We start from the raw sequence: 51382 nt of genomic DNA on the forward strand, positions 1-51382 counted from the left end.
GAACTCGTCACTGAACTTCCTAGGCATGATCCAATCCTCCTCTAGAAACGATCGGAACTAAACCCAGGACACTTCAAGTGGTGGTGGATGTTCGGCCTTGTCATACAGGAGAAGGAAGGCTGTACCGGCGGAACAGGGAGCTGTTACGACTACGGGTACTACTGGCTATTCTTCACATCTATCGCTGCGTCGATTGTTCTGTATCTGATCAACAACGACCGCGATGCCCACGAGTCTGCGAACGCCCAGTGGCGCCAGGCACAACGACACGAAACGATGGCGAGGTTCAACATCTACTTGCGGTAAGGGGCGGCTCGCTTAGCATTCGAGCCCCGAGCGAACCTGTCGCTCTGTAGCGATGGATTGTCGTGCCGCTGCGGTGGGAACTTTGCCCCGCTTTCGTCACATTGAACTAACAGTGTTCGTGCGGGAAACCGGGAAAAGGGGCGGTAGCTCATGCAGAAGAGACCAACGTACGGCGGCGGTACCGATCACCACCCGGAGTACCGTGTTACCCCGAACGGGTTGGAACCCCCCGGAAAGCTGCGGCCGTGGACGCGGATGTACATGGGCAACATGGTTCGCACGCCGCTGTTTGGACTGGCCATGACGTTCATGATCGCCTTCATGCTGCCATACATCGACAACTACGGTTGGCTGGGAAGCTCCTATGCAAGCTCGAAAGACATGGGATCCCCTCCTGCGAATGTCTTCGAGGCTGTGTCTGTAGTACTCGGATTCGTCGCCATGATGGTGGTGGCAATCGTGTCTATGTACCTGGCGCTCTACGCGCTCATCGTCCTGGCAGCAGTCCTGTGCTTCGCATCCGTTGCCTTGTGGTGTTGTGGGGCAGTGTTTCGTGCAGTTGAAACGGTTGCCGGCTCCGCCTCTGTCGGTACCCATGAGTTCCACGTTGCTTACTACCTTCTCCCACTTATCACGCTGGCGATGGCTGTGATGCTGAGAGGCGTGTGGAAGGGACACGAATGGGCGACTCGTGCGAACGGCAACGAGTTCTACGAGCTCGTACGGCGGCTATGGATCCGAAACTACAATGGAATGCTTACCGTCCCGCCGCCGTACGAACGTGTCTCGCGCCGGGACGTCGGGTGGAAGAGGTGGCTGATGCTGGGGTGTACTGGTGCATTCGTGGTCTTCATGTTTACACCTTCGTTGGACCAGATGAGCGGCTGGAAGTTTCTGAGCATCTTGATCACCACCGGGCAGTTCCTTGGTTTTGACACAGAGTGGGTGTTCCTCGTGCTCGCCACGCTCGGAGTCGTCGTGCTTGGCGCGTGGATTGTCATGAGCAACCGCGCCGGAAACGCGGTGTACTGGGCCTGGTTACTTGCCTGCCTGGGCCAATGGTTCTGGGTTCTGGGGACTTTCGTGCGGGCAGCTGACGGCTGCGCTTCCGGGGCCGAGAACTGTTACAGCTCCGGCTATTACGCTTTGTTCCTTACCTCCGTAGCTGCATCGATCGTGCTGTACCTGATTAACAACGATCGTGATGCCCACGAGTCTGCTCACGCCGAATGGCGCCAGGCGCTGCGCGAACAAGGTGGTGGAGATGGCAACGCCTAACGGAAAGAGTGCTCCTCCCGGCGGCTACCTGTGCTGCGTCTTCACAGGCAGTCGGAACTCGTCGGGTGAGGCGTGGCGCCAGGCTTCGGACCATTGAGAGGGGGCGTCGTCAAGCAATTGCCCGGGCTCGAGCCAGTCGAACAGTGCCTCGTAGGAAAGCGTGACACCTGGCTCGATGACTTTGCGCAGCATCGCTGGGGTGAGGTCGTCCGGGTGGGATGCGCCGCACGCCGCCATCATGGTGGTGGCTTGGCGCACGGTAGCCTGCTGGAAACGCTGCACGCGTTGGGCTTTGAGGTCGACGTCGATGGCGCGCTGGCGCCAGTTGCTCTGGGTGGCCACGCCGGAGGGGCACTTGCCGGTCTGGCACTTCTGGGCTTGGATGCAGCCGACGGCCATCATCATTGCGCGGGCGGAGTTGGTGTAGTCAGCGCCCTGGATGAGGCGCTTCACAATGTCATTCGACGCCGCCACCTTGCCGGATGCCCCGAGCTTGACCTTGTCGCGCAGGTTCGTGCCGACGAGCGCATTGTGCATCATCTGCAAGCCCTCGGTCAGCGGGAGCCCCATGTGGTCCTCGAACTCGAGCGGGGCGGCGGCGGTACCGCCTTCCGCGCCATCGATAGTGATGAAGTCTGGCGCGGTCCCCACCTGCTCAATTGCTTTGCAGATTGACAGCACGTCGATCATGGAGCCGACGCACATCTTGAAGCCGATCGGCTTGCCGCCGGAGACCTCCCGGATGTGGGCGATGAACTCGATCAGCTCGACCGGGGTAGAAAAGACACGGTGGCGGCTGGGGGAGAGGCAGTCCTCGCCGACGGGGATGTCGCGCACGCGGGCGATCTCCTCGGTCACTTTCGGGCCGGGCAGCATGCCGCCGAGGCCGGGTTTGGCACCCTGCGACAGCTTCAGCTCGATCATCTTCACCTGGTCGATCTGCGCGATGTCCTTGAACTTCGCCTCGTCGAAGCCGCCGTCTTCGGTGCGGCAGCCGAAGTAGCCGGTGCCCAGCTGCCACACGATGTCACCGTTGTTCTCCAGGTGGTATTTGCTCAGGCCACCTTCGCCGGTGTTATGGGCGAATCCGCCGAGCTCAGCACCCTTGTTCAGCGCGCGGATGGCATTGGCGGACAGTGCGCCGAAGGACATGCCAGAGATGTTCATCAGCGCCATGTCGTATGGTTGCGAGCACTCCGCACCACCGATGTTCACCCGCGGCGGGTCCTCCGGCACCTCCGCCGGGACCACCGAGTGCACAAGGTACTCATAACCCGCCTGCGACACTTCCCTCTCGGTGCCGAAGGACCGTTCCCCATCGGTGCCGTCGGCGCGCTGGTTGATCACTTCACGGGTTTGCGCGTCGAACGGTTTGCCGTCGGCTTCGCCCTCGATGAAGTACTGATGGATCTCCGGGCGGATCTCCTTTGCCAGGTAGCGCGCGTGCCCCAGCACAGGGTAATTGCGCAGAATATTGTTTTTCGGCTGGATCAAATCGTTCGCAGCCAGGCCCGCGGTCGCGGCTGCCACAGCACCAGCCACTGTTTTGACCGGGTTGCTGCCTACAAGTTTGCTTATCGACGAAAATCGCTTACCCACTAGCCATCACCTTCAATGATCACGGGATTGTTCCGCTCACCAACGTACCTATTCGCCGCTGCGCTGTCTGAGGAGCAATTCCCTCGCCTAGGAAAGAGGTCTGCGGAAAAGTTGACGTGCCCGATGCGTCCCGAAACTGCGCTCGCTGGTCAGAGCGTTGCGGATGGGTAAACGGAAATCCAGTTTGTCAACTTTTCCGCACGTGCTTCTGCCACGCGGTCGCATACGAGATGATTTCGGGCGACAACGGCCGGAGAAGCCGTGCAGCAGGTTCGCTCTCGGCGGGGTAGGAGGCATACGCTGTCTCGACCTTCGGCCATTCAGTCTTCGCGGCGGCGAGGAGATTTTCAAGCATCCGCTTTGCGGCGCCCTGGCCCCGATACTCGGGAAGCACGTAGATGAGCCCGAGCTCCATGAGTCGGTCGTCGTCGACATCGTAGTGGACGGCTTCTGCCATCCCGATCACTTTGCCATCAGGGGCGTGGGCGACCGCGGTGAGTTGGGTCCCGCCCCGGTCCATCAAGCGGGCGCTCGCGTCACGGAGACGCTGCTCAGTCCAATTGATCGAGTCGAGGATGAGGTCACCGCGCGGATAATCCCGCGAAGAACCGGACAACAATGCCCGCAGCGATGGTAGGTCATCAGGGTTGAAGCCCATGTTGCGGACAACGGAGATGCCCGGGCCTGCTGCCTCCGCCGCAACCGCGCCCAGCGAGAACGTCGCCTGCGCCTCGTGGTACGCAGCTGAATATCCGTGACTGGTGAGACTCAGTTCGGGTTCAACTAGAGGCTCGCCCGAGTGCGTGACCCACACTTGCCGGATGGGGCGGTCGAAGGAGGCGGAAAGGGCGTCGATAAGCGAAAGGGCGGCGACCCACGGCTCACGCGGAACGGGCTCTCCGGACCCGGGGACGGGCGCGACGGCGGCGTCGAGAGTGACGGTCGCTTCGATCACGCGTGTGTCCTCGAGTAGGGGCAGGGAGATGAAGACCCACGCGGCGATGTCGGCGAGGTCGTCGACATGCACCTCCGGATATCCGAGCGGGCCGAGCGGACGCGGTGCCTGCAGGTCAGTTAGCGCGAACAACAAAGCCTCGGACTCCGCGGAGCCCTCGAGGCGCTTCGCCATGTGGGCGGCGCTCACGCCGGAGTAGGGGCTGCCGGTGATGTCCTGGATGGCGAGGGTTGCTGAGAACACATACGCGCCCACGACGTCGCCGGAGTCGCGGCCGCCGTGGGCGTAGATGAGGGGAGTGAGCAAGCTAGTCGTTCAACGCCTTCGCGGCGACATCAGCGAACTCCTGCCACTGCTCTGCCTGCGCGCGCAGCTCCGCGGCCTGCTTTGCATTGCCCTTGGCTTCGGCGGCGTCGGCCTTGGCGCGGAAATCGTCCGCCTTGACCTGGAACTGGTTGGCCTTGTCCTGCTGGACCGGGTTGGACTTGCGCCACTGGGCTTCCTCGGCGTCGGACACGCGCTGCTCGATGTCGCCGATCTTGTCCTCGTATTCGCGCATCTTATTGCGCGGGACGTAACCGATCGCGTCCCATTTCTCCTGCAGCTCACGCAGTTTGGACTTGGCGGCGCCGAGGCCCTTCTCCGGGTCAATCAGTGAGTCGTACTCAGCGATGAGTGCATCCTTGGCCTGCGCGTTGGCTTCGTACTCGCGGTCGCGCTCGTCGTTGACGGCGTTGCGGGCCGCGAAGAAGTGGTCCTGAGCGGCGCGGAAGCGGTTCCACAGCTTGTCGTCGACGTCGCGCGGGGCGCGGCCGGCGGCTTTCCATTCCGTCATTAAGTCGCGGTAGGCGCGGGCGGTGTCGTTCCAGTCGGTGGAGTCCTTGAGCTTCTCGGCGCGCGCGATGAGCTCCTCCTTCTTCGCCTTCGCGGCGGCGCGGCCGCGGTCAAGTTCGGCGAAGTGGGCCCCGCGGCGGCGGTTGAAGGAATCGCGGGCCTTGGAGTAGCGCTTCCACAGCCCGTCATCGGTTTTGCGGTCGATGCCGCGGACGGTCTTCCATTCCTCGAGGATGTCGCGGATACGGTCGCCGGCTGCCTTCCACTCAGTGGAGTTCTCGGCCAAGTCTTCGGCCTCCGCGGCGAGGGCTTCCTTGCGCTGAATAGCCTCGGCGCGGCGAGCCTCTTTGGCTTCTTTCGCCTTCTCGCCGGCGGTGTCGGCCTCCTCCAGGAGGGTTTTCAAACGTGTTTCAATCGCGTCCAAGTCACCGACGACAGCCTGCTCATCGAGGGAGCCGATGAGCTGCTGCGCCTGGGTGCGCACCGAGTTCGCGTCTTCCGGGCGGGTGCGCAGGCGGTTTTCCAGCACGCCGACCTCCGTGGACAGATCAGCGAAGCGCTGGGCAAAGTGCTTTAGGCCCTCCTCGGGGCTGCCAGCCTGCCAAGAACCGACGGCGCGTTCAGCACCGCCGCGGATGACGTAGACAGTGCCGTCTTCATCCACGCGACCGAACTCAGCGGCCTTCGCGGTGTCAGCGGCAGAAGCGGGCACAGGGCTCGGCGTGGACGGGGCACCAGCGGGAGCAGCGGGACGTGCACCAGGGCGCGGGCCGGGCTTCGGTGCCCGAGAAGGCATTGCGCCGGGGGAGGGAACCGGCGAGGGCCGGTTGTTCTCAGGGGTGGGGGGCTGCGTCATAGTGGGCCGTCCTTTCATCCTGTGCCGCGCGTCGCGGCTGCCGTTATGCCCCAAAACAATACCGCGACGGGGAGCGCAATGTAACGGTTCGGCTCACACGGACTCTTCTATAGGGTGAGGTTCATGCGCGGTTTCAATCTGCTTGTCGTTCCGGGGTCCCCAGCGGTAGTCGCTGAGCTGTCTCCGCAGGATGCGGCGGGGCGCGCGATCGTAGCCAAAGCTCGCGAGCTGACCGAGGGAGATACCCGCCCGGTTGAGATCGTCGGTTCGCGCGATCCGCGGTGGCGCACCGAGCACACTGGCAGCTTCCGCGCATGGGGTGCTGATGTGCACGTCGGAGGCGGCAACTACCTGCCGGAACTCATCGCACGCTACATCCTGCCGGGCCGCACCATTGGGGATTCCCGCGAGCACATCCAGCCGCTCAACCCCGACGCGCTCACCGTGGTGGTCGTCGATGGCTCCGCCGGACTCACTCCCCGCGCACCCCTTGCGCTTATCGACGGCGCCACCGACACCCACGACGCCATGACCGCCTTCCTTGACGGCACCGGCGAACTCCCCGCCGATCTGCCCGGGGTGATAGAGCAGGGGTTGTGGGAGGAGCTGGGGGCGTTGAAAGCGTCGAAAAGCGTGCTGTCAAGCGATGACACGCTCGGCGTTGGACGCTTCCTCGCGGCGTGCGAGGTTCACGCATGATCAGGCCTATCGCTGTCGTCGGCCCCACCGCGTCCGGGAAATCTGATCTCGGGCTGGCTCTCGCGCACGAGCTCGGCGGGGAAGTGGTCAACGTTGATTCCATGCAGCTCTACCGTGGCATGGACATCGGCACGGCGAAGCTGTCACTGGCTGAACGTGAAGGGATCCCGCACCACTTGCTGGACATCTGGGATGTCACGCAGACCGCATCCGTTGCCGAGTATCAGGCACGCGCGATTGAGGTTGTCGACGCCATCGCTGCGCGGGGCAGGGTTCCCATCCTCGTCGGCGGTTCGATGATGTACGTCCAATCGCTGATCGACGACTGGCAGTTCCCGCCGACCGATCCCGCCGTCCGCAATAAATACGAGCAACGGCTGGAAGACGTTGGTGTGCACGCGCTCCACGCAGAATTGGCTGAAGTTGATCCAGAGGCCGCGGCCATCATTGAGGACAACGATCCGCGCCGAACGGTGCGTGCGCTGGAGGTCATTGAACTGACGGGCAAACCGTTCCAAGCCTCGCAGCCGCCAAAGGATGCGGCGCCACGGTGGGCCACGCGGATTCTGGGGTTGCGGACGGACGCGGAGTGGCTCAACCCGCGCATCGATAAGCGCACCGAGTTGATGTTCGCTGCCGGGTTCGTCGACGAGGTGCGAGGGTTGATCGCCGAGGGACTGGTCGCGGAGTCCACCGCCGGCCGCGCGATTGGCTACTCGCAGGTTCTCGGCTACCTTGCCGGCGCGATCACCCTCGAGGAAGCTCAGGAGCGGACCGTCACGGGGACCCGCCGCTACGTGCGCCGGCAGCGCTCCTGGTTCAACCGAGACAAGCGCATCACCTGGCTCGACGCGTCCGCGGCGGATGACGGCCGCGAGGCGATCCTCACCGCCGCGCTAGACTCGCTGGCGTGAACGAGAACACCCCGCAGACGACCCAGGCACCGGAGAACCTGTCCACCCTGCCGTTCATCAAGGCGCACGGAACAGAGAACGACTTCGTGGTGCTTATCGACGTCGACGACCAACTAGAACAACTCGGCATCCTCGATGATGACCTTGTCGCCTCGCTGTGCGACCGGCGTGCCGGCGTAGGAGGCGACGGATTCCTGCGCATAGTGAGCTCGGACGCTCACGATGCGCAGGGTGCGAACGGCAACCGCTGGTTCATGGATTACCGTAACGCCGACGGCTCCATCGCGGAAATGTGCGGAAACGGCATCCGCGTGTTCGCCCACGTCCTCGTCGCCCAGGGCTTGGAGCAGGCTCGCCAGTTCGACGTGGACACCCGCGCCGGGGTCAAGCACATCACCATCCACTCCCTAACGGGGGAGGACCCGAACGGCTCGACGCACGCAGTCGTGGAAGTGGGCATGGGCCCCGTCGGCGTGACCGGGGTATCCACAGGCCGCATGGGGGACTTCGAATTCGCTGGACTAGGCGTGGATGTGGGCAACCCGCACCTCGCTGCCGTCATCCCAGGTTTGACACCTGTGCAGCTGGCGGAGCTGGCCTTTGAGCAGCCGGCCTTCGACCACGAGTTCTTCCCCGAGGGCGTGAACGTGGAGATCGTCACCGACCCTGAAACCGCCGGCGGTGAAATGCGCGTCGGGATGCGTGTGTGGGAGCGCGGCGTCGGCGAGACCCGGTCGTGCGGCACGGGCACGGTCGCTGCGGCACGGGCAGCGCTTGCCGATGCCGGCGTGGAGAACGGCACCATTACCGTTGACGTTCCGGGCGGCACACTCACCATCGCGATCAATGACGGCGAGGCGACGATGACGGGGCCGTCTGTCATTGTCGCGCGCGGCGAGGTCTCGCTGAAATCGCTGCGCAAGGACTTCACGTAATTAGCGCATTGCGCGCTGGAAGAACGCGACAGCGTCCGTCTTCTCCTGCGTGATGTTGGTTAAGTCGGCTTCGAGCAGAGCGATGTCCTCCAGCGTGGGCGCGCCTGGCGGACTGTCGACGTCGGTGCGCACCGGCAGGTAGTTCAGCTCCGCGGCCGTGGTCTGCCCTTGGCGGGAGACAAGATAAGACACGAGCCGCTGGGCAGCCTCGCGTGACGGCGATGCCGCAAAGACCGCCGCGGGCTGGGTGATGTACGGGGCGCCGTCGGCGGGATAAACGGCCTTGATGGGGGAGCCCTCGTCGGCCAAGTCGCGCACACGGTAATCAGTGACGATGCCGATAGGGTGGCCGCCAGCAGCGACCTCTTCTGCGACAGGGCCAGCGGACTGCGCAATCATCGGGCGGTTTTCGCCCAGCTTGTTCACCCAGTCTTCGCCGAGCTCGGGAGTCTGCAGCCACACCGCTGCATTGAACGCGGTGGCGCCGGACACTGCTGGGTCGCCGAGCACGATCTCGCCCTTGTACTTCGGGTCGGTCAGGTCGCCCCAGGATGTGGGAGCCTCGTTCTCCGGGATCCGGTTGGAGTTGTAGGCGATGATGGTGGGCATCATGCGGGTTCCTACGTAATAACCGTCGTCGTCGATCGCCTCCGGCAGGATCGCGGTGAGGTCGATATTGGTCAACTCCGCCAGGTCGCCCTCCTGCTTGTACACCTCGAAGGTGGGGGCGTCGGCGCACCACAGCACGTCGCCCTCGATCCCGCCGGTGGCTTTCTCGGAGGCGACGCGGGCGACAAGCTCGCCGGTTCCTGCGCGGTACATCTTCACCTTGATGTCGGGGTTGAGTTCCTCGAACTCGCGGATGGCGATGTCCGCCTTCGCTTCCGGCTCGGAGGTGTACAGGGTGATGGTGGTGACGCCGTTGCGCATGTTTGGCGAGCGTTCGCCCTCCGCGGGCGGTTCGGCGCAGGAGGACAGGAACGCCAGTGACGTTGCGAGAACGGCTGACACGAGCGAGGTGCGGCTGCGGGCGAGGTTTGCAGAAAAGGTCACGGTGCGGTCCTCTCGTCGGCGGCGGTCCTGTCATCCACCGGGTAGGCGAGTACACGTTCTGTGCGCACACCGACGGTCTCGCCAATGCGCGGGCGTCGGCCGCGGACCTTGGCACGGAAGGTTGTGCCGTCGACATCGAGGGTGACGGAGTGCCCGTCGAGCTCGAACAGAGCGGATTCGATCGTGCCGCGCGCGGCATACGGGTCGGAGGAGTCGACGACGCGCACGGCAGCTGGCAGGACCGCGATGTCGATGACCTCGCCGAGATCCTCCATTCGGCCGCCGACGGTTACCAGATTGGATGTATGGAAGCTCATAGCTGGGTCCTGGCTGACGTATTCGAATCCGTTGCGGCGGGCGCGCAGCACGGTCGCGTCGGAGAAGAACTGTGCGACCCAGGCCGTGGCGGGTGCGGAGTAGAGCTCATCGGGGGTGGCGACCTGTTGAAGTTGCGCGTCGGCAAGCACTGCGATGCGATCGGCCATGGCCAGGGCTTCGCCGCGGTCGTGCGTGACATGCAGCGTGGTCAGTCCGTGGGTGGGAGTTAGAGCCACAAGTTCACGCCGCAGCACGTCGCGTAAGGGTTCGTCGAGGGCGGAGAGGGCTTCGTCGAGAAGCAAAACGCGCGGATCGCCCACAATGGCGCGAGCGAGCGAGACGCGCTGACGCTGGCCGCCGGACAGGGCGTCCGGTTTGCGTTCCTGGAGGCCGTCGAGTCCCACCAGTTCAAGTGCGTCGGTGACGCGGCTTGCGCGCTCACGCTTATCGACGCCCGCCCGCACCAGCGGGTACTCCACATTCTGGGCGACAGTCATATGGGGCCACACCGCGTGCTGCTGGAAGACCATGCCCATGTGGCGGTCCTCCGGCGGAATGCCGGTCATGTCCTTGCCGCCCACGTAGATGGAACCGGAGTTCGGCTCGACGAACCCTGCGAGGGCCCGCAATAGCGTTGTCTTGCCCGAGCCGGACGGGCCGACGAGCGCGAGGAATTCGCCGGCTTCGATGTCGAGGGTCACATCGCGCAGGCCCTGCGTGCCACCCGGGAACGTGACGCTGACGGTGTCGAAACGGATGTCTTCCACGGTCTACCTCCTAGCGGATGCCGAGCCACGGGAAATGCCCGCGCTGGCGAGGACGAGAACGATAAGCCCGGCGAGCGTGAACATGAACGCCAGCGCGGAGGCTTGGTTGTAATTTCCGGCTTGCTGCAGGTTGAACAGTTGCACACCGAGCGTGGTGGTGCCGGGAGCGATGAGCAGGACCGAGACCGTCAACTCGCGGATCGCGGTAACGGCGACAAGGACGGCACCCGAGACCGCGGCGGGGATCGCCATGGCACCCGAGGTGTTGAAGATGGCGCGCAGCGGCCCCGCCCCGGAGATACGCGCGGCCTCTTCCATGGCGAGTGGAGTGCTTTTCAACGGCGCGCGGACTGCCTGGAGCACCGTGGCGGTGTAGGCGCACAGGTAGGCGGCGAGAATGATCCACGGGGTGTTGTAGGTGCCGGTGTAGCGGCTGATGATAAGCCAGCCGACACCGATGATGAGCCCCGGAAGGGCTGTGGGTAGCAGCGTCACCAGGGTCAGCAGGGTGTTGTCGCGGCTAATGGTACGGGTGACGAGGATGCCGATGAGCCAGCCGAGCACACCGCACAGCACCGCCGCGGTGAGCGACATCCACAGGGAGTTAGTGAAGCCGTCGATGACGCGCGGGTTCTGTAGGGTGCGTTCGAAGTTGCGCCATGTCAGCGTCTTCCACGTTAGCGGCACACCCGGAGCGGGCAGGAGAGCGCGGTAGATCAACCCGCCGACGGGTAGCAGGGTCACGGCGAGGCCAGTGGCCCAGGTGGCCGCAGTCACCGGCCACGTGGCAGCGCCGAGATCGAAACGCAGCGGCGCCCCCGCGTTCGTGCCGGAGCTGGCGGCGCGCTCGGCGACGATGTAGTCCGCGATGACTGCCAAAATGCCCATCACCAGCAGCACGACGCCGATGGTGGAGACCACCTGTAACGGGTTAGGCACCGTTCCGGATTCGACGAAGCGGTACACCATCGTGGCCAACGTTTCGAAGCGTGCGGGCGAGCCGACCAGGGCCGGAATGCCGAAGTCCCCCAGGTTGGACACGAACGTCAAGGTGAACGCGCTGAGCAAGGCTGGGCGGACCAGCGGCAAGGTGATGGTGCGCAGGGTGGTCCAGGTATCAGAACCTGACAGACGCGCAGCGAGCTCTAGATCGCGCGGGATCTTGCGCAGCGCAGCGGCCATGATGACGTAGACGATCGGGTAGGCGTGCAGCGTGAGCAGAAAAATGACGCCGTCAGCACCGTAGATGTTCCAGATCGGTCGATCGAAGATGGCGTTGAAGCCCTGGTTGCGGCCGAAGAGCTGCAGCCACGCGATCGCGCCGACAAACGGCGGCACAAGCAGCGGGGACAGCAGCAGCAACCGCGCCACGTGGGCACCGGCGATGGTGGTGCGCTCCACGATGACGGCGGCAAGCGTTCCCACGACCACCGCGAACAAAGACGACAGTAGCGTCGAGTAGACGGAGTTCCAGGCCGCCCGGCCAAGACCTGATTCAATCAGGACGGGGATCTGGTTTCCGCCCAGAGCAAGGCCCACCACGAGGTACAGCGGCGCGATGAAGAATCCGGCGGCAATGAGCCACATTCCGGCCCGGAATAGCTTGGGCATTGCTCAAAGATACAACATGCCCGCCTGCCACAGCAGCGCTGTGCAGGAGTTCTATGCAGGCCCGTAGTCGCGCGCGGCTCGGCGGGCATCCGTCCACGACTCAGCAAGGTCCGCTGCCCGCTGGTCAGCGATGGAGAGCATGCGTTCGAGGGAGGTGCGGTCGAGATCGTCGCTCAGCAAATGCGTGTCAACGCGCGCGAGGAAACGCTTCGCAGAGCTGCGCCGCAAGTGGAAATCTTGCACCTCCGCGAGCCGCGAATGCGGGTTGGCCAGCTCGGGGTAGTGCAGGGTGCGGTCGGCGAGAGCGTCTGTGGAGGGGCCTTGGAGCAGGTCGTCGTACTCGCCCAGGACCTGCTCGATGTCGTCGCGCGCGACCCGCAGCGATGCCCGGAGGGATTCAATCTCCGGGTCGGTGGTGCTGTTGCAGAAACCGATGAACGCGACGGCCGCGACGACACCACCGAGGATCAGCCCTAGCCAGCCGAAGCGTGCTCCGAGCAGGATCGCCACAACCAGCGCGAGGGTGAGCCATATGGCTGCCTCGACGCTGCGTCGCGGTTTGTGGTTCTGCGCCATCACAATGTCACTGGCCGGGTTCTTTTTTAGGGGGACTAGTGCCCGCCGCAGCCTCCAGAGCCGCATCCGCAAGCGCCGCCACCGCAGCCGCCACCGGTGGCCATCATGACGGAGCCGGATAGGACACCGGTGCCAGCGATGACGGTGTTGCGCTCGGGCAGCGTGTCCGCGTTGGGGAGGACCACATCGAAGGGGAACGCGCCGTCGACAGAGACGTGGATGAACTGCTCACCGGTGAGCATGTTGGTGCGGTACTCAGATTCCAGCACGCGGGCAGAGAACTGGGCACCTGCATCCGGGCTGGCCGGGGCTCCCGTGGAGACGATCTCCGCACCCTTCGAGGTGATGGTTCCCATCACCCCGCCGGTCTCGGACAGGTAGTGATCAACACTGTCGTACCGTGCCACGTCCATCCCGAGGATGGTGAAGCCCATTTCCTGCCAGGTGAGGGTGGATTCGTCGACAAGCAGCGGGCCCTGGGCGATGTTGGCCGTGACGGAGGTGAGCACCGTGCCGGTGGGATCGATGATCTCGCAGAACCCGACGACATCCGTGACCATAGTGACGTTCGCGTACGTGCGGGTGGTGGAGTCGAAGCCGGCGAATGTTGCGAACGGCTCGACTGCCAGGATGTTCAGCTGCGCCCCGGAGATGTCAGCGAACTGGATGAGCTGGCCCCCGCGGACCTCGCCGGTAACGGCAAGCTGATTCGAGGCGATCGCCGCCTCCACCGCGTCCTGCCATCGCGCATAGTTCATGCCGATGCTGGAAAGATCCGTGCTGATCGCTTGAGTCATGTCTCCAGATCCTACAACTGCCGTCAAAGAATCCCGCATACGGAGGGAACAAGCTGGATGGCTGGGTTGTTGAGGTAGAAAACTACTGTGCAACAATAAGGACTCAATGACCACTTCTTCGCACGCAAGTTCTCAACCCAGCCATGACGAGCTGCTCGCCCAGGCTTTCCGCCACAATGCGCCGCAACCGACCGATCGGGGCCGCGACGAGGCCCATGAGCCGTCTGTCGGCACGCTGGACTTGGCCGAACGCAATGCTTTTCGGCGTGTCACCCGCGAGACCGAAATCCGCTCCGAAGAGCACAAGGATGTCTACGAGGTTGAGTACCGAAAGCTCCAGCTGGAGCAGGTGATCCTCGTCGGCGTGTGGACGGAAGGGACGACGGCCGAAGTCGAGGCAAGCATGACCGAGCTCGCGGCTCTGGCTGAAACCGCCGGCGCTGAAGTGGTGGAGATGATCTACCAAAAGCGCGACAAGCCGGACCCGGGCACCTACGTCGGTTCCGGAAAGGTGAGCGAACTACGTGACATTGTGCACGCCACCGGCGCCGACACCGTCGTGTGCGATGGTGGTCTCTCGCCGGGCCAGTTGGTGGCGCTTGAGGAAGCCCTGAAGATCAAAGTCATCGACCGCACCATGCTCATTCTGGATATCTTCGCCCAGCACGCGAAGTCCAAAGAGGGTAAAGCGCAAGTGTCCTTGGCGCAGATGGAATACCTCTACACCCGTACCCGTGGTTGGGGTGGCAACCTGTCGCGTCAGGCTGGCGGCCGGGCAGGCTCCAACGGTGGTGTGGGTCTGCGTGGTCCTGGTGAGACGCGTATTGAGGCCGACCGTCGCCGTCTGCGCACTGACATGGCTAAGCTACGCCGCGACCTTTCCGGGATGAAGACCGCCCGCGACATCAAGCGCGCTCAGCGCCAGCGCTCGACGCTGCCGAAGATCGCCATCGCCGGGTATACGAACGCCGGCAAGTCCTCGCTAATCAACGCGATGACCGACGCTGGGGTGCTCGTCGAAGACGCACTGTTTGCCACCCTGGATCCCTCCACGCGACGCGCCGAGCTTGCTGACGGCCGTACCGTCGTCCTGACCGACACTGTCGGCTTCGTCCGCCACCTGCCCACGCAGCTTGTCGAGGCGTTCAAGTCCACCCTGGAAGAGGTGGTCGGCGCTGACCTCATGCTCCACGTTGTCGACGGCTCCGACCCGTTCCCGTTGAAGCAGATCAAGGCTGTCAACGATGTCCTGGCGGAGATCACCCGGGACACGGGCGAGGAGATTCCGCCGGAGATCATCGTGGTGAACAAGATCGACGAAGCAGACCCCGTCGTGCTTGCCGAGCTACGCCACGCGTTCGCGGATTCGAAGCACAATGTCGTCTTCGTCTCCGCCGTGACCGGCGAGGGGATTGACGAGCTTGAGGGCCGGATCGAGATGTTCTTGAACACTCTCGATGCCCACGTGAAGCTGCTCGTCCCGTTCACCCGCGGCGATGTTGTCTCACGCGTCCATGAGGAGGGCACTGTGCGCAGCGAGGCGTACAACGAAGAGGGCACGCTTATCGACGTCCGCCTGCCCCGCGTCCTCGCCGAGCAGTACGCAGAATTCGTCGTAGCGTAGAACCGAGTTAGTGGTCTGGGTCGGTTCGGACTACGTCGATGCCGTGTTCAGACAGCTTCTGCACCACCTCATCCGAAGCGTCCGCGTCAGTGATGAGCACGTCGATGCTGTCGAGCGGGGCGTAACTGACTACCGCTTCCTGGCCGAACCGTGCGGAGTTGCAAAGAACCACGACCTTCTCAGCGTTGGTCACCATTGCCGACTTCACTGCGGCTTGTTGGGCATCATCCGTAGACAGGCCGTGGTTGACGGTGAGAGCGCCGGCATCGATTACGGCGGCGTTTGCCTGCATCAACGCAAGCGTACGCAAGGTCGTGTCACCAGCGGTGGACTGTGCCGCGTAGCTCACCGAGCCGCCCAGGAGCTGAACATTTGTACCGGCTGTGCTGGATAATTCCAGAGCGACAGGAATGGAGTGCGTGACAAAAGACAACGCCGCTGCGCTACCGGTGCCGCCTGCTGTCACTGCCGCTGCGAACGATTGGGCCATATGCACGGCCATTGCACCGGAATCAACGAACACGACGCCATCGTTTGGCAGGTGCGCCAAAGCTGCTCGAGCGATAGAGGAGCTCGCCCGAGAGGCCGATTGCGAGCGCGGGTCAGCAGACTCCACATGCCCGTGGGAGGCGGTGAGCTGGCATCGCTCTTCGGCGTTCATGGGTCTTCCTTACCTGCTCAAAGTGGACATGGTCTAGAGCTTACGGAACACGGAGACAACGAGCCCCATGATTTCAGCATCATCCCCCTTGATCGGGGCGAAGGCTTCGTTGTGGGGGAGAAGCCACACACCGGAGGAATCCCTGTGGAACTCCTTCACCGTTGCTTCCCCCTCAATAAGCGCCGCGACGAACTGACCTTCCTCCGCTACCGGCTGGGTACGCACGGCAACCCAATCGCCGTCGAGGATGCCCGCGTCGCGCATGGACTCACCCACGACTTGGAGCAGGTAGAGATCACCGTCGCCGACGAGTTCTTCCGGCAGAGGGAAGTAGCTGTCGACGTTCTCTTCAGCGAGAATCGGGTTGCCTGCAGCAATCTGCCCGACGACGGGGATGTAGCGCGGCGGTGCCGCATCGTCTGGTTTCGGATCAGCCTTGCGCTTCTTCCGGCCGTTCTCCGGCAGGTGGCGCAGATCAACGGCGCGGGGCTTGTTCGGGTCGCGGCGAAGAAAGCCCTTCTTCTCCAATTCCTTGAGCTGGTAGGCCACAGACGACGTCGACTGAAGGCCGGCGGCATCGCCGATCTCCCGAATGCTCGGCGGGTAGCCGCGGAGCACCACCGCATCCTGAATGACTTCGAGAATGCGGCGCTGCCTCTCTGTCAGGGTCTTAATGTCCGGTTTCTTGTCTGCGCTCTGGGGCATGTTCCTGTTCTCCTCTGATCGGTTGTCCTCGGTGCCTTGTTCCTATCGGTGTGGCGAGAAACTCGGCGCTGGAATTCCTCACCAATGTTCGACGACACGCGGCACCGTTCGGTTCCCTTGTGTCCACTTTTACCATGCGTAGGCAAATTTGTTCGATATTTCTTGACCACGTCTAGACAAACTCTACGGCCCTTGCTATAAATCGAACATAGGAACTATCGAACATTCTAGCGATCATTGCAATCGAACATGTCCGGTGCGGTTCGTAGAATCAAATCCGAACCAAGAAAGGAAGAATGATGACTATCTCTCTCGCCCGCCCTAACAGTGCTAATACTACCGATAACCTCCGTTCTGCTGAGGTTGAGCCAGCGGATGTTTGGGACCTTGACCGTGCACCGGTGATTCGTGCCTCGCACCGTCATGTTCGAACACTCGATGAGCATAATCGAATGAATGAATCACCCCTGCGAGCGCGCGCAGAGGATCCGGACAGCCCGAACACGGCTCTCGAAACTCGCCGCGAGAAGCGCGCGGCCACGCTTATGGGCGCACTGCTCGGCCTCGGTCTCGTTGCGGGTTCTATCTTCGGCGGCGCGTTCTCTTTCGAGGACGACGGTTTCAGCCCGGAGCAGGTGAACGAGTCTGCGAATCTCCAGAACGCCGTTGCAACAGTGAACAACCGCTAAAGATTTTTCTGGGGGGAGTAGAGTTTGAGGGGTGCACTGCCCCTTTTGCCAGAACGATAGCTCTCGGGTTTCTGACTCGCGCTTAGTCGACGCAGGATCGGCCATTCGGCGCCGACGCGAATGCACCGTGTGCGGTGGTCGTTTCACTACGGTCGAGAAAGCTGTCCTGACCGTGGTCAAGCGCAACGGAGTCAGCGAACCCTTCGACCGTGACAAGCTCATTGTCGGCGTACGCCGCGCGTGCCAGGGGCGCGATGTCTCCGATGACGCTTTGAAGCGCCTCGCCCAAGAGGTGGAGGAGATCGTTCGCGCGCAGGGAAGCTCGCAGATTCCGTCGAACGAAATCGGCCTTGCCATCCTCGAGCCGCTGCGCGCACTCGACGAGGTCGCCTACCTGCGCTTCGCATCCGTGTACAAGTCTTTCGAAAGCGCCGACGACTTCGAATCCGAGATCAGGCTGATGCGCCGCAAAGACCGCGGCATGGAAAGCATTTAGAGCTTATCCACCATCTTCTCGATCCGCCTCGGGCTTACCGGTTTCGCCGTACCGAGCCGTTGAGCGAATAAGCTCACACGCAGCTCTTGGATCCGCCACAGAATGTCCTTGACTGCCCGGGATTTACGGGCCGCCTGCGGTAGCCGGGCCAGTTTGGCATCGAGGTACTTCTTCACGTCGTCGACAACCGATTGGCGGTCTGCATCGCGGTCGGGGTCGCGGTTCATCTCCTCGAGCCGAATCTGGATCGCCGACATGTACCGCGGAAGGTGTTGAAGATTCTCCATCCCGTGCACTGTGATGGCGTTCTTCGGTAGCAGGAAGTTCATCTGCTGGCGGATGTCATCGATAGCTGGGCCGTCCCAGTTCTGAAGTTCCGCCGCAGTGTTGATGTATTCGACCACACCACCGGCGATGCCGACGACCGTGCGCCGAACCATGCCGGCCACCTCGGGCTTGACCTTGTTCAGTAGCGCATCGAATTCTGCAGGTGTACGCACTGGTCCACCGTGGGCGAACATGAGATCGCGGATCGCGGCGACGCGCGCATCTTCGACCAGCCCAGCGGCACCACCGTGCGGATACTTATCGACGGCCACACGCTGCCGCAACGGCAGGCCTTTCACCATCTGGGAGACCGAGACGTCGATTTGGCGCATGAGCATTGCCAACGTCGCCGTCACCATGGATTGATCAGCAGCGGCCTTTGTCGGGAACACCTTCACACGTACGCCGTCATTGGTCGCCTCCAAGGCGGGGAAAGCATCGACGCTATTGCCTTCGATCTTTGTTGTCACAGTTTCCGGCACATCACCAAGGGTGTCTTCCGTCCACTTCGTAACTGAGTCGGATTCAGCCTTCTTGGTCGCCTTTGCTACAGACGAGGTGATTTGGCCGGCGCGGCGCTTCTTCAGCGCGGCGAGCGACGTGTCGTGGTCGGTGATCTTCCCTTTACGGTCGATGGAGGCAAAGGTGATCTTCAGGTGAGGCGGCAACGCTTCGGGCCGGAAATCGGATGCGTTAATGCCGTGCCCTCCGAGGGAGCGCAACACCTCGGCGAGCTGCTCGTTCAACGGAGATTCGTAAGGAACGAGCTTGTCTAGGGCGCGCGCGGCAAACTCTGGTGCAGGAACGACTGTCTTGCGCAACGCCTTTGGTAGGGAGCGGATGAGCTCTGTGACTAGTTCTTCGCGCAAACCGGGCACGAGCCAGTCGAATTCGCGCTCATCCAGACCCGCTAACAGGGGAACAGGGACAAGGACGGTGACGCCGTCAAAGGGGTCGCCCGGTTCGAACTTGTATTGCAGGTCGTAGTCAATGCTTCCCTGGCGGATCTTGTCGGGGAAGGCGTCTTCGCTGGTGTCAGCGTCGGAATCGTCGATAAGTGCGCTCGGGTCGAAGTCGAGGAATGCGGCGTCCTCATGCTTTTTCTTCTTCCACCATGCGTCGAAGTGGCGGCCGGTCCCAATGTTGTCCGGCAGGCGCTCGTCGTAAAAGTCGAACAACGCCTCCTCGTCGACAACGAGACCGCGGCGGCGCACCTTCTCCTCGACTTTGGCGGCCTCTTCGAGGAGCTTGGCGTTGTGTTTGAGAAAGGCGTGGTGGGCGTTCCATTCGCCGTCGATAAGCGCGTGCCTGATGAACATGGTGCGCGCAGCATCCATGTCCACGCGGTGGTACGGCACCAGGCGATCAGCGACAACCATGACTCCGTAGAGCATGGACTTCTGGTGCACCATCGGCGCGGCCCGCTTGATGGACCAGATCGGCTCGGAATAGTTGTGCTTGAGCAGGCCGCCGGCGACTTTCTCCACCCAAGCGGGATCGATAGAGGCGACGTCACGCGCCCACAGACGAGACGTTTCGACGAGTTCGGCAGCCATCACGAACTCCGGCGGCTTCTTCGCCAGCACCGAACCGGGGAAGATCATGAAGCGTGTGCCGCGTGCTCCCTTGAACTCCTTCGAATTGCCGTCGCGGGCACCGATATTGGACAACAGGCCGGTGAGCAAGGCCTGGTGGATGGACTTGGGGTCGCGGTCCCGCGAGTCATCGTGATCGTCCGTTGCGGTGGCGGTGCGGGCCCAGCCGAGCTGCTTTTCAGCCTCGCGGAGCTGGCGCACAAGGTCGAACCACTCGCGGATGCGCATGTAGTGGAGGTACTCCTTCTTCATGCGCTTGCGGAAGGCGTTGCCGGACAGTTCATCCCGGGAGTCCTTGAGGTAATCCCACAAATTCAGCGCAGCGAGGAAGTCGGAAGTCTTGTCCTTGAAACGCGCATGGGCCTGGTCAGCCTGTGCCTGGAACTCCAACGGACGCTCGCGGACATCCTGGATGGTCATGCTGGCGACAATGACAGTGACATCGTCCAGTACACCGAGGCGGTGTGCCTCCACCAGCATGCGGGCCATGCGCGGGTCGACAGGAATGCGCGCGATGTCGCGGCCGATGCCTGTGAGCACCGGCATGTCACGGTCTTCCTTATCGGTGATGGCGCCGAGCTCGTGGAGGAGCATCAGCCCGTCGCGCACAGCCTTCTTGTCCGGTGGCTGGACGAACGGGAACTCCGCGATGTCGCCCAAGCGCAGGTTCGTCATCTGGAGGATGACGCTGGCCAGGTTGGTGCGCAGAATCTCCGGGTCGGTGAATTCAGGGCGGGCGTTGAAATTGTCCTCCGAATAAAGGCGAATCGCGATACCGTCTGCGATACGGCCGGAGCGGCCCGAGCGCTGGTTGGCGCTGGCCTGCGAGATCTCTTCGATGGGGAGGCGCTGCACCTTGGTGCGCGTGGAGTAGCGGGAGATGCGCGCGAGACCGGTGTCCACCACGTAGTGGATGCCGGGGACAGTCAGTGACGTCTCCGCGATGTTGGTGGCTAGCACGATGCGGCGCCCGGAGTGCGGGGAGAATACCCGGTGCTGTTCGGCGTTGGAGAGTCGGCCGAACAGGGGAGTGACCTCGACACCGCGCCAGTGCTGCTTTTCAATGAGCTCCATTGCGTCACGGATGTCACGCTCGGAGGCGAAGAAGCACAGGATGTCGCCGTCACCTTCCGCCATGAGCTCCTTCAAGGCTTCAATCAGCCCGTCGAGCATGTCTGTGTCGACGACCTTCGTGCCGCCGTCTTTCGTGGGCACTTCCGTCTCAAGCGGACGGTAGCGGATCTCCACTGGGTAGGTGCGCCCCGAGACTTCAATGATGGGCGCCGGATTACCGTCACTGTCGGCGAAGTGCTCCGCGAACGACTCCGGGTCGATCGTGGCGGAGGTAATGATGATTTTCAGGTCCGGCCGGTACGGCAAAAGCCGCTTGAGGTAGCCCAACAAGAAATCGATGTTGAGGGAGCGCTCGTGGGCCTCATCGATGATGATCGTGTCGTAGGCGTTCAGGTAGCGGTCCCGCTGCATCTCGGCGAGCAGGATGCCGTCCGTCATGAGCTTGACCGCGGTCGTGGCAGACACACGGTCATCGAAGCGGATGGCGTAGCCGACGGAGCGCCCAATGTCCTGGCCGAGCTCGTCGGCGATGCGCTCAGCGACAGTGCGCGCAGCGATTCGCCGCGGTTGGGTGTGGCCGATCAGCCCACGCCGGCCACGGCCCAGTTCAAGCAGCATCTTCGGGATCTGGGTAGTTTTACCAGATCCCGTTTCGCCTGCAATGACGACGACTTGGTTGTCCCTGATGAGGTTCTTGATGTCCTCGCGTCGGGCGGAGACAGGAAGCTGCTCCGGGTAGGTGATCTGCGGGACCAGAGCGTCAATCGCGGCGACCTTCGCAACTTCTTCTTCTAAGTCGGTGTGGATCGCGGCTAAAGCGTTCGGAGCCTTCGCCTTCTTCAGGCGCCTGTCAAAGCGGCGGACTTGGGCAATCGGCAGCTCGTCGAGACGCGCTTTGAGGGCGTCGCGGGTGATGGGCGGGGAAGACTCGGGGGTGCTCATAATCAACGGCTGATCTTACCCGCGCAGCAGGTAAAGGTAGAAGCTACTGAGAGTGAGCAACCTGAGCGAACGGGACTAGACAGTGAGACCCAGCGGTTCGCCTTCGGCGACAGTGTTCTCGTAGGCCTTTGTGATCGCAGCGCCCAGCGCGGTGAACTCCGCGGCGCGGGTGGAGGAGGAACGGTAGACCAACCCCACGTTACGTTCTGCCGCCACGGCGGTATCGAACTCAGCTACTGTCACGCCGGGGCGGGAGCATTCGGCGGAGACTGCTGACACCGGCAGCAGTGTGGAACCGAAGCCGGCTGCGACGAGCTGAATGATCGTGGTTAGTGACGATGCCCGGGTGACGGACTCGGTGACCTCGGTCAGGCTGATCTTGGCCAGTCGGCAGAGGTCCATGATTTGGTCACGGAGACAGTGGCCGTCGTCAAGCAGCAGCAGATCAAGGTCGTCGAGCACGCTGAGCTCGAGGTCGTGCTTGCCCGCCAACGGGTGGTCGTCTTTGACCGCTACCGCGAAGTTCTCGGTGTACAAAGGGATTTCGCTCAATCCGGCCACGTTGGAGGGGAACGCGATAAGAGCGACGTCGAGGCGCCCGTCGCGCAGCTGGTCCAGCAGCGTAGGGGTCGTTTCCTCCACGATCTTCGGGTTCAGTGCCGGGAAGCGTTCGTGAATAATGCGCAGCAGCTCCGGCAGAATGTACGGCGCGATGGTGGGAATGATGCCGATTGCTAGCGACCCCGTCAGCATGCCCTGTGCACCGCGTGCCCGATGCACAAACGCATCGGCAGCCTCCAAGGTGGCTTTGGCGTAGGGGAGCAGCTCTTCGCCGCTGGGGGTGACAATGACTTTACGTGTGGAGCGCTCAATCAACTGGATCTCCAATCCCGACTCCAAGGCGACGAGCGCCTGGGACAGTGACGGCTGGGAGATATTCAGCTTGGCCGCGGCAGAGCCAAAGTGGCGGTTCTCCGCGATCGTGACAAACGTGCGCAGCTGCGCAAGCGTCGGACGATACTCCTTATTGTTCATACCTATTAGGCTACAACCGGCAATAGGTAGAAATGGCCTATTTGGGATTCTTGTTTTCCAGCCCTAAGGATGAAGGTCTCGGTAGGCGGCTTATACCTGCTTCATTTCCAGCGAACTCAAACGCACTTCACCGGCGGCGTCTGATGCGTCGAGGCCCACCGTGCCATGCAGCTGGAAAGCATTGTCGCCTTCTGGGTCTTTGAGAATCTGCACGACTTCCCACATTCGGGTGTCGTCGCCGGAGACGCTGAAGTATGACGGGCCGCGGGCATCGTTGTCCAGTTCCACGTCCTCGTACTCGTCAAAGTAATCGTCCATGAGTGCCGGCCAGTCAGGCTGGTCCGCAAAGTCCATATAATCGAGCATCTCCTCGAGCTGTTTCTCCTTCTCGTAGGCGAAGAGCTCAACCAAGCGGAAGAAATAATTGCGCACCATGATGGTGAACGCGCGGCGGTTCGCCGTCAGCGCTGTCGGGTCCTCCACGCCGAAGGCCAGCTCTCGTTCCAGGTCGGATTGAGAGATCGGGGTGGTCTCGTCGGTCATGTGGGCCCATTCGTCGATCAGCGAGGAGTCGACCTGGCGGATGAGCTCACCGAGCCACACGATGATGTCGTCCAGCCGCTGTGTCATGTACGCCTCTGGAATGGAGTGTGACAGCGTGCGCCACGCGTCGGTGAGGTAGCGCAGCACCACGCCTTCGCTGCGGGCGAGACCGTAAGTCGCGATGACATCGGAGAAGGTCATCGCATGCTCAATCATGTCGCGCACGACCGACTTGGGGCGCAGCTCGAACTCCTTGGCCCACGGGTTTCCCTGAACGAAGGTCTCGTAGGCGTCTTCCAGCTCCTCGCGCAGCGGCTGCGGGTAGGTGACGTCTTCGATGAGCGCCATGCGTTCTGTGTAGTCCACACCGTCAGCCTTGAGCGCCGCGATCTCTTCACCACGAGCCGCCGACTGCTGGGCCTGGAGAAGCTGACGCGGATCATCCAGGATCGCCTCGAACGCGGAGATGACATCCAGGTCGTACGTCTCGCTCTCCGGGTCAAGCAGGGTGAGAAAAGCCAGAGCGAAGGGGGACAGCGGCTGGTTGAGCGCGAAATCGCGGTCAAGCTCCGCCGTCAACGTGTACGGGCGGAACGCGGGCGAGTCCGGGGTACGTTCCACCACACCGGCGTTGATCAAGCCACGGAACAGGTCAAGGGCGGTGAGAATATCGCGGTTCTGCTTTGCACGGGTGTCGTGGTTGGTGCGCAGCAGATGCTTCATGTGCTCATACCCGTCGCCTGGGCGGGCGACCACGTTGAGCAACATCGAATTGGACACCGTGAACTGGCTCTGCAGCTCTTCCGGCTCTGCCTCGGTCAGCCGCAAATACGTTTTTTCTGACCACGACACTTCACCGTCGCGCGCGGACTTTTTGCGGATCTTCTTCAGCTTCTTCGGATCGTCGCCGGCCTTGCGGCGCAGCTTGACGTTCTCGATCTCGTGCTCGGGCGCTTCGACGATCACCGTTCCTTCTGTGTCGTAGCCAGCGCGTCCCGCACGTCCCGCAATCTGGTGGAATTCGCGGGATTTCACGATGCGCTGCCGGGTGCCGTCATACTTCGCCAGCCCCGTCATGAGCACCGTGCGGATCGGGACGTTGATGCCCACCCCGAGCGTGTCCGTGCCGCAGATGACCTTCAGCAGACCAGTCTGCGACAGTCGCTCGACCAGACGCCGGTACTTCGGCAGCATCCCAGCGTGGTGGATGCCGATGCCGCGGCGCAGCAGCTTTGACAGCGTCTTGCCGAAGGTCGTCGTGAAGCGGAAGTCTCCGATCGCTTCAGCGATCGCGTCCTTCTCGTCGCGCGTGAGCATGTCGCTTATCGACGTCAGAGCCTGCGCCCGTTCTGTCGCCTCCCGCTGCGAGAAATGCACCACGTAGATCGGCGCTTTCCCGTCTTCGAGCAACTCCTCAATCGTCTCGTGAACGGGGGTGAACACGTAGTGGAAATCCAGCGGGACCGGGCGCTGCGAACCACCAACGAAGGTCGTCTCACGGCCGGTGCGGCGAGTGAGGTCCTCCTCCAGCCAGGCCGTGTCGCCGAGGGTGGCGGACATGAGCAGAAATTGTGCTTTCGGAAGCTCCAACAGCGGCACCTGCCACGCCCAGCCGCGCTCTGGGTCCGAGTAGTAGTGGAACTCGTCCATAACCACCTGGCGGATGTCGGAGTTCTTTCCCTCGCGCAAGGCGATGTTGGCGACGATTTCCGCAGTGGCCGCAATGATGGGCGCATTGCCGTTCACGGTGGCATCGCCTGTCATCATGCCGACGTTCTCCGGGCCGAAGATCTCGCACAGCGCGAAGAACTTCTCACTCACCAGCGCTTTGATCGGAGCGGTGTAGAAGCTGCGCTGGCCGCGGGCCATGGCGATGAAATGGGCGGCGTTGGCCACCATGGATTTTCCTGATCCGGTGGGGGTAGCCAGAATGACATTGTCTCCGGCCAGAATGGCCACAGAGGCCTCCTCCTGCGCCGGATAAAGGGAGATGCCACGGTCGGTGGTCCAGCGGATGAAGGTGTCCCAGACGGCGTCGTCGAAAAGCGACTGCGGGACGTCACTCAGATCCGCAAGGCTGTCACCGAGCGTGGCGTCACTCATCGTCGTCGGTGAGATCGATCTGGTCGTTGTCCTGCCACATGCTGGACTCACCCGACTGGCCGGTCTGGTCTGACTGGCCAGAGCCAATGCCCTTGTTCAGGCCGCGATCCCTGTCGTCGATAGCGGCGAGGAAGTTCTCAAACGCCTCACCGATCTCGTCGCCGGACGGCATCTGAGCTTCACCCGGCATCATCTTCTGCGGGTTCTTGTCGCGGTAGGAAGCCATCTCAGAGTCGTAATGCTGCTCGAGCTGGGAGACCACTTGCGCGATTTCCTCCGACTCGTTCGTCTGCTCCGCCAGCTGCTGCTGGACGCGCGCGATGTCCTGCTCGATGGAGCGCAGCGGGAACTGCAGCTTGGACGTGTCAGACACCGACTGCAGGAGCTGGTAGACAGCCTGTGGATACGGGGAGGCTGCGACGTAGTGCGGCACATGCGCGGTGTAGCCGGCGACCCGGCGACCGCGGTTGTGCAGCTCACGCTCGATCATCACAGCGGCAGCACCCGGCATGGAGACCATCCCGTCGTAGGTGAACATCGGGCCGACCAAATCGCGGTCATTGCCGTGCGCCGAGACCACCAGGGGACGCGTGTGCGGCGCACCCATCGGAGCGGCGTACAGGCAGATTGTCTTGTCCACGTTGAACCGGTCTGCGAGATCTGCAACCGCCTTGGAGAATGCCTCCCACCGCAGGTCCGGCTCCGGACCCGACAACAGCAGGAAGGATTCTCCCTTAGCATCGCGCATGACGCGGATGTCCAAGTCGATCTCTTCGATGTCGGTGATTTCGTGCTCGCTCATCGTGATCATGGGGCGACGGGAGCGGTAATCGATGAGCTCGTCGTTATTGAATGTCGCCACCGTGCGGGAATCCAGTGCCGCCTTGAGGTGCCCGGCGGCACCTTCGACTGCGTGCCCCGCGTCAGCGTAACCCTGCATGGCCACAATGAGAGTCGGGCCAGAGGAGGTGCCGTCGACAGCTGGAGCGGGGTACTCCAATTCGTACATTTTCCTCTCGTTCGAGGTCATGTCGCATCCTCCTTTACCTATGCGCACTTTCGTGTGAGCTTGTTAGCGTTCGACAATAATCACAACAATGTCGGTTCAGTTAAATTCCCACTCTAGATCCGATTGCCTCTCGGGTGTGGACTGCGTCGGCGATTGTCAGTGAATTGCAGAAACTGTCAGGCCGCAGCCAGCCTCACACGGTTGCGCACTGCAGTGCGCGACGGGCAGGGAACCGTATTGGGGGTTTGGGAAGACTAACAAGGGCATGACGCATTCTTCAGATCACCACCATCAAGCGACAGTAGACAACCCTTCAACCATCATTGCGACGGTGCCCGGCACCCTGGGCTACTACCCGCACGAATCAGTCGTCGTCATCGGGCTCATCGCCAGCGAGGACACCGACAGTGTGTATCTCGGCCCCGTTCTGCGCGCAGACCTTGGCCGCGTGCGCGAACTGACTGCCTATCTGGGCAGCGCGCCCGTGGACACGTGCATTGCGTTCCTGGGCATTTTGGTCACGCGCGTGCCGGGGTCCGGTGTGGCGCTTAACGCCGTCGAAGAATTGGAGAAGTTGGAGCGCACCAACGGCGAGCCGCTTATCGACGTGTTGTGGCACGTCTCCGAAATCGCCCACGGCACCCCGTACTCTATGGTTTTCGGGCCCGAGCCTGCCGAGTTGGGCATGTTCTGGTCCGAGCTGGCCTGGGAGCATGGGGTCGTGGGCTCTGTCATGGCATCGCCTGCGATGGAAGCAATGCGTGCCAACGGCACACTGCCCGCCTTAGATCGCAACGACACTTTTTCCTACTTCGAGCCTGTCGTCCTGTCCGGCGCGGAAGAGCACCGCATCACCTCGCTGACCCAGCAGGCGCTTGCGCGTTCTGCTCAACTCCAGGTGGAACTTGCCCGGGGCAGCAGCTCCCGCCCAGCGAGTGTTGTGCATCAGGCGTGCACGGCTTTGATCAATGCCCCAGCGCAGCCCATCATCGGGGCCGACGAGCCGCTCAGCGTCGCCGAAGCTGTTCCGGATCAGAACAGTCTTCTTGCACTCGCTACCGTTCTCGCGCGCCCCACGCTGCGCGATTGCGTCATCGGGGAGGCGGTCCGCCACCCACAGGAATCCGCCAGTGCGCTCCTCGCCGTCGCGCGGTCCTTCCGGGGCGTCATCCGAGCAAATGCATTGAGCATCTGGGCGCTCGTGGCCATCTCCCGCGGTGTGTCGTCGTGGGCATCAGCGGCACTGCATTGCGCTCAAGAGGAAATGCCCGAGCACTCCATGTCCGCGATTTGCCTGGAAGTGTTGGCGCTGGGGGAGCAGAAGAAGCTGGTCACTACCATCCTCGAAGGGTGCGAGCTCGCCTGCGAGAAGCTGCTCGGCCCAGCGGATCCGCCAATGAGGAAAAGCGCTTAACCCCTTGCCTGGGTGAATTCCCACGCGTCGGTGACAATGCGGTCCAGTTGTGTGCGGGTGGGGTTCCAACCGAGTTCGTCTTTCGCGCGCTGCGAGGAGGCGATCAGGGTGGCTGGGTCGCCTGCGCGACGCGGAGCTACTTCGGCGGGGATGTCGTGCCCGGTCACGCTGCGGCAAGTCTCAATGACCTCTTTCACGGAGTAGCCGTCGCCAGAACCGAGGTTGAAGATCTTGTGGGTGCCCGGTGTGTTCGCCTCCAAGGCGAGCATGTGCGCGTCCGCCAAATCGCGGATGTGGATGTAGTCGCGCACGCACGTGCCGTCCGCAGTAGGCCAATCGTCACCGAAAATGAGAATCTTCTCGCGCTTTCCTTGAGCCACCTGCAGCACCAACGGAATCAAGTGAGTCTCCGTGGCGTGGCGTTCACCGTAGCCCGCGTAGGCTCCAGCGACATTGAAGTAGCGCAGGCTGGTCGCACCGAGCCCGAACGCCGCAGCGTAGGAACTCATTGCGTAGTCGATGGCCAGCTTCGACGCGCCGTACGGGTTTGTCGGTGCCGTGGGCATGTCCTCGGTGATCGGCACGTGCTCCGGTTCACCGTAGGTCGCCGCGGTGGAGGAGAATACCAGCGAGTTCACATTGTGGTCGCGCATCGCGTTGAGCAGCGCCAGAGAGGTGACAAAGTTGTCGCGCCAGTACTCATCCGGTTTTTCCACGGACTCACCCACCAGGGACCGTGCCGCGAAGTGGAGCACACCATCGACGGGGCCGCCGCTGCGGTCGCTCAGCACATCGTCGATCACATCGGTGATGGTGCCTTCCACCAAGGTGGCTTCCGGGACGACTGCGTCGCGGTTACCCGTGGAGAAATCGTCGATGATGGTCACATCATGGCCAGCTTCTACAAGCACCTTCGAACAGACGCTGCCGACGTATCCAGCGCCGCCGGTGACTACGAGACGAGCCATTGATTAACCTTCCAGCGGCTTCACGCGCAGCGCGTGAGCCAAGTCGGGGGCAAGATCCACGTGGCCATCGTTACTGGTGATCACCGTGATGATGCCGTTGCTCTTTTTCTCCAGGGTGACCACTGACCCGTGATCGACACCATAGCGGCAGATCGAGGAGTACTGCTCCGAGTCGAGCTGCAGAATCTCATTGATCTGCACGACTTCAGCCGTGACCGGTTCACTGAGATCCAGTTCGGTGGCACGGGTGCCCAGAGTCTCTCCGCCAGCGTCGGAGTATCCCAATTCGTCCAACGCCGGGATCGGGTTTCCGAAGGGGGAGCGGGTCGGGTCGTCGAGCACGTGGATGAGGCGGCGTTCCACCTCTTCACTCATCACGTGCTCCCAACGGCAGGCTTCAGCATGGACTTGGCTGATATCCAAGTCGAGCACGTCCGTCAGCAGACGCTCCGCCAAGCGGTGCTTGCGCATGACCGAGGTGGCTAACTCGCGACCGCGCTTGGTCAGGCTGAGAGAACGATCGTGCTCGACGACGATGAGGCCGTCGCGCTCCATACGGGCCACGGTTTGGGACACGGTCGGGCCGGACTGGTCGAGGCGTTCCGCAATGCGCGCACGCAGCGGAGTAATGCCTTCTTCCTCCAGCTCATACACCGTGCGCAGGTACATCTCGGTGGTGTCGACGAGGTCTCTCAAAACTGCATTCCTTACCTACTTGACCAACTCAGTCGGCCCGGCCTGCGTGGCCCGATACATGCCCAAAACTCGGGACCATGGTAGCGCATTCACGCGCCCATGGCCGGGACTCGAATTACTGGGCGTAATCGCGGAGGCGATCTGCGCGCTCGCCGACGCGCAGCTTGCTCATCACTTCGCGCTCAATCTGGCGCACACGCTCACGCGAAAGGCCGAACTTGCGGCCGATTTGGTCGAGCGTGCGCGGCACACCGTCATCCAGGCCGTAGCGCAAACGAATAACGTCCTGCTCACGTTGCTCAAGACCGTTAATGATGTCGTGAATGTCGTCGTGGCGCAGCACGGAAACAACAGCATCTTCAGCGTCCGCGGCCTCAGCATCTTCAATGAAGTCGCCCAACGGTGCTTCCTCGTCAGCGCCGACCGGCATGTCCAAGCTCACCGGGTCGCGGGACTGGCGCAACAGCATCTCGATCTTGGACTCATCAATGCCAGACTCTTCCGCCAACTCCTCGTTGGAAGGCTCGCGGCCAAGAGACTGGTACATCTCGCGACGGATGCGGGAGAGCTTGTTCACCTGCTCCACAAGGTGGACTGGGAGACGGATGGTGCGCGACTGGTCAGCCATGCCGCGGGTGATCGCTTGGCGGATCCACCAGGTGGCGTAGGTGGAGAACTTGAAGCCCTTGGAGTAGTCGAACTTCTCCATCGCGCGAATCAGGCCCAGGTTGCCCTCCTGGATGAGATCCAGCAGCGGCATGCCGCGTCCGGTGTAGCGCTTGGCTAGAGAGACAACCAAACGCAGGTTCGCCTCCAGCAGGTGAGCGCGTGCTTTGCGGCCCTGCTTGGCCAAGATCTTCAGGTCGCGTGACTTGGCGCGGGTCAACTCGGTGTCAGGATCGTCGAGCAGGTGCTGTGCGTACAGACCGACCTCGATCTGTTGGGCCAGTTCAACCTCTTCCTCAGCGTTGAGGAGTGCGGTCTTGCCGATGCCGTTCAGATACACACGGACAAGGTCAGCAGACGGATTATCGTTCGTCTGGTTCCGGCGGCTTCCGCGGTCGACCTCTTCTTTTTCATCGACATGATCCACATCGGGTTGAGTCATGAGATGGTGCTCCTTCAAATCTCGCGAATCTAACCTACTAACGCCGGACAAAGCGACATTGTTCCCGCTGTGAAACGTCAGCGCGGACTGAAGAGTTTGTGCAGTTCAGAGGCGTTGCTTTACGGGAGCGGATGCACGGTTGCCGTGCATGGAACTCTAGCAGTTTCTGCCTAACATTCAACCAATAGCGTAAAGGGGCCGGAGTTGACCGAGCTGACCTCCATCATCGCTCCGAAGCGGCCTTCTTCGACGTGAATTCCACGCTCGCGCAACGCTTGAGCGATCGCCGCAATGACTGGTTCTGCTTGATCCCCGGGGGCTGCATCGGACCACGATGGGCGGCGGCCCTTCTTGGTCCTGCCCATGAGGGTGAACTGGCTGACCAGAAGCACCGGCGCTCCGGCTTCTTCGACCGACACTTCGCCGTCGAGCAGGCGCAGTTCGGCAATCTTGCGTGCCATGGTTTCCCAAGCATCGTCGGCATCCTCCCGGCCGACACCCACGAGCGCCAGGACTCCGCCTGTGTCGGGACAGTCGATCGCGCCGACCACCTCTCCGTCAACCGTCACAGATGCTCGGGTCACTCGAGTCAATACTGCTTTCACGGCAGAACCACCTCCTGGGGGAGCACCAGGCCGTGGCGGATCAGGTCCACCACCACACTGGCGGCTTGCTGGGTCAGGGTCTCTTCGTCGGCATCTTCAAGCCCTTGCGACGCGGCGAAGATGGACACGATGTCGCGCAGCGGAAGCCCGTTTGGGTTGAGGCCGGAGACGATGGCTGCGACAGCGTCGTCGATCTCGTGGGTGAAACGCGGGCCGTCGGTCCGCGTGAGGCGCTTCACCTGCGTTTCAAAGCCCATGCCTGTTTCGGAGTCAGCAACAGCGACATCTTCGAGCGCGACACCGGGCCGCACGGTGAAGCGGGAGTCCAGGATGTCATCGGTGGTTGCGGTGCGCAGCCAGTCCATACGTATGAAGTACTCTTCGACCTCCGGGCCGAGCGGATCGATGAACGGTTGGTCGAGCGTTTCAAATGTGGCTTCGGTCGGGGCATCTCCGATGTCGCGAAGGAAAATCCAGCCAAAGCCCACGGCACGCACTCCGGCTTGACGGAAGTGGTCCAGCCAACGGCGCGTGCGCTCCACGCCCTCCTTCGAGCGTGGATCGATCGACTCGTCCTTGAGCCACGTGGACACATACAATGTCGGGTCAACGACATCCCGCTGGCATACCCAGGCAGAAACTCCATTGGGAGGCAGCCACGCTGCAACGCGGTGCTCCCACGGCTGGTCATCCGTGTGGACCCAGGCCCCGAGAATGTACGCGGTCCCGTCCGCGGCGAGATGCTCAGGAGCTTGCTTGACGACGAGCTCCGTCGCCCCGTCCAGATCCAACCCCGAATCACGGTAAACGTGGCCGACCTCCGGCGGACCAACCACGAACGGGGGATTGGCGACGATACGGTCGAAGCGTTGCCCTGCCACCAGGTCGAACCACGGTCCTTCCCGCAGCTCAACGTTGGTGATGTCGGCGCCAGCCATGGTGGCAGCGGCGAGGTCGAGCGCCCTTGGATGAACGTCGGTCGCGGTGACGTGTTGTGCCGTACCCGCCTGCGCCAGCGCCTGCACGCCTGAACCGGTACCCAGATCCAGGACAGTCCCCACCGGTGTCAGCGGTGTCGCGGAGAGCAGCGATAGGCTCGCCGCGCCCACACCGAGCACGTGGTCTGGCCCAGGGACGTGCTCTGTGACCGATGCGTCCATGTCGGAGAAAATGAACCGGTCTGCACCAGCGATGATGTGCGGACGGACATCCAGGGCGACTTCGATGTCGCCGGAGGGGGTGCGGGTGGCCACAGAAGCGTCGATAAGCGAAAGCACGAGCCGCGCCGGGAGGAACCTAGCCAGCTCTTCGGCGCTCATGGGCTGGCGCAGGAGGAAGAAGCGAATGAGCCCGGAGAGGACAGAATCGTCGCATGCTTCAAGCACCGCGCCGGGCTCACCGCGGTGGAGGGCTTCAGTCGCATCCGGGCCCAGGTGGGCAGCGATGGTGTCGGCGGTGAAGCCAGCCCGCTCCAACTCGCGGGTCAACTCTCGTGCGATGTCAGCCGGATTCATCCTCTTCCTCCTGCTCGTTTACTCTTCGTGGTCGATTGTGCCCGGCCCCGCCGCGTCTGGGCGAGGCGCAGACTGCAGCTGGGCTTGCTGCTGGTAGGCCAGCGCGGCCTGCCGGGCGGCGGCCGGCTTGTACACGTTGGCGGTGCGTTTGTCCCGGACCTCATTGCTGTCATTGGCAATGACAACGGAGATCCACGGCAACGGGATGGAGATGCAGAAGAAGATCAACGCCAGCCACCAGTTCTCCCACCACAGCACAGCGGCAATAGATAACAGCACGAACGGGATGCGCATGCCCTGCAAAATCAAGTACTTGATCTCGCGCTCTTTGCGGTTCTGGGCGGGGGAGCGCTGGGCGGAGGTGATCAGTTCAGCCCGCTTGCGGGAGAACTTCCTGCTCGGCCGTGAATCGCGCGCATCTTCGGCCTGGTCCACGGTCTCGTGGTCACCGAAACTGCTCGCTGTGCTCATGATCTTCTAGGGTAGAGCACATTGCATTCCGGTAGGCACCTTGAGGCATGATGGGGAGCGTGACGCACATGAGCCAGACCACCACGAAGACGATCGAACGCCCCGACGTCCGGGAAGACACGTCGCAGGACAACGACACCCCGAAGTTCTTCCACTACGTCAAGAAAGACCAGATCGTGCACTCCGCTGTCAGCGGTGACATGGTGGTTGCCCTGTGCGGCGAGACGTTCCCTGTGCGTAAGCAGGCGAAGCCCGGCTCACCCGTGTGCCCGGATTGCGAGAGGATCTACAAGGGGCTGCGTCGGCGGTGACGTCAGTTCCAGGCACAACGAAAGGGCCTTCGCTCCGCCAATGGCAGCAGGAGGCCCTCGATCTTTTCCTCCAGCGCAAGCCGAAGGACTTCATGGCCGTGGCTACCCCCGGTGCAGGAAAGACCACCTTCGCGCTGACCCTAGCGTCAACGCTGCACGCAGATAAGACCGTCGAGCGCATCATTGTCGTCGTGCCCACGGAGCACCTGAAGATCCAGTGGGCGCAGGCGGCAGCGCGCTTCGGGCTGTCGCTGGATCACGCCTTCACCAACTCGTCTGCGGTCAATCCCGCCTATGACGGTGTGGTGGTCACCTACGCGCAAGTGGGCATGCACCCGTTCAAGCACCATGCCGTGGCATCAGCACGCAGGACCATGGTCATCCTTGATGAGATCCACCACGCCGGCGACGCGAAGAGCTGGGGTGACGGCGTCCGCGAGGCGTACAACGACGTCGAACACCGTCTCGCGCTGACCGGTACGCCGTTCCGCTCCGACGATTCCGCGATCCCCTTTGTCACCTACGACGATGACGGTGAGGGGCATCTGGTCTCCCGCGCGGATTACACCTACGGCTACGCTGAGGCGCTTCGCGACGGCGTTGTCCGCCCCGTGGTCTTCCTCGCGTATTCCGGTGAGGCCCAGTGGCGCGATTCAGCAGGGGAGGAGTACTCGGCGCGCTTGGGCGAGCCCCTCGACGCCGCGCAGACGACCCGCGCCTGGAAGACCGCATTGGATCCGAAGGGCGACTGGATCGCGGCTGTTCTGCAAGCAGCCCACACCCGCCTAACCAAGATCCGCGCCAACATGCCGGATGCCGGCGGACTGGTCATCGCTACCGACACCACGACCGCACGCGCCTACGCCAAGATCCTGCGCACGATCTCAAACACGCCTGTCACCGTGGTGCTTTCTGACGAGCCCGGTTCCTCCAAGCGCATCGAAGAATTCTCTGCCTCCCAGGACGAATGGATGGTGGCGGTGCGCATGGTCTCTGAGGGCGTGGACGTGCCGCGTCTCGCGGTCGGCGTGTACGCCACCTCTGCCTCCACGCCACTGTTCTTTGCCCAGGCAATCGGCCGTTTTGTCCGCTCGCGAATGCCAGGGGAGTCAGCATCGATCTTCTTGCCGTCTGTTCCCGTGCTGCTGCGCCTGGCCGAGGAGATGGAGGTCTCCCGTGACCATGTGCTCGGCAAAGCCCACCGTGAATCCGGCTGGTCCGATGAACTGCTCGAGCAGGCGAACCGGAAGGAAACCGAGCCTGATGAAGCAGCGGCGTATCAGTCCATCGGTGCGTCCGCAGAGCTCGATTCGCTCATCTTCGACGGTTCGACCTACGGAACGCCGACCCTCACCGGCTCCGATGAAGAGCAAGACTTTCTGGGCTTGCCGGGACTCCTCGACGCCGACCAAGTGAAGCTGCTGCTGAGCAAACGCCAGTCTGACCAGCTCGATGCACGGGAAGCCGAGGCGAAGGCCGAAAAGGCCAAAGTCGAACAGGAGAAGGCGCGGAGGGACAAGATGGGTGCGTCGATAAGCGATGCGCCCTCCGCGGGGACCGGCACTGGCGTGGCTTCCGAAGACATCCCGGCACTGCGCCAGGAGCTCAACGCCCGCGTGGCAATTGTTGCGTCGCGTACAGGTCGGCCCCATGGGGCAATCCACACGGAGGTTCGCAACGCCTGCGGCGGCCCGCCGACGGCGCTGTGCTCTGCGGAGCAACTTCGGGCGCGTATCGACTATCTGCGTGACTGGTAAACGCTGCTAGGCTGGCGGGCATTATGGTGCATCCCAATCCTTACGGCCCGCAGTATCCCCGCAGCCCCAGGGACCCGATGAATGAACCATACGGCGGCTACAGCCACGAGCAACGGGGACAGCTAGACGGCTACGGTCAACCATTTGAAGTTGGTCCTGTCGACCAGTGGGGGCGCTACAACCCGCACGGGCCGAACGCGTACGCGACCGGGTTCGTGCCCCACGCCTACGCGCCGGTACCTGCAGAGAAGAACCAAACAGCCGTCGCCGCTTTGGTGGTCGGCCTTTGTTCGTTCGCGATGGTGTTCATCGCTGGGCCGTTCGCCCTGCTGCTCGGCATTTGCGGCATCATTTGCGGCATTATGGGGATCACCAACAGCCGTCGCTTCCCCGGCTCCAACGGTATGGGAATGGCTATCACCGGCCTGATAGCGAGCATCATCAGCACCCTCATGGCCATTGCTTTTCTCGCATTCATGGCACTTGCCATTTATGAGCTGGAGCAGGAGGTGGACTCTGGCACTGGCAGTAATAAAGGGCCGGAAAGCAGCAGCGAGAGTGTGCTCGAGCGCACAGCGGACCGCGACCGGGCGTATAAAGAAAACACCTAGCCAGACACTCCCGGTTGAGCCGGGCTGTCTGGCTAGGTGGTGGCGAGGGGGCTCGCTGCTTTAGTCCAAGTAGTCGCGCAGCACCTGCGAACGCGACGGGTGGCGCAGCTTCGACATCGTCTTCGATTCGATTTGCCGAATGCGCTCGCGCGTGACGCCGTAGACTTGTCCGATCTCGTCGAGGGTGCGCGGCATGCCGTCGGTCAATCCGAAGCGCAGGCGCACAACGCCCGCCTCACGCTCGGACAGCGTGTGCAGCACGTCCTGGAGCTGGTCCTGTAGAAGCGTGAAGGACACAGCGTCGACGGCCACCACAGCCTCAGAGTCTTCGATGAAGTCGCCGAGTTGGCTGTCGCCCTCATCACCGATGGTCTGGTCCAGGGAGATCGGCTCGCGCGCGTACTGCTGGATCTCAAGGACCTTCTCCTCAGTGATGTCCATTTCCTTCGCCAGCTCCTGCGGAGTCGGCTCGCGACCGAGGTCCTGCAGCAGCTCGCGCTGGATGCGGCCGAGCTTGTTAATCACCTCGACCATGTGCACCGGGATACGGATGGTGCGGGCCTGGTCTGCCATCGCACGGGTAATCGCCTGACGGATCCACCATGTGGCGTAAGTCGAGAACTTGTACCCCTTGGAGTAGTCGAACTTCTCCACTGCACGAATCAGGCCCAAGTTGCCTTCCTGGATCAAGTCCAAGAAAGCCATGCCACGGCCGGTGTAGCGCTTTGCCAGGGACACCACGAGACGCAGGTTCGCCTCAAGCAAGTGGTTCTTCGCCTTGCGGCCGTCGCGGGCGACGGCGCGCAGATCACGCTTCACAGCCGGGGTGAGCTTCGCGTCCTTGTCGCCTTCGTCGGCGGCGCGCTGCATCTCATCCAGGCGGTGCTGGGCGTAGAGACCGGCCTCGATGCGCTTGGCCAGAGAGACTTCCTGCTCAGCGTCAAGCAGCGCGACCTTACCGATCTGCTTGAGGTAAGCACGCACCGAGTCCGCAGAGGCGGTGAGCTGGGCGTCTTTGCGTGCTTGGCGCAGAGCAGCAGACTCTTCGATGTCCCACACTGACGGGGGAGCGGCATCTTCGTCGTCATCGTCGCTTGCCGGAGCCGAGGCTGCGGCCTCACCCTCTTCACCGAGTTCCGGCACGAACTCGTCAGAGTCCTCCTCGCCATCCTCCTCATCGGTGGCAGTGGCAGCATCGACGACAGCTTCGCTGTCGAGCTCCTCGTCTTCTTCGAGCTCCGGATCGAAGTCGTCGCCGTCCATGTCCTCGTCGGCCAGATCCTCATCCAGGTCGCCGTCGAGCATGTCGTCGTCGCCGAGACCGTCCACGTCGTCGACATCGTCTACGTCATCGGTGTCGTCGGCGTCAGCGGACTCGTCCTCGTTCTCAGCTGCGTCGGCCGCAGAGGCTGCCTGTGCGGACTTGCGCACGGTCTTCTTCGCGGCCGTCTTCTTCACCGTCTTCTTGGCGGCTTTCTTCGTGGTCTTCTTCGCAGCGTTCTTGGTGGTCTTCTTAGCCGCAGTCTTCTTGGCGGCCTTCTTAGCCGTCTTCTTCACGGCCTTTTTCCGCGCAGGCTGAGACGCCTGACCCGCGTCTTCCTCGACAGCGGCATCAGGGCTGTTATTGGTGGATGGGGTGCTAGCTGCCACGTACGACCTTTCGTGCACTCATCGCTTGACTACGTTGGTGTCCCACCACGATACGCAAACCTGCATAATCAAGTCGGTAGCGGGGTGAGCCGGTTGATTTCCGATGACGTTAACCGCGGAAAGCGGAAGGCTATTCCTCCCACCATGACGTAGACCGCTCCTACGCGGCCTTTGCGGTAACCCTACAGCATAGGCACGGCTCCCCGGTTCCCGCCACCCCCTCCAGCGAACTATTTTCGCGAATGCGGGGGTTTTAGGGCGCGACGTGCTTCCACACAGCCATCGCGGCACCGACGATTCCCGCGCGATTGCGCAGTTTGGCCGGGATAACGGGCGTGTCCACGGTAAGCAGCGGCACCCACTTATCTGCCTTGCGCGAGATGCCGCCACCGACGACGAAGGCAATGGGATTGAACAGCCGCGCGTACTCTGTCAGGACTTTGTCGACGCGCTTCGCCCACTGTGAGTAACTCAGTTCTTCGCGGTCGCGGACAGCCGAAGACGCCTGGTGCTCGGCCTCCTTCTTGCCCACAAACATGTGGCCAAGTTCCGTATTGGGGAACAGATCGCCGTCCATGAGCAGCGCCGAGCCGATTCCGGTGCCGAAGGTCAAGAACATCACAGCCCCGGTGCGACAGATCTCGTCACCGAACGCGACTTCGGCCAGGCCGGCTGCGTCAGCGTCATTCAGCACCGCGATGTCGCGGCCAGGCACATGCTCGCTGAACAGCTCATGAACGTCGGTACCGATCCACGCGTCATCGATGTTCGCGGCGGTCATTGCTACCTGCTCCTTGACCACGGAGGGTAGGCAGATGCCCACGGGTCCGTCCCATTCGAGCTGGCGGACAATCTCAGCAACGGTTTCTGCCACAGCCTCTGGGGTCGCGGGTTGGGGAGTGGCGATCTTGATGCGGTCGGTGGCGAACTCGCCGGTGTCCATGTCGACGATCGCGCCTTTAACGCCAGAGCCTCCGATGTCGATGCCGCAGCAGTAGTTGCCCGAGGTGTGATCCATACCCGCCGATTCTACGCACTTCCGCACCCCGCGCGGACGCTGGCTACTTTGAGGCACGATGGCAAGCATGAGTACCGCAGATTTGCTTGTCGACGAGCTTCTCGACGTCGCCCTTTCCACCTGCTTGCTGGCCGCAGGTCACGTCCGCGATAGGCGGGCCGAACTGATCGGGGAAAGCGCATTGACTGCGGCGGAGACAAAATCCTCGGCAGTGGACCCGGTCACTGTCGTAGATAAAGAGTCGGAGCAGTTGATCATGTCCACTCTTCTCGAGCGTCGACCAGACGACGGCATTCTGGGGGAAGAAGGCGCCGACGTTCCGTCTCGTTCCGGAGTGCGGTGGATCGTCGACCCGATTGATGGCACGGTGAACTTTCTCTATGGGGTCCCGCAGTATGCGGTGTCGATCGCAGCCGCGCGCGGGGAGGAACTGCTTGCTGGAGCGGTAGTCAATGTTGCTACTGCCCGCACCTATCAGGCAGGTAGAGGTCGCGGGGCCTTCACGCGTGGGGGAGGGGAAGAGGAATGGCGGCGGTTAGGTGTGTCGTCGATAAGCGATGTGCCTCTCGCGCTTGTGGCCACCGGTTTCTCCTACACGCCACAGTGGCGCGCCCAGCAAGCGGACATTCTGCGCGCGGTATTGCCGCGTGTGCGCGACATCCGCCGCGCCGGCAGTGCTGCTCTGGACTTGTGCATGCTCGCAGACGGCGTGGTGGATGCCTACTACGAGCACGCCACCCACCCGTGGGACTACGCCGCCGGAGCCGTGATTGCCACCGAGGCTGGCGCACAGGTTGAGCATCCTGGCCTGGGTGCCAGCGGCCATGACGGGGCGGTGACAATGGCATCCGCTCCGGGGATTTGGAATAACTTCCGCGCCCTCCTTGCGGAAGCGGGGGCAGATCAGCCCCTGAAACCATTCTCTGACCAGGTCTGATTTAGAAAGCGGAAGTCGAGGTGCGACACGCCGAAACGTCTGTGCGCGGGGCAAACATGACATAAAGAAATTCTTGTTTTAATATCACGCTGACAGTAAGCATTTTGAAAGCATTCTCAGGCTCAGAAGGAGACCTCGTGGCCACCGATTACGACGCCCCTCGCCGCCGCCTCGATGATGAGATCGAGACGGATTCCCTTGAAGGTCTCAAGGCCGAAGAGGTCGCCGGCAGCAGCATGGACGACGATGGGGAAGTTGTTGACGCATTCGATCCGCCGACCGTCGACCTGTCCGGCGAAGAACTCAATGTCTCTGTCGTGCCGAAACAGGAGAACGAGTTCACCTGCGCATCCTGCTTCTTAGTGCAGAAGCACAACCGCCTGGGCCACGTTGAGCCAGACGGTTCGAAGATTTGCCTCGACTGCGAGTAACCGACGTCCCGCGTTGGCCTACTGGCCAGTGCGGTGGAGGGGCTCGGCGGCCGTGTCAGCCTGCTCCGGAACGTAGGCCCGAAGCAGTTCCTCCGGATTCTTAGAGGACACGAGCCAGTAAGGGGTGGGGTCCTCCGGGTCGTCGAGAACGAACAAGGCCATTTCTTTCACCCATGCGCGGTGGACGAGATACGCCGCGGGATCGAGCTGCCGGCCAAGCGCGTTCTGCTTCGCCGAACGGGGGACAGCCAGAGAGCGCGACACCACTGACGACGGCAAGTTCGCGTCACCCACGACGAGCCAGCGCGTTCCGTCACCGTCGCGCTCCACGCGCACCACAGTCGACGACAAGTGAATAAGGAACCATGCGATCAGGGCGCCGATGACAATGAACGTCGCGACGAACCACCACATCCCGCGGTTGACACCCATTTGAGCACCCAACAGCGCCGCGAATGCAGTCCCCGCGATCCACCACCACAACGGCACCCACTGGCGTTCGGAGTACAGCACTTCTGGCGCCGCGGAAGGGGTAGTAGGCGGTGTTGACGGGGTGTTCGCGCTTTCAGTCACACCGTCCATGGTAGGCAAGTGCCCCATGATTCCTTAAATGGTTTGGCGAATGGCGGAGATACGTGCCCCGTCAACCTCACGTAGTGTGGGGACGTGACCAAAGAGACGAAATCGATCGGACCGATCCCCCTCAAGCGGCTCGATCCGGACCTACCCATTCCGCAACGCGCCCACCGCGGCGATGCCGGTGTGGACCTGTATTCCGCTCACGACCTCACGGTCGGCCCCGGTGAGCGCGCGTTGGTGAGTACCGGCGTCGCTATCGCGTTGCCGCTTGGCACTGTGGGCCTGATCCACCCGCGTTCGGGCCTGGCGGCCAAGCACGGCCTGACCATCGTGAACACTCCCGGCACGATCGATGCGGATTACCGGGGGGAACTCAAGGTGTGCCTGCTCAACACGGACAAAGACACTCCCTTTGAGGTCACCCGCGGGATGCGCATCGCCCAACTGGTGGTGCAACGAGTGGAACTGCCGGACTTCATCGAAGTCGACGACCTCGATGAGACTGTCCGCGGTTCGGGCGGATACGGCTCCACCGGCGTGAATTAGCAGCAACTTAGCACTTAAGGAACGAGCGAAAGAGACAATCATGGCACTGTGGCCCTTCGGCAAGAAAAAGAACAGCGACTCCGCTGAATATGGCAATTACCGCAGGCGGGAATGGGAAGACCCGTTTGTTTCTCGTCCCGCGGAGGCCCCCGCCACCCCCACGCGGCCCCGTGCATCTAGCGGGGACTTTCACGACGTGCAATACATGAACCCGGTGAAAGACAAGGGCAGCACAATCGTCCAGACCACGCCTGATCCCGAGCAGGTCAAAGAGGCCGAAGAGGCTGCCGTTGTCCAGCGTGAGCACGACGCCGTGAACGGGAAGACCGGCCCTTTTGATGGTGACAACGTTGACATCAACGACTTCGACTTCAGCGACTTCTCCGCAGGGTTGCTCAACCTCGGCTCGATCCAGTTAGCGCTTCCGAAGAACTCCCAGGTCCAGGTGGAGATGGGTGAGCAGGGCCCGCGCATGCTCCACGTCATCACCGAATTCGGCCGTGTCACCCCGGTGGCGTTCGCCGCACCGAACTCCGGCGGCATGTGGGAAGAGTCCTCCGATGAGATCGCAGAGGGCATGCGCGCTGAAGGCATGCCGGTCGAATATGAAGAGGGCCCATGGGGCCGCGAAGTGGTCGGCACTGGCGACAACGGCATCATCCGCATCATCGGTGTGCAAGGCCCGCGCTGGCTGTACCGCGTCACCCTCGCAGCGCCGCACGGTAAGGAAGACCGGTTGGCGGATCTCGGCCGCGAAATCATCGCTCGCTCCTTCATCTACCGCGGCAACACGCCCGTGCTGGCAGGCAACTCCCTGCCGGTCGAGTTGCCCGCACAGCTCGCTCTGCAAATCCAGCAAGCTATGCAGCAGCAACAGCTGCGGCAGCAGAACCAACAGAACCAACAGGGTCAGGGAGAGCAGACCGGCCAGCCTGACCAGCCCGAACAGCAGTAATATGGAGCTTACTTCTGGCGATCGCGTCAGGCTTGAACCCACCGCGATGGCGCACGGGGGCGAGGCAATTGCGCACGCCCCGGACGGTCGCGTGGTGTTCGTGGCAGGAGCACTTCCCGGTGATGTGGTGGAAGCCGAGCTGACCACTGTGAAGAAGCGGTGGGCTCGTGCCGCGCTCACCCAGGTAGTGGAACCGTCGCCGGACCGGACTGAGGTCGCCTGCCCGGCAGCGGCAGCTGGCGCAGGGTGCTGCAACTACTCCCACATCGATCCCGCCGCGCAAACGCGGTTCAAGCGCGAGATCTTGGTCGGGCAGTTGGAAAAGCATGCCCGGCCCAGTGGTGTGCTCGAGGGCTTTGACGCAGCGATCGACCTCGAGGAAGAATCGCTCGAACCGACCCTTGGGTGGCGCACCCGTGTCCGTCTTGGCGTCGATGAACAGGGGCGTGCTGGAATGCGCCGCGCACGCAGCCGCGAGATCGTTGTGGGGCAGCCGTGCGCCCAGGTGGTTCCGGAGGCCCTCGATGGAATCGTCGGCGGTGATGCGAGATTCACCCCCGGTGCTGAGCTCGTGGTGGTCGTTGACGGGGCAGGGCAGCGTCACGTCGTCGAAACGCGGCGGGCGCAACGCGGTAAACGTGTGGAGCACATTGATACGCGCATCGAGGGTGGCGATGCCGCGACCGAGATCGTTCCGGTCGCCGGGGAGCAATTCCTCTTCAGCTTTCCCCCGACAGCGTTTTGGCAGGCACATCTCGCTGCTCCTGCGGCCTATTCGGCCTACATCCTTGATTGGGCTGCGGACGACTACGGTGAGCGCGCAGGGTGGGATTTGTATGGCGGGGTGGGATTGTTTGTGCCGTCGATAAGCGCTGCCATGGAGGGGGACAAGGCTCCGCGCATCGCCAGCGTCGACTACTCTCCCGCCGCGACGCGCACGCCGCAGCCCGCACTGAGCGCGTTCAACGTGGACATGCGCAACCAGAAAGTGGAGACGGCGCTGGATGAGCTGCCGGACCCAGGGCTCGTGGTGCTCGATCCTCCGCGTACAGGGGCCGGGGAAAACGTCGTCGCCGGCATCGCTGCGCGCCGCCCGCAGCGCGTCATCCACATCGGGTGCGATCCGGCGACATTCACGCGCGATCTGGCCACATGGGGCGCGGCAGGATACGTCGTCGAACGCATGGCGCTTATCGACGCTTTTCCCGCCACCCACCACTTCGAAGTCCTCACCAGCCTCGTTCCGGCCTGAAAAGCCGATGCCGGGTTAGAGCGGGGAAAGTGTAGAATTGTCCTTCAACCATTCGAGACGCTTTCTCCAACCGTCCGACAACCTCGACCAAGGAGCTACGACGAGCAGTGAGCAGGCTTGAGCACCTCACATCCCCGGCCGAACTGAAGGGCATGTCGGCGGACGAGCTCGAACGTCTCGCGCGGGAAATCCGCGAGTTTCTCATCCAGAAGGTCTCCGCCACCGGCGGCCACCTCGGACCGAACTTGGGCGTCGTCGAGCTGACGGTCGCCCTGCACGCCGTCTTTGACTCGCCGAGCGACCCTATCATCTTCGACACGTCCCACCAGTCCTACGTGCACAAGATCCTCACGGGGCGTTCCGGGCAGTTCGACACACTGCGCAAAAAGGATGGATTGTCCGGGTACACCAGCCGCAGCGAGTCCGATCACGACTGGACCGAGTCCTCCCACGCTTCCGCGGCGCTGTCCTACGCGGACGGGTTGTCAAAGGCGAAGGTGCTTCAGGGCCACGCCGACAGCAATGTTGTCGCAGTGGTGGGTGATGGCGCCCTGACTGGCGGAATGTGCTGGGAAGCGCTGAATAACATCGCTGAAGGGGAGCGCAACGTCACCATCGTGGTGAACGACAACGGCCGGTCCTACTCACCGACCATCGGCGGGTTCGCCCGTAACCTGGACAATCTCCGTTCCCAGATCGCCTCCATCCGGATTCAGCCTGGTTACGACGAAGTGATGGAGCAGGGAAAGCGCACCCTGAAGTCCATGGGCTGGGTCGGCGAGCGCGCATTCGGCGCTATGAAGATGGTCAAAGACGGCATCAAGCACCAGGTGGTGCCGACGCAGATGTTCCAAGATTTGGGTCTGAAATACGTCGGCCCGATCGAAGGACACGACATTCCGTCGCTCTTGAGTGCTTTTACCTATGCGCACCAATACGACGGACCGCTGATTATTCACGTTGCAACTGAGAAGGGCCACGGTTTCGCCCCGGCGGTCAACGATATTGCCGACCAGATGCACTCCACGGGCGTCATTGACCCCGTCACTGGCGAGGCGCTGGGCGAAGCGCGTCCGGGGTGGACGTCGGTCTTCTCCGAGGAGCTGCTCCGCGCCGGGCACGAGCGCGAAGACATCGTGGCACTCACCGCAGCGATGGCGGGCCCAACGGGGTTGACACCGTTCGCGGAGAAGTTCCCCTCGCGGTTCTTCGATGTGGGCATCGCTGAGCAACACGCTGTGACGTCGGCAGCGGGCATGGCTCTCGGCGGGTTGCACCCGGTGGTGGCGGTCTACTCGACGTTCCTCAACCGCGCTTTTGACCAGTTGCTCATGGACGTAGCCCTGATCAATCAGCCGGTGACGTTCGTGCTCGACCGAGCAGGCGTGACCGGCAGCGACGGCGCGAGCCACAACGGTGTCTGGGACATGGCCTTGACCTCCATTGTTCCGGGTATTCGTGTCGCCGCCCCGCGCGATGCTGACCGTTTGCGCGAAGAGTTCCAAGAAGCCATCGCTGTGGAGACCGGCCCGACCGTCGTCCGCTTCCCGAAGGGCGACGTGGGGGACCCGGTCACGGAACTTCGCCGCACGGACGGTGGGAGCGACATTCTCGTCGAGCCCGCTGGAGACGCCGACGAGGACATCCCCGAGGTGCTTCTCGTCGCAATCGGTGAGTTCAGCAGGAACGCAGTTCAGGTTGCACGCGAGCTGAATGACGACGGCGCCCGCATCACCGTCGTTGACCCCCGGTGGATCATTCCGATCAACCCTGAGCTGATCGACATGGCAGCCGAAGCGGACCTGGTGGTCGTGTACGAAGACGGTGTTGTTCGCGGAGGCATCGGCTCGGCACTGTCTGAGGCGCTGTCCGCTGCCGAAGTGGACACCCCGCTACGACGCCTGGCCTTCCCCGATATCTTCCCGCCGCACGCGTCGCGCTCCGAGTTGCTTGCCGAGGTTGGACTCGACGCCGATTCCGCCCGCGAATCCATCCGCGAGTGGATTGAAGGGCTGGCCTAAACTTCTTCGCTTGGCCTGTTCGCGGCGAACAGATCCGCTGTGTTTGCGACCTGCCATGGACGTGCCCCCTGCTCGGCCAGAAGGCCGGCGACAGCGTGTGTGTCCCATGAGACCGTGCCCTGGGAAAGTGCCCAGGCGGTTTCCCGGAGAACTGCCGGGGTTAGCAGCACTTCGGCAGGCAGGTCCATGTCATCAGCGGCCTCTGCGATGGCGGAACGCATCGTTTGCAGGTAGTCCCACGACTCCGGGTGGTGGCGCTGCCAGGCAGACTTCCCGGGTGTGCCCTCATTGTTGCGCGGTTTGTCCGGCCACGTGGCGGGATCAGATTGATATACCCCGCGCAGGACCCGGAACCACTTGTGGCTCGCGCCTGCGCGGCGGGCAGGAAAGCCCTTCATGGCGGCAAGATCGGCGGGGGAGCGCGGCTGTTCTTTCGCTATCGCGATGATCAGTTTGGACGGCAGGATGTGGGAGGGGGAGACGTCGCGTCGTAAAGCATCGGCGTTGCGCTGCTCCCACACTGCGCGAGCGATGGCACGGGAGAGGGCAGAGGGAAGGTTGTTCACGCCTTTGAGCCCTTCCCATGTCAGCGTGGGGGCAGTCCACTCCGCGAACGTGTCCACGATGTGCGCGAACTCTTGCTCCGCATAGTCCAGCTTGCCCAGCCCACTCAGCAACTCCGCCTGAGCCTCTGCCAGATCGGGCAGGTAAATCACGTCGAGGGCGGCGTAGTCCAGCCACTCCCGCGGAAGGGTTGGAAGCGACCAGTCTTCGCGGCCGTGGCCCTTCTCCAGCTCGACTCCGCAGAACTCGGCGACCATGGCGGCGAGGTTCGGTTTCTCGAAGCCGGCGATGCGGCCAGCGAGAGCAGTGTCGAAGAGTGTTCCGGGATGCAGGCCGAGCTCAGCGAGGCTCGGCAGGTCCTCAGGGGCGGCGTGAATGATCCAGTCTTCGCCGTTCACAGCAGGCGCGAGGGTCGACATGAGGTCTTCGCGTAGGCCCTCTGGTTGGAAGAGGAACGTTCCTGAGCCGCGGCGGTGAATCTGGATGACAAAGGCGCGGTCGTCGTAGCGGTACGCAGACGCTCGCTCCGTATCCACGGCGAAAGGTCCGCGCCCTGCGGCGAGCTGTTTCGCAGCGCGCGCGAACCCGTCGGGGGTGTGAACGAGTTCGTAGTGCATCCCCCACAGCTTAGACGGTCACCTTCGGTCGAGCCCCGCCACGCCCTCCGGCGGGAGACCGGCGACATGGGCGAGCACCTTAGAGAAAGCCTCAACATGGTGGGAGAGATCGGTGGTGTCAGCCGTCCACGAGGCGCGCATCTCGATCTGGTAGGCGCGCGGAGGGCCCCCGATGTCGCCGAAGCGCACCGATGACGTGGACGTCACCGTGCCGCCCAGATCCGTATACCCGGCGTGTGTCTCAGCCAGGGATTCACCGAGCCACTGCCATGCGACGTCGGGAAGCAGCGGATCGGACGCAACGGCATCGTCCATATCCGCCTGGATGTAGGCGACAAGACGCATGGAGCCTTCCCATTGCTCCTCCCCGGACGGCGAGTACAGCAGGATGAGACGGCCGAAGGCATCACCTTGGGCGTCGGTCGGGATCGGACCGTCATCGTCGTTGCCCCGAACTTCCAGGCCCACTGCGTGGCTGAACGGGGCCGGGCGCTGCGGGGGACGGATGGTGCCCAGGCTGATCTCGGGGCGCAGCTGGGCGCGGTGCATCGATTCGACAGCTTCCGTGAATTCCGCTGGGATCTGGGTGGTTTCGGCGCTCTCGGATGATGTTGCGGCGGAGAGCTTAGGGTGGTCCGAATGTGTCACGGGTTCCAAGCTATCCAGCCTGTCGCTGATTACGTGGAGGCGCGCCGCTGCGAGGGGGTAGGGTGAAAGATAATACTTTGGTTTGATTGTTTCAGGAGGTCTTCGCTATGGCGGAACTAGATATTGAAAAGCTCAACAACACCCAGCGATACGCTCAGTGGGCGACCTTCCGGGTGATTCCGGGCGCACTCGGTGCCGACCGCAGCGAGATCATCGCAGAAGCGCAGCGTTTCTTCTCTGGCCTTGAGGACGAAGGCAAAGTTGTCGTCCGCGGGATCTACGACATTTCCGGCATCCGGGCTGAGGCTGATGTGATGATCTGGTGGCACGCCGAGAACTTCGATGAGATCCAGGAGGCCTACAACGCGTTCCGCCGCACCACGGTGCTGGGCCAGGCGCTCGAAGTGTTCTGGATCGGTGTCGGTCTCCACCGCCCGGCGGAGTTCAACCGCGGCCACCTGCCGGCATTTATCATGGGCGAGGAGCCGCAGGACTGGATCACTGTTTACCCGTTCACCCGCTCCTACGACTGGTACATCATGGATCCGGCTAAACGCCGCGATCTGCTCATCGAGCACGGCCAGGCCGCCGCGGACTACAAAGATGTGCGCGCCAACACGATGTCGGCGTTCTCACTCGGCGACTATGAGTGGATGCTGGCGTTTGAGGCGCCCTCGCTGGAACGCATCTCCGACTTGATGCACAAGATGCGCTACACCGAAGCGCGCCTGCACGTGCGTGAAGAGCTGCCGTTCTTCTCCGGCCGCCGCGTCAACGACGTCGCGGAGATCATTGAAGCGCTGCCTTAACGCTTGTCCGCGGCGCCTTCCTCCAGCGTCAGCGAAATCGAGTTGATGCAGTACCGCAGATCGGTGGGGGTGGGGTAGCCCTCACCGGCGAAGACATGGCCCAGGTGCGAGTTGCAGGTGGCGCAGAGCACCTCTGTGCGCACCATGCCATGCGAGCGGTCTTCGCGCTCAATCACTGCGTCGCCGGCCAGTGGGGTGAAGAAGGACGGCCAGCCGCAGTGGGAGGAGAACTTCTCGGTGGAGCGGAACAGCTCCGCTCCACAGGCGCGGCAACGGTACACACCCTCAGTGGTGGTGTCGGTGTACTCACCGACCCCGGGAGGTTCAGTTCCGGCCTCGCGCAGAACGTAGTACTCCTCAGGGCTGAGCTTCTCGCGCCACTGCTCCTCGGTCCAGTCGCGGTAGTTCGTCGGCTTGTCCATGGTCATGTTTCGGCTCCCTCCGAATCAGTGCTTCTGACACTACCCAGGCCGCGACGGCGACGATGAAGATCATCCATCCTGCGGTGGGCAAGAACGTGTTCGCCCAACGGCCTGCCAAGTAGGTGCCATCGGTCACCCACGTCAGCGGTGAGAGGCACAGGAATATTCCCACCCATGCCGCGGGAGTGTGGAAGACGCTGTGGCGGCCCAGAACAGTGAATACAGCGGGGAAGACCATCATGGAGTAGTACGCCTGGCCCAGCGATGACAGCAGGCACACCCCCGTAATCAGTACGGCGGCGGAAGTGGCCGCCCACATGAACTCGTCGGAGTAGCGGTAGCGGGCAACTCCCAGCACGGCCACAGCGACGGCGGCGGCGATGAGCACGAACAGCAGCCCGTGCAGCCACCCCGGCATATCGAAGTACACGGCGGCACCGGCCAGCGAAGAGTTCGCGTAATCGCGCGTGATGCCCAGGTAGGGAACGACGATGTCGACGTAATCGCGTGCTCCTGGCGTCAGCGGCCACGCCACAAGGTTGAATAGAACCGGCACCGCCACGGCGGACGCGGCTGCTCGCCATTCGAGACGCATCAGCGGCAGCACAATCAAGGGGGCGAACATCGGCTTGACCAGGATGCACAGGCCTAGGACGATGCCGGCTGCCCACGAGCTTCCCCTGCTCCCGTGCAGTAGCAGCGCCAGGAAGGCAGTCAAACCGAACAAGAGAACGCCGTTGATGTTGGTGAACATCAGGGTGTTGGTGACGGCTTCCGTCGCAAAGCATGCGGCAATGGCGCCAGGGAACACAGGGTGGGCCAGACCGCGGCCAACTAGACGGGTCAACCATGCCAGTGCGCCAATGATGCACGCGGCGTTGAACAGGATGAACAGTGGCCGCACAACAGACATGTCCGGGAACACACCCAGCGGCGACAACAGCAACGTTGCGCCAGGGTTGTACAGATAGTGCGGGTCCACGTGGTGGTAGGTCTCGCTGTAGACCGGCACGCGCTCAACGAAGCGGCGTGCAGCGGACCAGACCGTGGTGAAATCATCCGTCGCGGTGCCCGGCAGCGCCAGCACGACAATGCGATGAATGACCAGAAGGATTGCCAGCGGCCACAGTGCCCCGTTTGTCACCTGTTGCCAGCGCAGCGCACGCTCAGGGGGCTGGGCGGTCCACAGCTGGGTCAACTGGCTCAGGCGGGTAGTCACCCCCTCAACCTACACGCGGCGATAGCGCGCGAAGAGGAACGACCCGTCCGTTTGCACCTGCTCCAACTCGAGATTCACGGTGAAATCGCCCTGCAAACCGGCGGGTTCGCCGTTGGTGCGGGGGTCGATGGTGAGATGGAGGACGTCGATAAGCGAATGCGCGAACATGTCCGCATACAGCGAGGGGCCGCCTTCACAAATGATTCGCCCGTACCCCAGCTCCCGCAGCTTATCGACGATCTCACCCGCACCCCCTTGCCCCGTAGACACCAAAGAGCAACCCGCGTTTGTAAGCGCCTGGCGGCGGTCGGCGAGCGCGGCGTCTGTCAGCGACACCTCTGGCGTGAGAATGAGCGGGGGAGCCCCGCCGAACAGTTTCGCGGAGGTGTCGAAGTCGAGTGAGCGCGACACCACCGCCATCGGAGTGTCCGATGGGCCGTAACCCTCCGCTTTGACCGTGCCGGAGCCGACCAGGATGACATCCGCCCACTCACGTAGGGCGGCCAGGACCTGTGAGTCCGTGTCGTTGCCCAGCTCCCCGGAGGTGCCACCAGCCGTGAACGAGCCGAAAACCGTGGTGACCGCGACAGCGCGGATTTCTTCGCGGGCGCTTGTCGGGCCGATGATCGTGTCGAGCATGAGGCCGATCGTAGTGGGGTGGGCGCTGGGGGCAGCTGATCGTCTATGCCGATGTCTTGGCGCGCTTTTGTTGTTACATCCATAAATAATGGCTTATTTTCGTGCCGTTTGAAACCGGTCCGTGAACGCCCAGGTCAGATGTTTCGAAAGTGACTCCAGTTAGTTGACGTGTGGACGGCACGAAAACGCGCCCGTTTTCGCGCGCAAGCCCTTCCCGCGGTGCCTCCAGACGCGACGAAACCCCGGCGACTATTGCCGCCGGGGTAGTGGAGCGGATGACGAGACTCGAACTCGCGACCCTCACCTTGGCAAGGTGATGCGCTACCAACTGCGCTACATCCGCAAAGGGGTCAGACCCTTCGTGCGCGATACTGGGATTGAACCAGTGACCTCTTCCGTGTCAGGGAAGCGCTCTCCCGCTGAGCTAAACGCGCGCAATATTCACATGAATATGGAGGTGGAAACGGGAATCGAACCCGTGTACAAGGTTTTGCAGACCTTTGCCTCACCACTCGGCCATTCCACCGTGGGCGATTTCCGCCTCTTTCACAGTACCAATTGCTGCCAACTGGGACTTGGAGCGGATGACGAGACTCGAACTCGCGACCCTCACCTTGGCAAGGTGATGCGCTACCAACTGCGCTACATCCGCAAAAGGGTCAGAGACCCTTCGTGCGCGATACTGGGATTGAACCAGTGACCTCTTCCGTGTCAGGGAAGCGCTCTCCCGCTGAGCTAATCGCGCTAACGATAAGCCCCCGTGAGGGGACTTGGAGCGGATGACGAGACTCGAACTCGCGACCCTCACCTTGGCAAGGTGATGCGCTACCAACTGCGCTACATCCGCACTCACTGTGCCCATATGAACTGTGTTGAACTCTGTTCATCTGAACTAGTGCGACTCAAAACTTTAATGTGTCGTCGTGGCCTAAGCCAAATCGCCACCATGTTACTTACATTTGCGGTGGTCACTGTCGCGCGCATGCTTATCGACGGCTTCACCCCACCCTTGAAGGTCCCGCGATTATGGTCTTTTGGCAACCTGGTGTTAATGTATCTCTCGCGCTAAGCACAGCATCGCTTGATCGCTTGCGAGGTCCTATGGCTCAGTGGAAGAGCGTTCCGTTCACACCGGAAAGGTCGCTGGTTCGATCCCAGCTAGGACCACAGTATAGCCCCAGTTCTGGTCTGAACTGGGGTTTCTTTGTGCCGCGACTGCCGCTTTCGCGGGTTAAGTAGCAGAAGAGGATGCGGACGTTTTTTGGACAGTTTCAATCTCACGCTACATTGACTTTTCGGTATTCGGCAATGCTCAAACC

The 51382-nt window shown here is 62.5% G+C and carries 47 protein-coding genes and 7 tRNA genes; 20 read left to right on the forward strand and 34 right to left on the reverse strand.

Annotation, left to right across the window (positions count from 1 at the left end):
- Positions 1-87: 87 nt before the first annotated feature.
- Both KBX07_RS10000 and KBX07_RS10005 read left to right on the forward strand, forming a co-directional pair.
- Positions 88-306: a hypothetical protein gene (locus KBX07_RS10000; RefSeq protein ID WP_256023992.1), complete on the forward strand. Its 219-nt coding sequence runs from the start codon at positions 88-90 to the stop codon at positions 304-306.
- A gap of 150 nt (positions 307-456) precedes the next feature.
- Positions 457-1584, forward strand: coding sequence for a hypothetical protein (locus KBX07_RS10005; protein WP_005289801.1), 1128 nt, complete (start codon positions 457-459; stop codon positions 1582-1584).
- Positions 1585-1608: 24 nt separating this feature from the next.
- On the opposite strand, the gene KBX07_RS10010 is transcribed toward KBX07_RS10005, so the two are convergent.
- The 3 genes from KBX07_RS10010 to KBX07_RS10020 form a co-directional block, all read right to left on the reverse strand.
- Entirely contained in the window at positions 1609-3183 is a 1575-nt protein-coding gene (locus KBX07_RS10010; RefSeq protein ID WP_256023994.1) for an FMN-binding glutamate synthase family protein, read from the reverse strand.
- Between the two features lie 187 nt (positions 3184-3370).
- On the reverse strand, positions 3371-4444 hold the full coding sequence (locus KBX07_RS10015) for a GNAT family N-acetyltransferase (protein ID WP_256023995.1): 1074 nt from the start codon (positions 4442-4444) through the stop codon (positions 3371-3373).
- A gap of 1 nt (position 4445) precedes the next feature.
- Positions 4446-5768 carry a DUF349 domain-containing protein gene (locus tag KBX07_RS10020; protein WP_255995066.1) on the reverse strand — a complete coding sequence of 441 codons (1323 nt, stop codon included), beginning with the start codon at positions 5766-5768 and terminating at the stop codon, positions 4446-4448.
- 183 nt (positions 5769-5951) lie between these two features.
- Between KBX07_RS10020 and KBX07_RS10025 the strand changes: the two genes are divergently transcribed.
- Genes KBX07_RS10025 through dapF form a run of 3 tightly spaced genes read left to right on the forward strand, consistent with a single transcriptional unit; the run spans position 5952 to position 8376 of the window.
- The gene (locus KBX07_RS10025) at positions 5952-6527 is read left to right on the forward strand and encodes a hypothetical protein (RefSeq protein ID WP_256023997.1); all 576 of its coding nucleotides are present in this window, start codon (positions 5952-5954) and stop codon (positions 6525-6527) included.
- Positions 6524-7441 carry a tRNA (adenosine(37)-N6)-dimethylallyltransferase MiaA gene (gene miaA / locus KBX07_RS10030; protein WP_256023998.1) on the forward strand — a complete coding sequence of 306 codons (918 nt, stop codon included), beginning with the start codon at positions 6524-6526 and terminating at the stop codon, positions 7439-7441. Before KBX07_RS10025 ends, miaA begins: the two co-directional genes overlap by 4 nt.
- The gene (gene dapF / locus KBX07_RS10035; protein ID WP_255998967.1) at positions 7438-8376 is read left to right on the forward strand and encodes a diaminopimelate epimerase; all 939 of its coding nucleotides are present in this window, start codon (positions 7438-7440) and stop codon (positions 8374-8376) included. Before miaA ends, dapF begins: the two co-directional genes overlap by 4 nt.
- On the opposite strand, the gene KBX07_RS10040 is transcribed toward dapF, so the two are convergent.
- The 5 genes from KBX07_RS10040 to KBX07_RS10060 are packed head-to-tail and all read right to left on the reverse strand — an operon-like array spanning position 8377 to position 13486.
- Positions 8377-9429: an ABC transporter substrate-binding protein gene (locus KBX07_RS10040; RefSeq protein ID WP_005289814.1), complete on the reverse strand. Its 1053-nt coding sequence runs from the start codon at positions 9427-9429 to the stop codon at positions 8377-8379.
- Positions 9426-10514 carry an ABC transporter ATP-binding protein gene (locus KBX07_RS10045; protein WP_256024000.1) on the reverse strand — a complete coding sequence of 363 codons (1089 nt, stop codon included), beginning with the start codon at positions 10512-10514 and terminating at the stop codon, positions 9426-9428. Before KBX07_RS10045 ends, KBX07_RS10040 begins: the two co-directional genes overlap by 4 nt.
- A gap of 3 nt (positions 10515-10517) precedes the next feature.
- Positions 10518-12125 carry an iron ABC transporter permease gene (locus tag KBX07_RS10050; RefSeq protein ID WP_256024001.1) on the reverse strand — a complete coding sequence of 536 codons (1608 nt, stop codon included), beginning with the start codon at positions 12123-12125 and terminating at the stop codon, positions 10518-10520.
- 51 nt (positions 12126-12176) lie between these two features.
- Complete coding sequence (locus KBX07_RS10055) at positions 12177-12701, reverse strand: DUF2892 domain-containing protein (protein ID WP_156774828.1); 525 nt, start codon at positions 12699-12701, stop codon at positions 12177-12179.
- A 35-nt stretch (positions 12702-12736) separates the two neighbouring features.
- Entirely contained in the window at positions 12737-13486 is a 750-nt protein-coding gene (locus tag KBX07_RS10060) for a hypothetical protein (RefSeq protein WP_040424398.1), read from the reverse strand.
- 118 nt (positions 13487-13604) lie between these two features.
- Between KBX07_RS10060 and hflX the strand changes: the two genes are divergently transcribed.
- Positions 13605-15122: a GTPase HflX gene (hflX, locus tag KBX07_RS10065; protein WP_256024003.1), complete on the forward strand. Its 1518-nt coding sequence runs from the start codon at positions 13605-13607 to the stop codon at positions 15120-15122.
- 7 nt (positions 15123-15129) lie between these two features.
- Here the strand turns inward: hflX and KBX07_RS10070 are convergent, their stop codons facing one another.
- Both KBX07_RS10070 and lexA read right to left on the reverse strand, forming a co-directional pair.
- The gene (locus tag KBX07_RS10070) at positions 15130-15783 is read right to left on the reverse strand and encodes a DeoR/GlpR family DNA-binding transcription regulator (protein ID WP_256024005.1); all 654 of its coding nucleotides are present in this window, start codon (positions 15781-15783) and stop codon (positions 15130-15132) included.
- 33 nt (positions 15784-15816) lie between these two features.
- Complete coding sequence (lexA, locus tag KBX07_RS10075) at positions 15817-16488, reverse strand: transcriptional repressor LexA (protein ID WP_255995039.1); 672 nt, start codon at positions 16486-16488, stop codon at positions 15817-15819.
- 452 nt (positions 16489-16940) lie between these two features.
- Between lexA and KBX07_RS10080 the strand changes: the two genes are divergently transcribed.
- Together KBX07_RS10080 and nrdR are read left to right on the forward strand one after the other, a co-directional pair.
- Entirely contained in the window at positions 16941-17177 is a 237-nt protein-coding gene (locus tag KBX07_RS10080) for a hypothetical protein (protein ID WP_255998957.1), read from the forward strand.
- A gap of 31 nt (positions 17178-17208) precedes the next feature.
- Entirely contained in the window at positions 17209-17673 is a 465-nt protein-coding gene (gene nrdR, locus KBX07_RS10085) for a transcriptional regulator NrdR (RefSeq protein ID WP_256002612.1), read from the forward strand.
- On the opposite strand, the gene hrpA is transcribed toward nrdR, so the two are convergent.
- From hrpA to KBX07_RS10105, 4 genes are all read right to left on the reverse strand, one after another.
- Positions 17670-21611, reverse strand: a complete 3942-nt coding sequence (hrpA, locus tag KBX07_RS10090; protein WP_256024007.1) for an ATP-dependent RNA helicase HrpA — start codon at positions 21609-21611, stop codon at positions 17670-17672. The two genes, nrdR and hrpA, sit on opposite strands and share 4 nt — an antisense overlap.
- A 75-nt stretch (positions 21612-21686) precedes the next feature.
- Positions 21687-22646: a hydrogen peroxide-inducible genes activator gene (locus KBX07_RS10095; RefSeq protein ID WP_005289836.1), complete on the reverse strand. Its 960-nt coding sequence runs from the start codon at positions 22644-22646 to the stop codon at positions 21687-21689.
- Between the two features lie 90 nt (positions 22647-22736).
- Entirely contained in the window at positions 22737-25292 is a 2556-nt protein-coding gene (locus tag KBX07_RS10100) for an RNA helicase (RefSeq protein ID WP_255995044.1), read from the reverse strand.
- Entirely contained in the window at positions 25285-26322 is a 1038-nt protein-coding gene (locus KBX07_RS10105) for a PAC2 family protein (RefSeq protein WP_005289840.1), read from the reverse strand. Before KBX07_RS10105 ends, KBX07_RS10100 begins: the two co-directional genes overlap by 8 nt.
- Positions 26323-26566: 244 nt before the next feature.
- Between KBX07_RS10105 and KBX07_RS10110 the strand changes: the two genes are divergently transcribed.
- A complete protein-coding gene (locus KBX07_RS10110; protein WP_255998953.1) occupies positions 26567-27715 on the forward strand; it encodes a DUF4192 domain-containing protein in 1149 nt (382 codons plus the stop codon).
- On the opposite strand, the gene galE is transcribed toward KBX07_RS10110, so the two are convergent.
- The 6 genes from galE to KBX07_RS10140 form a co-directional block, all read right to left on the reverse strand.
- On the reverse strand, positions 27712-28683 hold the full coding sequence (gene galE, locus KBX07_RS10115; RefSeq protein ID WP_255995047.1) for a UDP-glucose 4-epimerase GalE: 972 nt from the start codon (positions 28681-28683) through the stop codon (positions 27712-27714). The genes KBX07_RS10110 and galE overlap by 4 nt on opposite strands.
- A 3-nt stretch (positions 28684-28686) precedes the next feature.
- Positions 28687-29379, reverse strand: a complete 693-nt coding sequence (locus tag KBX07_RS10120; protein WP_256024008.1) for a metal-dependent transcriptional regulator — start codon at positions 29377-29379, stop codon at positions 28687-28689.
- A 115-nt stretch (positions 29380-29494) separates the two neighbouring features.
- Positions 29495-30487 (reverse strand): sigma-70 family RNA polymerase sigma factor, encoded by a 993-nt coding sequence (locus KBX07_RS10125; protein WP_005289850.1) that lies wholly within the window; start codon positions 30485-30487, stop codon positions 29495-29497.
- A 170-nt stretch (positions 30488-30657) separates the two neighbouring features.
- Positions 30658-31092, reverse strand: coding sequence for a D-aminoacyl-tRNA deacylase (dtd, locus tag KBX07_RS10130; protein ID WP_256024010.1), 435 nt, complete (start codon positions 31090-31092; stop codon positions 30658-30660).
- The gene (locus tag KBX07_RS10135) at positions 31089-32606 is read right to left on the reverse strand and encodes a class I SAM-dependent methyltransferase (protein WP_256024011.1); all 1518 of its coding nucleotides are present in this window, start codon (positions 32604-32606) and stop codon (positions 31089-31091) included. The genes dtd and KBX07_RS10135 overlap by 4 nt, the downstream gene beginning before the upstream one ends.
- Before the next feature lie 18 nt (positions 32607-32624).
- Complete coding sequence (locus KBX07_RS10140) at positions 32625-33077, reverse strand: DUF3099 domain-containing protein (protein ID WP_005289855.1); 453 nt, start codon at positions 33075-33077, stop codon at positions 32625-32627.
- Between the two features lie 50 nt (positions 33078-33127).
- Between KBX07_RS10140 and KBX07_RS10145 the strand changes: the two genes are divergently transcribed.
- The 3 genes from KBX07_RS10145 to KBX07_RS10155 all read left to right on the forward strand — a co-directional run bounded on the left by KBX07_RS10145 (position 33128) and on the right by KBX07_RS10155 (position 35756).
- Complete coding sequence (locus KBX07_RS10145; RefSeq protein WP_370687024.1) at positions 33128-33388, forward strand: DUF3039 domain-containing protein; 261 nt, start codon at positions 33128-33130, stop codon at positions 33386-33388.
- Entirely contained in the window at positions 33385-35145 is a 1761-nt protein-coding gene (locus KBX07_RS10150; RefSeq protein WP_256024013.1) for a DEAD/DEAH box helicase, read from the forward strand. Before KBX07_RS10145 ends, KBX07_RS10150 begins: the two co-directional genes overlap by 4 nt.
- Positions 35146-35222: 77 nt before the next feature.
- Positions 35223-35756 (forward strand): DUF4190 domain-containing protein, encoded by a 534-nt coding sequence (locus KBX07_RS10155; protein WP_256024014.1) that lies wholly within the window; start codon positions 35223-35225, stop codon positions 35754-35756.
- Positions 35757-35816: 60 nt separating this feature from the next.
- Here KBX07_RS10155 and KBX07_RS10160 read toward each other — a convergent pair whose 3' ends face one another.
- The gene (locus tag KBX07_RS10160) at positions 35817-37406 is read right to left on the reverse strand and encodes an RNA polymerase sigma factor (RefSeq protein WP_256024016.1); all 1590 of its coding nucleotides are present in this window, start codon (positions 37404-37406) and stop codon (positions 35817-35819) included.
- A gap of 253 nt (positions 37407-37659) precedes the next feature.
- Positions 37660-38424 (reverse strand): polyphosphate--glucose phosphotransferase, encoded by a 765-nt coding sequence (gene ppgK, locus KBX07_RS10165; protein ID WP_040423659.1) that lies wholly within the window; start codon positions 38422-38424, stop codon positions 37660-37662.
- 67 nt (positions 38425-38491) lie between these two features.
- Here ppgK and KBX07_RS10170 point away from each other — a divergent pair, with 67 nt between their 5' ends.
- Together KBX07_RS10170 and KBX07_RS10175 are read left to right on the forward strand one after the other, a co-directional pair.
- Positions 38492-39361, forward strand: coding sequence for an inositol monophosphatase family protein (locus tag KBX07_RS10170; protein ID WP_256024018.1), 870 nt, complete (start codon positions 38492-38494; stop codon positions 39359-39361).
- A 137-nt stretch (positions 39362-39498) separates the two neighbouring features.
- Positions 39499-39792: a DUF4193 domain-containing protein gene (locus KBX07_RS10175; protein ID WP_005289868.1), complete on the forward strand. Its 294-nt coding sequence runs from the start codon at positions 39499-39501 to the stop codon at positions 39790-39792.
- A gap of 18 nt (positions 39793-39810) precedes the next feature.
- On the opposite strand, the gene KBX07_RS10180 is transcribed toward KBX07_RS10175, so the two are convergent.
- Complete coding sequence (locus tag KBX07_RS10180) at positions 39811-40374, reverse strand: DUF3093 domain-containing protein (RefSeq protein WP_256024030.1); 564 nt, start codon at positions 40372-40374, stop codon at positions 39811-39813.
- 84 nt (positions 40375-40458) lie between these two features.
- Between KBX07_RS10180 and dut the strand changes: the two genes are divergently transcribed.
- From dut to dxs, 4 genes are all read left to right on the forward strand, one after another.
- Positions 40459-40917: a dUTP diphosphatase gene (gene dut, locus KBX07_RS10185; RefSeq protein ID WP_256024020.1), complete on the forward strand. Its 459-nt coding sequence runs from the start codon at positions 40459-40461 to the stop codon at positions 40915-40917.
- A 40-nt stretch (positions 40918-40957) separates the two neighbouring features.
- Positions 40958-41872, forward strand: a complete 915-nt coding sequence (locus KBX07_RS10190; RefSeq protein ID WP_256024021.1) for a DUF3710 domain-containing protein — start codon at positions 40958-40960, stop codon at positions 41870-41872.
- Between the two features lies 1 nt (position 41873).
- Positions 41874-43124, forward strand: a complete 1251-nt coding sequence (locus KBX07_RS10195; protein ID WP_256024022.1) for a class I SAM-dependent RNA methyltransferase — start codon at positions 41874-41876, stop codon at positions 43122-43124.
- A 107-nt stretch (positions 43125-43231) separates the two neighbouring features.
- A complete protein-coding gene (gene dxs, locus KBX07_RS10200; RefSeq protein WP_256024024.1) occupies positions 43232-45145 on the forward strand; it encodes a 1-deoxy-D-xylulose-5-phosphate synthase in 1914 nt (637 codons plus the stop codon).
- Here dxs and KBX07_RS10205 read toward each other — a convergent pair.
- Positions 45142-46326 carry an HRDC domain-containing protein gene (locus KBX07_RS10205; RefSeq protein WP_256024025.1) on the reverse strand — a complete coding sequence of 395 codons (1185 nt, stop codon included), beginning with the start codon at positions 46324-46326 and terminating at the stop codon, positions 45142-45144. The genes dxs and KBX07_RS10205 overlap by 4 nt on opposite strands.
- Positions 46327-46344: 18 nt before the next feature.
- A complete protein-coding gene (locus KBX07_RS10210) occupies positions 46345-46974 on the reverse strand; it encodes a DUF3000 domain-containing protein (protein ID WP_256002636.1) in 630 nt (209 codons plus the stop codon).
- 107 nt (positions 46975-47081) lie between these two features.
- On the opposite strand from KBX07_RS10210, the gene hemQ reads away from it, so the two are divergent.
- Positions 47082-47783, forward strand: a complete 702-nt coding sequence (gene hemQ / locus KBX07_RS10215) for a hydrogen peroxide-dependent heme synthase (RefSeq protein WP_040423663.1) — start codon at positions 47082-47084, stop codon at positions 47781-47783.
- Here the strand turns inward: hemQ and msrB are convergent.
- From msrB to KBX07_RS10260, 9 genes are all read right to left on the reverse strand, one after another.
- Positions 47780-48205, reverse strand: coding sequence for a peptide-methionine (R)-S-oxide reductase MsrB (gene msrB, locus KBX07_RS10220; protein WP_005289884.1), 426 nt, complete (start codon positions 48203-48205; stop codon positions 47780-47782). The two genes, hemQ and msrB, sit on opposite strands and share 4 nt — an antisense overlap.
- A complete protein-coding gene (locus KBX07_RS10225; protein WP_256024027.1) occupies positions 48141-49424 on the reverse strand; it encodes a glycosyltransferase family 87 protein in 1284 nt (427 codons plus the stop codon). Before KBX07_RS10225 ends, msrB begins: the two co-directional genes overlap by 65 nt.
- Before the next feature lie 9 nt (positions 49425-49433).
- On the reverse strand, positions 49434-50063 hold the full coding sequence (locus KBX07_RS10230) for a dihydrofolate reductase family protein (RefSeq protein WP_256024028.1): 630 nt from the start codon (positions 50061-50063) through the stop codon (positions 49434-49436).
- 267 nt (positions 50064-50330) lie between these two features.
- Positions 50331-50406, reverse strand: a tRNA-Gly gene (locus KBX07_RS10235).
- Between the two features lie 19 nt (positions 50407-50425).
- Positions 50426-50497, reverse strand: a tRNA-Val gene (locus KBX07_RS10240).
- An 18-nt stretch (positions 50498-50515) separates the two neighbouring features.
- A tRNA-Cys gene (locus KBX07_RS10245) sits at positions 50516-50589 on the reverse strand.
- A gap of 50 nt (positions 50590-50639) precedes the next feature.
- Positions 50640-50715 (reverse strand) — tRNA-Gly (locus KBX07_RS10250).
- 21 nt (positions 50716-50736) lie between these two features.
- A tRNA-Val gene (locus KBX07_RS10255) sits at positions 50737-50808 on the reverse strand.
- 26 nt (positions 50809-50834) lie between these two features.
- Positions 50835-50910: transfer RNA gene (locus KBX07_RS10260), tRNA-Gly, on the reverse strand.
- Between the two features lie 248 nt (positions 50911-51158).
- Between KBX07_RS10260 and KBX07_RS10265 the strand changes: the two genes are divergently transcribed.
- Positions 51159-51230, forward strand: a tRNA-Val gene (locus KBX07_RS10265).
- Positions 51231-51382: the final 152 nt, after the last annotated feature.

The sequence above is a fragment of the Corynebacterium sp. CCUG 70398 genome, from assembly GCF_024454055.1.
Lineage (GTDB): Bacteria > Actinomycetota > Actinomycetes > Mycobacteriales > Mycobacteriaceae > Corynebacterium > Corynebacterium genitalium.

Bases quoted from the DNA above. Each gene is read 5' to 3' on its own strand.
- KBX07_RS10000 (WP_256023992.1), top strand. From the start codon at position 88: ATGTTCGGCCTTGTCATACAGGAGAAGGAAGGCTGTACCGGCGGAACA.
- KBX07_RS10005 (WP_005289801.1), top strand. From the start codon at position 457: ATGCAGAAGAGACCAACGTACGGCGGCGGTACCGATCACCACCCGGAG.
- KBX07_RS10020 (WP_255995066.1), bottom strand. From the start codon at position 5,768: ATGCCTTCTCGGGCACCGAAGCCCGGCCCGCGCCCTGGTGCACGTCCC.
- KBX07_RS10025 (WP_256023997.1), top strand. From the start codon at position 5,952: ATGCGCGGTTTCAATCTGCTTGTCGTTCCGGGGTCCCCAGCGGTAGTC.
- miaA (WP_256023998.1), top strand. From the start codon at position 6,524: ATGATCAGGCCTATCGCTGTCGTCGGCCCCACCGCGTCCGGGAAATCT.
- KBX07_RS10050 (WP_256024001.1), bottom strand. From the start codon at position 12,125: ATGCCCAAGCTATTCCGGGCCGGAATGTGGCTCATTGCCGCCGGATTC.
- KBX07_RS10055 (WP_156774828.1), bottom strand. From the start codon at position 12,701: ATGGCGCAGAACCACAAACCGCGACGCAGCGTCGAGGCAGCCATATGG.
- hflX (WP_256024003.1), top strand. From the start codon at position 13,605: ATGACCACTTCTTCGCACGCAAGTTCTCAACCCAGCCATGACGAGCTG.
- KBX07_RS10070 (WP_256024005.1), bottom strand. From the start codon at position 15,783: ATGAACGCCGAAGAGCGATGCCAGCTCACCGCCTCCCACGGGCATGTG.
- lexA (WP_255995039.1), bottom strand. From the start codon at position 16,488: ATGCCCCAGAGCGCAGACAAGAAACCGGACATTAAGACCCTGACAGAG.
- KBX07_RS10080 (WP_255998957.1), top strand. From the start codon at position 16,941: ATGAATGAATCACCCCTGCGAGCGCGCGCAGAGGATCCGGACAGCCCG.
- hrpA (WP_256024007.1), bottom strand. From the start codon at position 21,611: ATGAGCACCCCCGAGTCTTCCCCGCCCATCACCCGCGACGCCCTCAAA.
- KBX07_RS10095 (WP_005289836.1), bottom strand. From the start codon at position 22,646: ATGAACAATAAGGAGTATCGTCCGACGCTTGCGCAGCTGCGCACGTTT.
- KBX07_RS10100 (WP_255995044.1), bottom strand. From the start codon at position 25,292: ATGAGTGACGCCACGCTCGGTGACAGCCTTGCGGATCTGAGTGACGTC.
- KBX07_RS10105 (WP_005289840.1), bottom strand. From the start codon at position 26,322: ATGACCTCGAACGAGAGGAAAATGTACGAATTGGAGTACCCCGCTCCA.
- KBX07_RS10110 (WP_255998953.1), top strand. From the start codon at position 26,567: ATGACGCATTCTTCAGATCACCACCATCAAGCGACAGTAGACAACCCT.
- galE (WP_255995047.1), bottom strand. From the start codon at position 28,683: ATGGCTCGTCTCGTAGTCACCGGCGGCGCTGGATACGTCGGCAGCGTC.
- KBX07_RS10125 (WP_005289850.1), bottom strand. From the start codon at position 30,487: ATGACTCAACCCGATGTGGATCATGTCGATGAAAAAGAAGAGGTCGAC.
- KBX07_RS10135 (WP_256024011.1), bottom strand. From the start codon at position 32,606: ATGAATCCGGCTGACATCGCACGAGAGTTGACCCGCGAGTTGGAGCGG.
- KBX07_RS10140 (WP_005289855.1), bottom strand. From the start codon at position 33,077: ATGAGCACAGCGAGCAGTTTCGGTGACCACGAGACCGTGGACCAGGCC.
- KBX07_RS10145 (WP_370687024.1), top strand. From the start codon at position 33,128: ATGGGGAGCGTGACGCACATGAGCCAGACCACCACGAAGACGATCGAA.
- KBX07_RS10155 (WP_256024014.1), top strand. From the start codon at position 35,223: ATGAATGAACCATACGGCGGCTACAGCCACGAGCAACGGGGACAGCTA.
- ppgK (WP_040423659.1), bottom strand. From the start codon at position 38,424: ATGGATCACACCTCGGGCAACTACTGCTGCGGCATCGACATCGGAGGC.
- KBX07_RS10170 (WP_256024018.1), top strand. From the start codon at position 38,492: ATGAGTACCGCAGATTTGCTTGTCGACGAGCTTCTCGACGTCGCCCTT.
- KBX07_RS10180 (WP_256024030.1), bottom strand. From the start codon at position 40,374: ATGGACGGTGTGACTGAAAGCGCGAACACCCCGTCAACACCGCCTACT.
- KBX07_RS10190 (WP_256024021.1), top strand. From the start codon at position 40,958: ATGGCACTGTGGCCCTTCGGCAAGAAAAAGAACAGCGACTCCGCTGAA.
- KBX07_RS10195 (WP_256024022.1), top strand. From the start codon at position 41,874: ATGGAGCTTACTTCTGGCGATCGCGTCAGGCTTGAACCCACCGCGATG.
- KBX07_RS10205 (WP_256024025.1), bottom strand. From the start codon at position 46,326: ATGCACTACGAACTCGTTCACACCCCCGACGGGTTCGCGCGCGCTGCG.
- hemQ (WP_040423663.1), top strand. From the start codon at position 47,082: ATGGCGGAACTAGATATTGAAAAGCTCAACAACACCCAGCGATACGCT.
- msrB (WP_005289884.1), bottom strand. From the start codon at position 48,205: ATGGACAAGCCGACGAACTACCGCGACTGGACCGAGGAGCAGTGGCGC.
- KBX07_RS10230 (WP_256024028.1), bottom strand. From the start codon at position 50,063: ATGCTCGACACGATCATCGGCCCGACAAGCGCCCGCGAAGAAATCCGC.